The sequence below is a fragment of the Mycobacterium sp. genome, from assembly GCF_032162605.1.
Lineage (GTDB): Bacteria > Actinomycetota > Actinomycetes > Mycobacteriales > Mycobacteriaceae > Mycobacterium.
The window spans coordinates 1-46,201 of sequence record NZ_JAVROT010000567.1 but is presented as its reverse complement, the minus strand read 5'-3'; the positions used below and the strand labels follow the sequence as shown (position 1 = coordinate 46,201).

Annotated in this window: 47 protein-coding genes; 16 read left to right on the top strand and 31 right to left on the bottom strand. The window is 67.1% G+C overall.

All coding sequences use genetic code 11. The annotated features are described in order from the left end of the window. The first annotated feature begins 105 nt into the window (after positions 1–105). The 3 genes from QOI01_RS31555 (at position 106) to QOI01_RS31545 (ending at position 3,614) form a co-directional block, all read left to right on the top strand. Positions 106–1,026, top strand: coding sequence for a family 2A encapsulin nanocompartment shell protein (locus tag QOI01_RS31555; protein WP_526387414.1), 921 nt, complete (start codon positions 106–108; stop codon positions 1,024–1,026). Continuing rightward, positions 1,013–2,872: a family 2A encapsulin nanocompartment cargo protein cysteine desulfurase gene (locus QOI01_RS31550; RefSeq protein ID WP_526387412.1), complete on the top strand. Its 1,860-nt coding sequence runs from the start codon at positions 1,013–1,015 to the stop codon at positions 2,870–2,872. Before QOI01_RS31555 ends, QOI01_RS31550 begins: the two co-directional genes overlap by 14 nt. A 244-nt stretch (positions 2,873–3,116) precedes the next feature. Beyond that, positions 3,117–3,614 carry a GAF domain-containing protein gene (locus QOI01_RS31545; protein WP_526387410.1) on the top strand — a complete coding sequence of 166 codons (498 nt, stop codon included), beginning with the start codon at positions 3,117–3,119 and terminating at the stop codon, positions 3,612–3,614. A 1-nt stretch (position 3,615) separates the two neighbouring features. On the opposite strand, the gene QOI01_RS31540 is transcribed toward QOI01_RS31545, so the two are convergent. The 3 genes from QOI01_RS31540 to lepA all read right to left on the bottom strand — a co-directional run bounded on the left by QOI01_RS31540 (position 3,616) and on the right by lepA (position 8,005). Next, positions 3,616–5,046, bottom strand: coding sequence for an LLM class flavin-dependent oxidoreductase (locus tag QOI01_RS31540; protein ID WP_526387408.1), 1,431 nt, complete (start codon positions 5,044–5,046; stop codon positions 3,616–3,618). Positions 5,047–5,415: 369 nt separating this feature from the next. Then, entirely contained in the window at positions 5,416–6,111 is a 696-nt protein-coding gene (locus tag QOI01_RS31535) for a sensor domain-containing protein (RefSeq protein WP_526387407.1), read from the bottom strand. 34 nt (positions 6,112–6,145) lie between these two features. Then, a complete protein-coding gene (gene lepA, locus QOI01_RS31530) occupies positions 6,146–8,005 on the bottom strand; it encodes a translation elongation factor 4 (RefSeq protein WP_526387424.1) in 1,860 nt (619 codons plus the stop codon). 143 nt (positions 8,006–8,148) lie between these two features. On the opposite strand from lepA, the gene QOI01_RS31525 reads away from it, so the two are divergent. After that, positions 8,149–8,760 carry a type II toxin-antitoxin system PemK/MazF family toxin gene (locus QOI01_RS31525; protein WP_526387405.1) on the top strand — a complete coding sequence of 204 codons (612 nt, stop codon included), beginning with the start codon at positions 8,149–8,151 and terminating at the stop codon, positions 8,758–8,760. A 92-nt stretch (positions 8,761–8,852) separates the two neighbouring features. Here the strand turns inward: QOI01_RS31525 and QOI01_RS31520 are convergent, their stop codons facing one another. Together QOI01_RS31520 and QOI01_RS31515 are read right to left on the bottom strand one after the other, a co-directional pair. Then, complete coding sequence (locus tag QOI01_RS31520) at positions 8,853–9,464, bottom strand: GNAT family N-acetyltransferase (protein WP_526387422.1); 612 nt, start codon at positions 9,462–9,464, stop codon at positions 8,853–8,855. Between the two features lie 4 nt (positions 9,465–9,468). Then, positions 9,469–9,897: a CBS domain-containing protein gene (locus QOI01_RS31515; RefSeq protein ID WP_526387403.1), complete on the bottom strand. Its 429-nt coding sequence runs from the start codon at positions 9,895–9,897 to the stop codon at positions 9,469–9,471. Between the two features lie 143 nt (positions 9,898–10,040). Between QOI01_RS31515 and QOI01_RS31510 the strand changes: the two genes are divergently transcribed. Next, positions 10,041–11,048, top strand: a complete 1,008-nt coding sequence (locus QOI01_RS31510; protein ID WP_526387401.1) for an aldo/keto reductase — start codon at positions 10,041–10,043, stop codon at positions 11,046–11,048. A 48-nt stretch (positions 11,049–11,096) separates the two neighbouring features. Beyond that, positions 11,097–11,945, top strand: a complete 849-nt coding sequence (locus tag QOI01_RS31505) for a ribonuclease Z (protein WP_526387399.1) — start codon at positions 11,097–11,099, stop codon at positions 11,943–11,945. On the opposite strand, the gene QOI01_RS31500 is transcribed toward QOI01_RS31505, so the two are convergent. The 7 genes from QOI01_RS31500 to QOI01_RS31470 are packed head-to-tail and all read right to left on the bottom strand — an operon-like array spanning position 11,932 to position 19,189. Further along, complete coding sequence (locus tag QOI01_RS31500; RefSeq protein ID WP_526387397.1) at positions 11,932–12,864, bottom strand: phosphotransferase; 933 nt, start codon at positions 12,862–12,864, stop codon at positions 11,932–11,934. The genes QOI01_RS31505 and QOI01_RS31500 overlap by 14 nt on opposite strands. Before the next feature lie 38 nt (positions 12,865–12,902). Continuing rightward, complete coding sequence (locus QOI01_RS31495) at positions 12,903–13,853, bottom strand: phosphotransferase (RefSeq protein WP_526387395.1); 951 nt, start codon at positions 13,851–13,853, stop codon at positions 12,903–12,905. Next, positions 13,850–15,265, bottom strand: coding sequence for an amidase (locus QOI01_RS31490; RefSeq protein WP_526387393.1), 1,416 nt, complete (start codon positions 15,263–15,265; stop codon positions 13,850–13,852). Before QOI01_RS31490 ends, QOI01_RS31495 begins: the two co-directional genes overlap by 4 nt. After that, positions 15,262–16,527: a M20 family metallo-hydrolase gene (locus tag QOI01_RS31485; RefSeq protein ID WP_526387391.1), complete on the bottom strand. Its 1,266-nt coding sequence runs from the start codon at positions 16,525–16,527 to the stop codon at positions 15,262–15,264. Before QOI01_RS31485 ends, QOI01_RS31490 begins: the two co-directional genes overlap by 4 nt. Continuing rightward, complete coding sequence (locus QOI01_RS31480; RefSeq protein ID WP_526387389.1) at positions 16,520–18,094, bottom strand: sodium:solute symporter family protein; 1,575 nt, start codon at positions 18,092–18,094, stop codon at positions 16,520–16,522. The genes QOI01_RS31485 and QOI01_RS31480 overlap by 8 nt, the downstream gene beginning before the upstream one ends. A gap of 1 nt (position 18,095) precedes the next feature. After that, the gene (locus QOI01_RS31475) at positions 18,096–18,374 is read right to left on the bottom strand and encodes a hypothetical protein (RefSeq protein WP_526387387.1); all 279 of its coding nucleotides are present in this window, start codon (positions 18,372–18,374) and stop codon (positions 18,096–18,098) included. Positions 18,375–18,391: 17 nt separating this feature from the next. Then, positions 18,392–19,189 (bottom strand): inositol monophosphatase family protein, encoded by a 798-nt coding sequence (locus tag QOI01_RS31470; RefSeq protein WP_526387386.1) that lies wholly within the window; start codon positions 19,187–19,189, stop codon positions 18,392–18,394. 180 nt (positions 19,190–19,369) lie between these two features. On the opposite strand from QOI01_RS31470, the gene QOI01_RS31465 reads away from it, so the two are divergent. After that, positions 19,370–20,143 carry a GntR family transcriptional regulator gene (locus QOI01_RS31465; RefSeq protein WP_526387384.1) on the top strand — a complete coding sequence of 258 codons (774 nt, stop codon included), beginning with the start codon at positions 19,370–19,372 and terminating at the stop codon, positions 20,141–20,143. Between the two features lie 562 nt (positions 20,144–20,705). Continuing rightward, positions 20,706–21,434 (top strand): cutinase family protein, encoded by a 729-nt coding sequence (locus QOI01_RS31460; protein ID WP_526387382.1) that lies wholly within the window; start codon positions 20,706–20,708, stop codon positions 21,432–21,434. 26 nt (positions 21,435–21,460) lie between these two features. Here QOI01_RS31460 and QOI01_RS31455 read toward each other — a convergent pair whose 3' ends face one another. Genes QOI01_RS31455 through QOI01_RS31445 form a run of 3 tightly spaced genes read right to left on the bottom strand, consistent with a single transcriptional unit; the run spans position 21,461 to position 24,844 of the window. After that, positions 21,461–22,300, bottom strand: coding sequence for a transglutaminase-like domain-containing protein (locus QOI01_RS31455; protein WP_526387380.1), 840 nt, complete (start codon positions 22,298–22,300; stop codon positions 21,461–21,463). Between the two features lies 1 nt (position 22,301). Next, on the bottom strand, positions 22,302–23,279 hold the full coding sequence (locus QOI01_RS31450; RefSeq protein ID WP_526387378.1) for an alpha-E domain-containing protein: 978 nt from the start codon (positions 23,277–23,279) through the stop codon (positions 22,302–22,304). Further along, entirely contained in the window at positions 23,279–24,844 is a 1,566-nt protein-coding gene (locus QOI01_RS31445) for a circularly permuted type 2 ATP-grasp protein (RefSeq protein ID WP_526387420.1), read from the bottom strand. Before QOI01_RS31445 ends, QOI01_RS31450 begins: the two co-directional genes overlap by 1 nt. Before the next feature lie 299 nt (positions 24,845–25,143). Here QOI01_RS31445 and rpsT point away from each other — a divergent pair, with 299 nt between their 5' ends. Beyond that, a complete protein-coding gene (gene rpsT, locus QOI01_RS31440) occupies positions 25,144–25,404 on the top strand; it encodes a 30S ribosomal protein S20 (protein WP_526387376.1) in 261 nt (86 codons plus the stop codon). Between the two features lie 4 nt (positions 25,405–25,408). On the opposite strand, the gene holA is transcribed toward rpsT, so the two are convergent. The 5 genes from holA to QOI01_RS31415 all read right to left on the bottom strand — a co-directional run bounded on the left by holA (position 25,409) and on the right by QOI01_RS31415 (position 30,274). Beyond that, positions 25,409–26,347, bottom strand: a complete 939-nt coding sequence (gene holA, locus QOI01_RS31435) for a DNA polymerase III subunit delta (protein WP_526387418.1) — start codon at positions 26,345–26,347, stop codon at positions 25,409–25,411. A 21-nt stretch (positions 26,348–26,368) separates the two neighbouring features. Next, the gene (locus QOI01_RS31430; RefSeq protein WP_526387374.1) at positions 26,369–27,886 is read right to left on the bottom strand and encodes a ComEC/Rec2 family competence protein; all 1,518 of its coding nucleotides are present in this window, start codon (positions 27,884–27,886) and stop codon (positions 26,369–26,371) included. Positions 27,887–27,909: 23 nt separating this feature from the next. After that, positions 27,910–28,740 (bottom strand): ComEA family DNA-binding protein, encoded by an 831-nt coding sequence (locus tag QOI01_RS31425; protein WP_526387372.1) that lies wholly within the window; start codon positions 28,738–28,740, stop codon positions 27,910–27,912. Between the two features lie 101 nt (positions 28,741–28,841). Further along, positions 28,842–29,246, bottom strand: a complete 405-nt coding sequence (locus QOI01_RS31420; protein ID WP_526387370.1) for a RidA family protein — start codon at positions 29,244–29,246, stop codon at positions 28,842–28,844. Further along, positions 29,243–30,274: an acetamidase/formamidase family protein gene (locus QOI01_RS31415; RefSeq protein WP_526387368.1), complete on the bottom strand. Its 1,032-nt coding sequence runs from the start codon at positions 30,272–30,274 to the stop codon at positions 29,243–29,245. The genes QOI01_RS31420 and QOI01_RS31415 overlap by 4 nt, the downstream gene beginning before the upstream one ends. A gap of 134 nt (positions 30,275–30,408) precedes the next feature. Here QOI01_RS31415 and QOI01_RS31410 point away from each other — a divergent pair, with 134 nt between their 5' ends. Then, a complete protein-coding gene (locus tag QOI01_RS31410; RefSeq protein WP_526387366.1) occupies positions 30,409–31,494 on the top strand; it encodes an NAD(P)H-dependent amine dehydrogenase family protein in 1,086 nt (361 codons plus the stop codon). Here QOI01_RS31410 and QOI01_RS31405 read toward each other — a convergent pair. The 10 genes from QOI01_RS31405 to QOI01_RS31360 all read right to left on the bottom strand — a co-directional run bounded on the left by QOI01_RS31405 (position 31,484) and on the right by QOI01_RS31360 (position 39,543). Then, complete coding sequence (locus QOI01_RS31405; RefSeq protein WP_526387365.1) at positions 31,484–31,906, bottom strand: nitroreductase family deazaflavin-dependent oxidoreductase; 423 nt, start codon at positions 31,904–31,906, stop codon at positions 31,484–31,486. The genes QOI01_RS31410 and QOI01_RS31405 overlap by 11 nt on opposite strands. Before the next feature lie 68 nt (positions 31,907–31,974). Beyond that, positions 31,975–32,592 carry a maleylpyruvate isomerase family mycothiol-dependent enzyme gene (locus tag QOI01_RS31400; protein WP_526387363.1) on the bottom strand — a complete coding sequence of 206 codons (618 nt, stop codon included), beginning with the start codon at positions 32,590–32,592 and terminating at the stop codon, positions 31,975–31,977. Positions 32,593–32,601: 9 nt separating this feature from the next. Next, positions 32,602–33,438, bottom strand: coding sequence for a DegV family protein (locus QOI01_RS31395; protein ID WP_526387361.1), 837 nt, complete (start codon positions 33,436–33,438; stop codon positions 32,602–32,604). Positions 33,439–33,440: 2 nt separating this feature from the next. Next, positions 33,441–34,196 (bottom strand): diglucosylglycerate octanoyltransferase, encoded by a 756-nt coding sequence (octT, locus tag QOI01_RS31390; protein WP_526387359.1) that lies wholly within the window; start codon positions 34,194–34,196, stop codon positions 33,441–33,443. Further along, a complete protein-coding gene (gpgP, locus tag QOI01_RS31385; RefSeq protein WP_526387357.1) occupies positions 34,186–34,866 on the bottom strand; it encodes a glucosyl-3-phosphoglycerate phosphatase in 681 nt (226 codons plus the stop codon). The genes octT and gpgP overlap by 11 nt, the downstream gene beginning before the upstream one ends. Further along, the gene (gene rsfS, locus QOI01_RS31380; protein ID WP_526387355.1) at positions 34,863–35,261 is read right to left on the bottom strand and encodes a ribosome silencing factor; all 399 of its coding nucleotides are present in this window, start codon (positions 35,259–35,261) and stop codon (positions 34,863–34,865) included. Before rsfS ends, gpgP begins: the two co-directional genes overlap by 4 nt. After that, complete coding sequence (gene nadD / locus QOI01_RS31375) at positions 35,258–35,881, bottom strand: nicotinate-nucleotide adenylyltransferase (protein ID WP_526387416.1); 624 nt, start codon at positions 35,879–35,881, stop codon at positions 35,258–35,260. The genes rsfS and nadD overlap by 4 nt, the downstream gene beginning before the upstream one ends. Positions 35,882–35,954: 73 nt before the next feature. Then, entirely contained in the window at positions 35,955–37,403 is a 1,449-nt protein-coding gene (locus tag QOI01_RS31370; RefSeq protein ID WP_526387353.1) for a vWA domain-containing protein, read from the bottom strand. Further along, complete coding sequence (locus QOI01_RS31365) at positions 37,403–38,278, bottom strand: AAA family ATPase (protein ID WP_526387352.1); 876 nt, start codon at positions 38,276–38,278, stop codon at positions 37,403–37,405. The genes QOI01_RS31370 and QOI01_RS31365 overlap by 1 nt, the downstream gene beginning before the upstream one ends. Before the next feature lie 17 nt (positions 38,279–38,295). Then, positions 38,296–39,543 (bottom strand): glutamate-5-semialdehyde dehydrogenase, encoded by a 1,248-nt coding sequence (locus QOI01_RS31360; protein WP_526387350.1) that lies wholly within the window; start codon positions 39,541–39,543, stop codon positions 38,296–38,298. A 57-nt stretch (positions 39,544–39,600) separates the two neighbouring features. Here QOI01_RS31360 and QOI01_RS31355 point away from each other — a divergent pair, with 57 nt between their 5' ends. Beyond that, complete coding sequence (locus QOI01_RS31355) at positions 39,601–40,467, top strand: ribokinase (protein WP_526387348.1); 867 nt, start codon at positions 39,601–39,603, stop codon at positions 40,465–40,467. A gap of 9 nt (positions 40,468–40,476) precedes the next feature. Then, complete coding sequence (locus QOI01_RS31350; RefSeq protein ID WP_526387346.1) at positions 40,477–41,301, top strand: enoyl-CoA hydratase/isomerase family protein; 825 nt, start codon at positions 40,477–40,479, stop codon at positions 41,299–41,301. Between the two features lie 13 nt (positions 41,302–41,314). Here QOI01_RS31350 and QOI01_RS31345 read toward each other — a convergent pair whose 3' ends face one another. After that, the gene (locus QOI01_RS31345) at positions 41,315–42,118 is read right to left on the bottom strand and encodes a GntR family transcriptional regulator (protein ID WP_526387344.1); all 804 of its coding nucleotides are present in this window, start codon (positions 42,116–42,118) and stop codon (positions 41,315–41,317) included. A 103-nt stretch (positions 42,119–42,221) separates the two neighbouring features. On the opposite strand from QOI01_RS31345, the gene QOI01_RS31340 reads away from it, so the two are divergent. The 4 genes from QOI01_RS31340 to QOI01_RS31325 all read left to right on the top strand — a co-directional run. After that, a complete protein-coding gene (locus QOI01_RS31340; protein WP_526387342.1) occupies positions 42,222–43,646 on the top strand; it encodes an MmgE/PrpD family protein in 1,425 nt (474 codons plus the stop codon). Between the two features lie 13 nt (positions 43,647–43,659). After that, positions 43,660–44,541, top strand: coding sequence for an isocitrate lyase/PEP mutase family protein (locus tag QOI01_RS31335; RefSeq protein WP_526387340.1), 882 nt, complete (start codon positions 43,660–43,662; stop codon positions 44,539–44,541). Continuing rightward, entirely contained in the window at positions 44,538–45,785 is a 1,248-nt protein-coding gene (locus QOI01_RS31330) for a 3-isopropylmalate dehydratase large subunit (protein ID WP_526387338.1), read from the top strand. Before QOI01_RS31335 ends, QOI01_RS31330 begins: the two co-directional genes overlap by 4 nt. Beyond that, on the top strand, positions 45,782–46,201 hold a 420-nt coding region (locus tag QOI01_RS31325), incomplete at its 3' end, for a LeuD/DmdB family oxidoreductase small subunit (protein WP_526387336.1). The genes QOI01_RS31330 and QOI01_RS31325, both read left to right, overlap by 4 nt.

The following is a 46,201-nucleotide window of genomic DNA, read 5'->3' as shown; positions in this document are numbered from 1 at the left end:
AATCACGGTGAGTTTTACACTTGCCATGGCTCGGTGCGGCGCCCCCGGTCGGTCAGCGTCCTGCGATCCGACCTCCGACCAGCAGTCCACGACGGAAGGACCACGATGACGTCGGCTCAGAACGAGTCACAGGCACTTGGCGATCTAGCCGCCAGGCAGCTAGCCAACGCGACAAAGACTGTTCCCCAGCTTTCCACTATTACGCCGCGGTGGCTGTTGCACCTGCTGAGCTGGGTGCCGGTGGAGGCGGGCATCTACCGGGTCAACCGGGTGGTGAACCCGGATCAGGTGGCGATTCACGCTGATGAGGGGTTGGGCGACGAGCCGTTGCCGCAGACCTATGTCGATTACGAGACCAGCCCGCGTGAGTACACGCTGCGTGCCATTTCGACGCTGTTGGACGTGCACACCAGGGTTTCGGATCTGTATTCGAGCCCGCATGATCAGATCACTCAGCAGCTGCGCCTGACGATCGAGACGATCAAGGAGCGCCAGGAGTTCGAGCTGGTGAACAACGCGGAGTATGGCCTGTTGGCGCAGGTGATCCCGGAGCAGACGATCCAGACGTTGGGCGGGGCGCCGACGCCCGATGATCTGGATGCTCTGATCACCAAGGTGTGGAAGACGCCGAGTTTCATCTTGACCCACCCGTTGGGAGTGGCTGCGTTCGGACGCGAGGCCACTCGTCGCGGGGTGCCTCCGGTGGTGGTCAATCTGTTTGGTGCGCAGTTCATCACGTGGCGCGGTATTCCGATCGTGCCGTCGGACAAGGTTCCGGTCTCCGATGGCAAGACCAAGTTCATCCTGGTCCGCACGGGTGAGGAGCGCCAAGGCGTGGTGGGGTTGTTCCCGCCGGGGCTGGTCGGTGAGCAGGCGCCGGGATTGTCGGTGCGGTTCACCGGGATCAACCGCAGCGCGATCGCGTCCTATCTGGTCACGCTGTACTCCTCGCTGGCCGTGCTGACCGACGATGCGCTCGCGGTCCTCGAGGACGTGGCCGTGGACCAGTTCCATGAGTACGAGTGAGTACCGCTCCGTCGACGCGGAGAGCGATCTACCGATAGGTGCTTCGGAGCTCGCCGAGCTGGCGACGCAGTTGTTCGCGGCCAGCATCCGGCCCGGTCCCGACAGTCCCCCACAGAGCGGACTGATTGCTCCTCGCGGCGGCGGCGGCAATGTGACCGCACCGGCTTCTGCCGCTGCAACTGCCGGGGGGCTCTCGGATCCGTACCCCCCGTCGTTGCCCGCGGTCCCCGTCGGCAATGCCTACGTGCCTGCTCCGAGTTCGCCTGCCCCGCAGGGGCTGCCGCAGACCGCGCCGGTGGCTCCCCGCGGTTCGGCGCCCGATGTGACCGCAGGTCCGTCGGCGGGGTTGACGGCCGCGAATACGCTCGGCCCCTACGCGATCCCCTCGTCGGCCATCGTGCCGACCCAGCCCGGGGTGCTCGCCGGTGGACCCTCGACCGCGGCGCCGGCATCGGCCGCACCGCCCGGGCCGGTTCCCAGCTGGCCGGTGGGGGCACCCACGGTGCCGAACCTCGAATGGTCCGGCGCCCCCGCACCGTCGACGACCGAGTCCGACTACCACTTCCTCACGCCGCACGCGCAGTCCGACGGCCCGGCGCCGAGCGCTGTGCCGGGCAGCCACGAGGTGTTCGACGTCGAGACCGTCCGGGCGGATTTTCCGATCCTGCGTGAGACGGTCAACGGCAAGCCGTTGATCTGGTTCGACAATGCTGCGACGACGCAGAAGCCCCAAGCCGTGATCGACCGGCTGGCCTACTTCTATGCCCACGAGAACTCCAACATCCACCGCGCCGCGCACGAACTCGCCGCCCGCGCCACCGATGCCTACGAAGACGCCCGCGCCACCGTGCGGCGGTTCATCGGCGCCGCCACCAGCGAGCAGGTCATCTTCGTCCGCGGCACCACCGAGGCCATCAACCTGGTGGCCTACGCGTGGGGCGGCAAGCATCTGACCGAGGACGACGAGATCGTCGTGACACACCTGGAGCATCACGCCAACTTCGTTCCCTGGCAACAGCTTTCCCAACGCACCGGCGCGGTGTTGAAGGTCGCCCCGGTGGACGACGCGGGCAACCTACTGATGCCGCAGTTCCAGGACCTGCTCGGACCGAAGACCAAACTGGTCGCGGCGACCCACGTCTCCAACGCACTGGGCACCGTCACCCCGGCCAAGCAGATCGTCGAACTCGGTCACCGCTACGGGGCCAGGGTCCTGATCGACGGTGCCCAGTCGATTCCCCACCTACCGATCGACGTCGAGGATCTCGGCGCGGACTTCTTCGTGTTCTCCGGGCACAAGATCTTGGGCCCGACCGGCATCGGAGTGCTATACGGCACCGCGGAAGCCCTCGCCGAGACTCCACCGTGGCAGGGCGGCGGCAACATGATCGCCGACGTCACGCTGGAACGATCGCTGTATCAGGGGCCGCCGAACAAGTTCGAGGCAGGCACCGGCAACATCGCCGACGCGGTCGGCCTCGGCGAGGCGCTGCGCTACGTCGAACGCATCGGCATCGAACGCATCGCCGCCCACGAACACGCCCTGCTCGAGTACGCGACACCACGGCTGGCTGACATCCCGGGGATCCGCCTGGTCGGAACCGCACACGAGAAGGCCAGCGTGCTCTCGTTCGTGCTAGCTGGACACGAACCCCTCGAGGTCGGCAAGGCGCTCAACGCCGAAGGGATCGCCGTGCGAGCCGGGCACCATTGCGCACAACCCATCCTGCGCCGACTCGGGCTCGAAGCCACCGTGCGGCCGTCGTTCGCCTTCTACAACACCTTCGACGAGATCGATGTCTTCCTCGACGCCGTCCGCCGCATCGTCGACGGTTCGGCGAGGTAGCGAGCAGGCGCCGAATCACGTTGCCGTGAAGCGCCGAAAGTACGCTTGTTGCACGCGAATCGCGAGTAACGCCGTCAACAAGCGTGCACTCGGCGAGCTAGTCGAGGACGCACCGGTACGTCCACGGAAGCCGTAGTGGCAGGACGGTGAGCAAACCTAAGCCGGGCCGGCTCGGGAGGCGGGGTTGCGATCAGTCCGAGGAAATCGACCCACCCCGGCCAGCGGGACGGGTGATCATGGTCAGGTGAGCACCCCCGAACCCCACCGCACCGACACCACCGCCGGCCTGTCTGCGATCACGGCCAAACTGGACGCCCTCGCCAAGAAGCTCGACGTGAAGTCCGTCCTGGTGATGCGCTCCGAGCCCGACTCGATGGTCGTCGCCGCCACCGCTGGTGAGGCCACCCAGCACTACACCGTCGGGGCGGCGGGCAAGAAGGCAGGCGATGACGGGCACCGGGTGCCGCTGTACTGCGAGCGCGTCGTGAACGCGGACTCGGAACTGTTCGTTCGCGACTCGCGCGAGGACGCGACGTTCGCAGGCAACGAGGACGAGACCGAGTTCGGCTTGCACAACTACCTGGGCCTCGCGGTCCACGATGCGGATGGCGCCGTCGTCGGAACGGTGTGCGTGCTGGACGACGCCGCGCGCGACTACACCGACGAGCAGCGCGCGGAGCTGGGCCGCCTGCGGGCCGAGGTGGAGACCATCGTCCGACAGGACGGCAACGCGCTGGGCTGAGTCACACCCGCGCGGGCACCGACAACGGCTCGGAGATCTTGTCGGCCAGCGAGTTGTCGGTGAACGCGCCGCGGTACTTCGCGGCGGGATGGGTTGAGGGCAGGCGGTCAGCGCCTCCGCCGGACAGCTTGTGCCGCAACGTCCCCGTCTTGTCGGCACTGAGCAGGCCACGCCTACGCAGTTCGGGGAAGAGCTGCTCCGCGATGTCCTTGAACGTCCCCGGTCGCACGGCGTGAAACACGTTCACCCCGTCGATGCCCGCATCGCGCCACTCCTCGAGCTTGTCGGCGACCTCAACCGGTGATCCCACGATCCGGCTGCTGCGTTCGAACGCCCGGCCCAGGTCGGCGATGGTGGGTTCAGCGGTACCCGCGGCCTCCCCCGCCCACCGGACCCAGCCCTGCACACCGCGGAACTCGCCGAGATCCGACAGGGGCGTGTCCAGGGGCAGCGCGCCCGCGTCGATGCCGGCATCACCGAGGATGTGGCAAAGCACCCCTTCGAGGGACACCAGCTCCTCCATCCGGGCTTCCTTCTCCCTGGCCTCGTCGGCGGTGCGGCCCACTATCAGCGACAGCCCCTGGAAGAACTTCACGTCATACGGGTCACGCCCGTAACCAGCTGCCAGCTCACGAGTTTCGTTGATCAGCCGGTGGGCCGACTCCGGGTCGGGGCTGGAGATGAAGACGCCCTCGGCGTTGCGCGCCGCGAAGCGCTGCCCCACCGGCGACGCACCCGCCTGGAACAACACCGGGGTGCGTTGCGGCGAGGGCGTCACGAAGTGCGGCCCCTCCACCGAGTAGTGCGGGCCGACGTGGTTGATCTTGTGGATCTTCAACGGATCGGAGTACACGCCGGCCTGCTTGTCCACACGCAGGGCGTCCTCGTCCCACGAGCCCTCCCACAGCTTGTACGCCACATCGACGTACTCTTCGGCGATCTCGTAGCGCAGGTCGTGTTCGACGAGCTTGTCGTGCCCGAAATTGCGATAGGTGTTGTCGGAGAAACTGGTGACGATGTTCCAGCCAACCCGGCCCGCCGTGTAGTGGTCGAGCGTCGAGATGCGGCGGGCGAAGTCGAAAGGAAGGTTCTGGGCAATCGAGCTGGTGTACACCAGTCCCAGATTCTCGGTGGCAGCGGCCAGGGCCGAGATCAGCACCGACGGGTCATTGGTCGGGATCTGCATACCCTGCTCGGCGACCAGCTCGTAGGACCCGTTCCACGGCGAGCGCAATCCGGTGACGTCAGCGAAGAACATTTGGTCGTAACCCGCCTGGTCCAGGTAGCGGGCGAGTTCAACCCAGTGCTTCAGTGAGTTGATCTCGTCGTTCGCCGCTTCCGGATCGCGCCACAATCCGTGGATCACGTGCGACGGCGTGTTCATCACGAACGCGGAGAAGTACAACGGACGGTTCGCAGCTGGTGCGGGCATGGTCTCCCTAACGGGTTGCGGAGGTCACGGTGTGGGCCGTCGACGGCGTCGGCGGCACCGTTGGCCTAGTGGGAGAAGAGGATTCCACCGAGGACGATGGCCACGACGCCAAGGACCAGAGCGATCCACGGCCACCACGCGCTGACCGTATAGCGGTGGTATTCGGCTTCGATCATGACACCTCGAACCCTAAGTCGTGACGCTCGCCCGCGCCTGGGGCCGACGGCGTCGCCCGCGCACCGGGACGCACCCGGATGGCGGTGACGGTGTGGCGTAATGGCTTGCCGGTCAGCGATTTTCGTGGCCGGCGCGGCCGCTAGACGACTCGGTGAACAGTTGGAATCACCGTGGTTTCAAGCGGCGGCGGCGTTACCTTCTGGCCGCGTTCGCGATGAGCGCATCGACGGCCTCGACGGCCTCGTCGTCGATTCCGAAGGCGCACGCGAGCGCCTCGATCGAGAGGTTCGCCACCGACGTCAGGGCGTGTTGGCACTCCCATCCGTCGGAGTCCTCCTGCGCGACGACCTGGGTGACCACGTCGTCCCGAACGGACACGTCGTCGATCAGCCAGATCGAGCTCGTCGTCTGGTCGTCGACGGCCAGGGAGAACCCGCTGCAGTCTCGCCAGGAGGACGTGGCGGCGGCGACGAAGTCCTTCGCCAGCTTCTCCGTCGGATAGAGCACGACGGTCTGTTCGATCCAGTGTTTGTTGGCGTCTCCCGGCTCGCGCGCCACCTGATCGCGCACCGCAGTCCAGTCGCTGTACCGGTACACGAGATCCTCGGCCCCGAAGATCGAGCCGAGGCAGTCCGGATCGGAGACGGCCTCGGCGTTGTCGGACATCTCCTGGTTGTTGACGACGACCTTCAGCTCCGTGGCCCCGACGATGCCGTTGAGCTGCCCGACGTTCAGCATCACGTCGTCGAGTTGCGACTCTTGAATCGGCCGGACGTCGGTCGGCGCGGCATCCGCATCGCGGACGGCGATTCCCGGGACGGTGGTGGTGCAACCGGACGACGCGGCAACGGCTATGGCGACGGCGAACGCGGCCCGTGCGCGCCCCATCAACGCCCCGGCCCTGCCTTGGCCAGCATCAGGTTTACTTCTTCGGTTTGTCACTGGCGGCGTCGGCCGACAGCGCAGCGACGAAGGCTTCCTGCGGCACCTCGACCCGTCCGATGGTCTTCATCCGCTTCTTGCCCTCCTTCTGTTTCTCCAGCAGCTTGCGCTTGCGAGTGATGTCGCCGCCATAGCACTTGCTCAGCACGTCCTTACGGATCGCCCGAATATTCTCGCGGGCAATGATTCTCGACCCGATCGCCGCTTGAATCGGCACTTCGAACTGCTGGCGCGGGATGAGTTCCTTCAGTTTGGTGGTCATCTTGTTGCCGTAAGCGGCGGCGCCATCCTTGTGCACGATCGCACTGAATGCGTCCACCGGCTCGCCCTGCAGCAGGATGTCGACCTTCACCAGATCCGCCTCCTGCTCGCCGGCTTCCTCGTAGTCGAGGCTGGCGTAGCCGCGGGTACGCGACTTCAGCGAGTCGAAGAAGTCGAAGATGATCTCGCCCAACGGCATCGTGTAACGGAGCTCGACGCGTTCCGGTGAGAGATAGTCCATGCCACCGAGCTCCCCGCGGCGCGACTGGCACAGCTCCATGATCGTGCCGATGAACTCGCTGGGCGCGATGACCGTCGTCTTGACCACGGGTTCGTAGACCGCACCGACCTTGCCGTCGGGCCAGTCCGAGGGGTTGGTCACGACGAGCTCCGTGCCGTCGTCCTTCACCACCCGGTAGACGACGTTGGGCGCCGTCGAGATCAGGTCGAGATCGAACTCGCGCTCGAGCCGTTCCCTGGTGATCTCCATGTGCAGAAGGCCAAGGAACCCGCAGCGGAAACCGAAGCCCAGCGCCACCGACGTCTCCGGCTCCCACGTCAGGGCGGCATCGTTGAGCTGCAGCCGCTCGAGCGCGTCGCGCAGGTTCGGATAGTCGGAGCCGTCGACCGGGTAGAGGCCCGAGTAGACCATCGGCCTGGGTTCGCGGTAACCGGTCAGCGCCTGGGTGGCGCCGTTGCGTGCGGTCGTGATGGTGTCCCCGACCTTGGACTGCCGGACGTCCTTGACGCCAGTGATGAGGTACCCGACCTCGCCGACTCCAAGGCCCACGCTGGGCTTGGGATCGGGTGAGACGATGCCGACCTCGAGCAGCTCGTGCGTGGTGCCGGTGGACATCATCTTGATCTTCTCGCGTGGGACCAGCGTGCCGTCGACCACGCGGACGTACGTCACGACGCCGCGGTAGATGTCGTAGACCGAGTCGAAGATCATCGCCCTGGCGGGGGCGTCGGCGTCACCCACGGGCGCAGGCACCAGGCGCACCACCTCGTCGAGCAACTCCCTGACCCCGACGCCGGTCTTGCCGGACACCCGGAGCACCTCTTCGGGCTCGCACCCGATGATGTGGGCGATCTCGCCCGCGTAGCGGTCCGGGTCGGCCGCAGGCAGGTCGATCTTGTTGAGCACCGGGATGATCGTCAGCCCGCGGTCCAGCGCCAGGTAGAGGTTCGCCAGCGTCTGCGCCTCGATGCCCTGGGCGGCGTCGACGAGTAGGACCGCTCCCTCACACGCCTCCAGCGCACGCGACACCTCGTAGGTGAAGTCGACGTGGCCGGGGGTGTCGATCAGGTGCAGGACGTATTCACCTCGGCCTTCACCGTCTTCGACGACCCACGGCAGTCGCACGTTCTGCGCCTTGATCGTGATGCCGCGTTCACGCTCGATGTCCATCCGGTCGAGGTACTGCGCCCGCATGTCCCGGTCCGCCACCACTCCGGTGATGCCGAGCATGCGGTCGGCCAGCGTCGACTTGCCGTGATCGATGTGGGCGATGATGCAGAAGTTCCGAATCTGCGCCGGCGCAGTGAAGGTCTTGTCGGCGAAGCTGCTGATGGGAATCTCCTGGTGGGGCTACGTGGGCAGCGCGTGCTGCGTCCCGTCAGGATATCGAGCCGGCACCACATCGACACAATCGCGTCGTGACATCCCCCGGTCGCTTCGCTCCTGCCCTCCGGAAACGACCGCTCACATATGCTCGTCTGATGGCGTCGCAGCGGAGCCCGTGGCAGCGGCTTCTCAAGGGCACTGAGCAGTTGGTGTTCAAAGAGGCGCCGAAGATCATCCGTCAGCTGCAGAACCCGGAGAGCGTGCCGCGCGCCATCGGCCAGGGCATCAAGATGAGTATCGACGCGGGCATCAGTGTCCTGAGCGGCACCTCGCCCGAATCTGCGCCTGCGATCACCACGGGGCGTCCCGTCACGAAGGACAGCGTCCCCACCGCCCATCGAGCCCGCAGGGTGTCCTACGCGCCCGACCTGGACGGCCGCGCGGACCCCGGCGAGATCGTGTGGACGTGGGTGGTCTACGAGGAGGATCCGTCCCGCGGCAAGGACCGCCCCGTACTGGTCGTCGGTCGCGACAGCAGCACGCTGCTCGGGCTGATGCTGTCCAGTCAGGAGCGCCACGTGGCCGAACGCGGCTGGGTTGGAATAGGAAGCGGCAGCTGGGACTCCGAGGGCCGGGCCAGCTGGGTGCGGCTGGATCGCATCCTCGACGTGCCCGAGGATGGCATCCGCCGCGAGGGCGCCATCCTCGACCGCGAGAGGTTCGAGGCCGTAGCGGCACGGCTGCGGGCCGAGTACTCCTGGAGCTGATCCCCTACGAGTGGTCCCGCCCCCCGCGAGCGTGCGCGTCTGCACGGCGACACGCCGCAACTCACGGCAGTCCGCGCACCCTCGCCAGTTGGTCAGCGCGCCGGGCGCCACATGGGAACCAGACTGGGCCCGCCGTCGGGCAACGTGATCTCGCCGGTGACCTCGAAGCCGAACCGCTGGTAGTAGGGGACGTTGTCGGGGTTGCTGGACTCCAGGTAGGCGGGCGCGTGCTCGGCATCGCAGCGGTCGAGGCGCGAGCGCATCAGCACCTGCCCGAAACCCTTCCCCCGCACGTCGGGATCACTACCGATGACCGCGAGATACCAATGCGGCTCCTCCGGATGCGCCGCCTTCATCATCTCCTCGGCGACCAGGCCACGACGCAAGGACCTGCCGAAGGCAAGGAGCAATCCCGGCATCGCCCGCAACTCCTCGCCACGCGTCTGGCGCCACTCACCCGGCGGATCCCACAGGGCCGCGCCGCCAATGCCGCCGTCGTCGTCGGGTGCAACCTCGACGCCGCCGCGGGCCAGGTGATGATGGCGCGTCAACGCCTCGAACAGCTTGTGCAACTTGCGGCGGCGCGCATCCGCATCGGGCAGCATCCAGCACATCACGGGGTCATCGAAGAAGGCCCGTCCCAGCGTCTTCGAAAGGGCACGGACATCGGCATGGGTCGCGCGTCTCGCCTGCACGCCATCGATGCTCTCATCCCTGGGTGATGTAGGCCTCCAACTGTTCGCGCTCGGCCTGCAACGCCTCCATCCGGGTCTTCACGACGTCGCCGATGCTCACGATCCCGGCCAGCTGGCCGTTCTCCAGCACCGGTACGTGCCGCACCCGGTTGGTGGTCATGAGACCGCTGAGGCTGTCGACGGAATCCTCCGGCGAGCACGTGATCACCTGACTCGTCATGATGTCCGCCACGGATCGACCGAGAGCGGCCGCACCGTGTTCGTGCAGCATCCGCACGACGTCGCGCTCCGACACGATGCCGATCAGCCCCTCGGGACCGACCACCACCATCGCTCCCACATTGCGGGTGACGAGACCATTCAGCAGGTCGCTGACCAGCGTGTCTGGCGCAATGGTCAACACACCGGCACCCTTGTTCTTCAACACGTCTGCGATACGCACTGGCGCCTCCTTGGTGACGTGGGTCACACAAGGCTAGGTCCGATCGCTCCAAGGGGAAAGCCCTACCCGGAACACATCACTGACGACGTCGGTTGCAGAAGCGGTTGGAGAGCAGTCAGAACGTCAGACCAAAGGGGATGCACATGACCGAAACCGTGACGCTCGGCGATGATCTGACCGTGAGTGCGGTCGGTTTCGGCGCCATGGCGCTGACCCCGGTGTACGGCGAGGTCGACGACACCGAATCGCTCGCGACACTGCATCGCAGCGTCGATCTGGGAGCGACGTTCATCGACACCGCCAACGTCTACGGCGGCGGGGCCAATGAGCGACTCATCGCCGGACTGCTCGCCGACCGGCGCGACGAGGTGACGCTCGCCACCAAGTTCGGCATCGTCGGCAACCCCGCAGACCGTGCGGCAGGTAAACCGGCAGCTCGCGGCGACGCCGCGTACGTGCGACAGAGCATCGACGAGAGCCTGGACCGTCTGAAGACCGACGTGGTGGACCTGTACTACGTGCACAGGCGCGACCTGAGAGTGCCGATCGAAGAGACCGTCGGCGCGATGGCCGAGCTGGTCACCGCGGGCAAGGTCCGCCACCTCGGCCTCTCCGAAGTGACCGCCGACGAACTGCGCGCCGCCGTCGCGGTCCACCCCATCGCCGCCGTCCAGAGTGAGTGGTCGATCTGGAGCCGGGACGTCGAAGCCAACGTCGTCCCTGCGGCCGCCGAACTCGGCGTGGGCTTCGTCCCGTACTCACCGTTGGGCAGAGGATTCCTGACCGGCACCGTGCGATCCAGCGCCGACCTGAAGGAGTCGTCGGACTTCCGGCGCAACCTGCCGCGGTTCTCCGACGACGCGCTCGAGACCAATCTCGCGGTGGTAGACGTGATCTGGGCCGTGGCCGACGAGCGGGAGGCCACTGCAGCGCAGGTCGCCCTGGCCTGGCTGCGTTACCGCGCCGACGAGTTCGGGGTGGCAGCCGTGCCGATCCCAGGCACCCGCCGTGCCGCGCGTGTCGAGGAGAATCTCGGCTCGCTGGACGTGGCGCTCGACGACGGCCAACTCGCGAGGCTCGATTCCGCGGCCACCGCGGTGTCGGGACATCGGTCCGCCGACTTGGCATGGGTGTCGGCTGGCCGCGAATAACCGACGAACGTCCTCGCTCGCCGTGGGAGTGCCTGTATACCTGGGGCCGTGATCGAGACCATCCTGTTGGGCACCGGCAGTCCCATGGTCGACCCCGATCGTGCGGGACCCTCGACCTTGGTTCGGGCCGGCGATCAGACGTTTCTCGTCGACTGCGGTCGCGGCGTGTTGATGCGGGCGGCGGCGATCGGCATCGGAGCGGCCAACATCACGGCCCTACTGCTGACGCATCTGCACAGTGATCACATCACCGACCTGTCCGACGTCATCACCACGCGGTGGGTCACCACCTTCACCCGCACTCCCCTGCCGGTGATCGGGCCGCCGGGGACGGGAGCCGTCGTGGCCGCGACGCTGGCCGCACTGGGTCCCGACATCGGCTACCGCATCGCTCACCACGCCGACATCACCGAACCGCCGGCAATCGAGGTCCACGAATTCCGGCACGGGGTCGTGTGGGAACAGGGCGGCGTCACCGTCCTGGCGGCCCCGACCGACCACCGCCCGGTCGAACCGACGATCGGCTTCCGGATCGAATACGACGGCGCCACTGTGGTCCTGGCCGGCGACTCGGTTCCGTGCGACAGTCTGGACGCACTGGCTGCCGGCGCAGACGCGTTGGTGCACACCGTCATCCGGAAGGATCTGGTGCAGCTGCTGCCGCCGCAACGGATCAGGGACATCCTCGACTATCACTCGTCGGTGCAGGAGGCGGCAGCGACTGCGGCGCGCGCCCGCGTCGGCACGCTGATACTCACCCACTACGTACCGCCGCCGACACCCGGCCAGGAGGAGGACTGGCGCGCCCTCGCGGCCACCGCCTTCGACGGCCGGATAGAACTCGGCGACGACCTGCACAGGGTCGAAGTACATCCGGCGGCGACTACAGCGCCTTGAGCCAGAAAGGCCATCGCGGGTCGGACATCTTCATTCGAGCGCGCATCAGCTTCCAACAACCGTACTTGTGATAGTCGAAATCCCAAGCAGAGCTGAGCTTCTGGTTCACGCACGCCCACAATCCCCACTTGGTGTCCGCCAGCGCGCTGCACACCTGAACCCGTGACAGCAGCGCGAAGTCCACCTTGCCGTACAAGGCCTCCACGAGCTCGAGGATCTGCTCTTCTCCGTAGAACATCTCCGTGGTCAGCAGCGCGAGTTCGTAGGCGCGCTCGTTGTTCGAGGCGAATTCGTAGTCGACCATCTTCATCGGCCTACCGTCGGCGACCAGGAAGTTTCCCGGCATCGGATCGTTGTGGCAGGCCACCAGGTCCAGGCCAGATGCCAGCAGCGCCGACTTCGCCACCCGATACTCGCCCAGGATCAGTTCGGCGTCGGCGGGCAATCTCACCGTGTGCTGCTCGACGCCGTCCAGATGCTCCTCGATCATGTCGAACACCGTCTTGGTCGCACTGAGCAGCGCACCGTCGTGCAACACCCGATAGAGGTCGATGATCTGGTGCGGAATCCCGGGGTCTTTGAAATCCCCGTTCGTGCAGGCCCGGTAGCCTTCGAGGAACTCGATCACTTCGACGCCGGTGTCGGGATCGAAGTGCACCAACTCTGGCCCGATCCCGCGTTCGCCTGCCCGACGGGTCGCCTCGTTGGCCACGACGCGGTCGATGAAGGCGTCACTGCCGTCACCTGGAATCTTCAGAAAGTACCGCTTGTCGACTCCCTCGACGGTGATACGCCAGTTGCTGTTCTGCAGCCCACCCAACACGGGGGCGTACTCCACCCGGCTGCCCTGCCATGGCGCGATCGCCTGCAGCACCTCCTCGACGCGGCGCTCGACATCGGTGCGAGCTGTGCCGACCACCCGGTTTCCAATGGTGTCTGACGTTGTCGCGGCCGTTGTCACAGGTTCCTCAGACGGTCGTGGAAGTGCCCGTCCCCCAACCCGGCGCGAGCCCGCAGGAATTGCCAATCGGAGAACTTCGAGTACTCGAGCGTACCCGGTCGGGCCGCGTCGGCGTAGGCGCCGACCAGTCCCCACCTCACGAGGTCCGCGAAGCCATACACGCGGGCACGATCGAACAACGACTGGTCGTAGCTGCCCCACGCCATCTCGAAGGCCACCCGGGCATCCGAGTCGAACGGCCGGACCTCCGCCAACACCACGCCGACATCCTGCAACGGGTCCATTCGCGCCGCGACGTCCCAATCGACCAAGAGCATGCCGCCACCGTCGACAAGCAGCACATTGGATACGTTGCCGTCGCCGTGACAGGGCACCTGGTCGAAACCCGTGGCAACGATGCGCTTCTCGGCCATGTCGAGCTGGCGCACCATCCACTCGAAGTCCTTCGGCAGCGACACGGCGCTCGCATCGACCAACGTGGACAGTGCCCGGATGTCGTCGAACACGCTGGCAGCCCGGGTGATCGAAGTGAAACCCTGCACCCGCCTTCGCAATTCGATCAGCTGCTCCAGCCGTTCATCGTCGTCGAAGACGTCCAGGGTGGCCGTCGATGCGCAGTCGAGGAAGTTCGCCAAGGCCAGCACCCCGGTCGCGACATCCGCCGCGTGCACCTCGGGTCCCACTCCGCACCGGCCCGCCTCGTCAGCGGCCGAGAATGCCTGACCAACGTCGACGTAACGATGAGCGTGTCCGATCATCGACTTGACGAAGACGGTCTGCAACGGCTGGGATTCGTCGGCGCTGCGGACGTCGAAGCATTCCGAGTCCGCCCCCCACCAACTCGGGCTGGCCATGGTCGGTGTGGCCTCGACGGTGATTTCCGTGTCGGTGAACAGGCCCATGGCGTGCAGAGGCGCGACTATCGCCGGCGGGGCCGAAGTCGTCACGATCTGTTCCGTCCCGCAGGGACCGCCGCCTCCGGTGCGGGCCACGTGATGGCGAACGGTCGCGCGAGCTCCAGCCATTTGGTCAACCGCAGCACGCTGCGGTCGGCAAATCTGGGCCCAATCACCTGGATGCCGACTGGCATTTCGGACGCCATGCCAAAGCACAAAGCCGCCGCGGGCTGCGCCGTCTGATTCAACCAGGCGGTGAAGCCACAGTGCCCCAGCGGCTGTGACTCGTCCAGGCCACACTTTTCGGCGGGGAAACCGACCATCGGCAGGACGGGTGAGATCACGAAGTCGAATCCGGAGCAGGCCTCTCGCATCCGCTCGGCCGAGCGTGCGACGGCCTCGGTGTCCCGGGTCAAGTCGGTGGCGCGGTAATCAGCGGCGGGCGCACACCACTGCCGAATGGCCGCGTACACCAACTCCCGCCGCGGGGCTGGGATGGATTCGAGCTCCGCCAGCGCACGCACCTGGAACAGTCGATCCAGCGCCGGGTACGGATTCTGCCCGAAGACGGGCGCGACTGCCGAGACGGCAGCACCTTCGGCGCGCAATGCCTCCGCGGCGTCGGCCACGACCGACAGCACCGCGTCATCCGCCCCGTACCCGTGGCCGAGATCGGTCAACACCCCGATGCGAAGCCGGTGTGGCTCCAACGCGTCCCGAGTCGACGACTCGGCTTCCTGTGCCAGGCTCCAGACGTCACGTGGGTCGGGCCGGGTCAGTACGTCAAAGAGGTCGATGACGTCGTCGACGGTCCTGCCCATCGGCCCAGCCGACCGCATGACAGAGGGTGCGACGTGGGGAATGCGACCCTGGGTGGGCTTCAGCGCCACCAAGCCGCAATGCCCCGCCGGCAACCGCACCGAACCGGCGATGTCGGACCCGACGGAGGAGAACCCGATGCCCGCGGCCAGGGATGCACCGGCACCGGCGCTCGACCCGCCGGTGTTGCGGGACGGGTCCCACGGGTTGCGGGTGATCCCGTAGAGGGAGCTGACCCCGGCGGCCATCATGCCGAAGTCCGGCATCGTCGTCTTCCCGACGATGACCGCGCCTGCCTCCTTCAATCGCGCAGCAGGCGGGGAATCGGTAGTCGCGTCGGGCAGTTCGGCGTTGGCGGCGCAGCCGTGGCGCCACGGCATGCCGACGGCATTGACGCTGTCCTTGATCGTCACCGGCAGCCCGTCCATCGGACCCAGCGGACGACCGAGCGCCCACCGCCCGGCCGACGCCAGTGCGGCGGTCTGCGCCCCCACGGCATCGACGTGCGCCATCGCGTTGATGACCGGATTGCGCGATTCGATGCGGTCCAGGGTGCGCTCGAGGACGTCCACCGGCGTCAACGCACCGCTGCGATAGCCGGCCCGGACCGCGTCCGCTTCGGCGTCGAGCACGTCGTCGGTCACGTGACGGTCGCCGCCTCGAGCGCGCCGGTCATCATCCGGCGGGTCGTCAGAGTCAGCATGTGGACGCCGGCGAGAATCTGTGCGTCGGAGGTGTATTCGTGTTCGTTGTGCGATACGCCGTCGATACTGGGGACGAAGAGCATCACGGTCGGCACCACGTCCTTGAGGTTCACCGAGTCATGTCCTGCCATGGTGGGCAGCTCCCGCCAGCTCAGCCCGAGATCGTCGGCGACCGCACCGGCCAGCGCAATGCCGGCGTCCTGGTAGCGGGTCGACGGTCGCAGGGCGGCGGATTCGATGGTGATGCCCACTTCTCCCTGCTGCTCGATCTCGGCGATGCGCGCCATCAAGGACCGATGCGCGGCGGCCAGGTCCTCGTCTTTGAGGGCGCGCAGGTCCGCGGACAGCCGAACCCGCGCAGGGACCACCACGGGTGAGTTCGGTTCGACGGTCATCCTTCCGACCGATCCCAGCACCGTGTCGGGACCGAACTCGGTGGCCGCCGCCCGGACCGCCAGCACCACCTGGCTGGCGCCGACGAGGGCGTCCCGCCGATACCGCATGTGGGTCGCACCGGTATGGGACTGCTCACCGTGCACGGTGATGGTGTACTTGTAGGCCGTCCAGTTGTGGGTGACGACGCCGACGTCGAGGCCGGCGTCGACCAGTGTCCGGCCCTGTTCGATGTGGATCTCCGCGTAACCAATCGCCTCGGGGGCGGTATCGCTGCCATGGAAACCGATGCCGCGCAAAGCCTCCCCCACTGCCACACCGTCCTTGCCCACGGTGTCGAGGACCTCGTCGGCGCCGAGCTTGCCTATGAAGACCGCGCTGCCCATCAGGCTCGGCGAGAATCGCGACCCTTCCTCGTTGAACCAGTTCACCGCAGCGACGTTGTGCCGCACCCCGACGGGGCGATCGGCGACCACTGCCGCCGCAGCATAAGCGCCTGCGAGTACTCCATAGGCACCGTCGAATCGTCCGGACGTGGGTTGGCTGTCCAGGTGGGAACCGACCAATACGTGTGGAGCGTCTGGTGATTCGGCAGTCTGCGCGCAGCCGTACATGTTGCCGACCGAGTCGACGCGGCAGTGCAACCCGTGTTCGCCGAACCATCCTTGTAGCCACTCGCGCGCCGCTCCGTCCGCCGCAGAGGCTGCTTCCCTGTCCACTCCGCCTGCGGCAGTCGCTCCGATTGCCGACAACTCGGCGAAGTCGGCGAGGAACGCTTCATCGGTCAACTTGAACCGCGGATCAACCATCGAGTGCTTCCTCCCGCGACTCCTTGGCCAGGTCGTGCAATTGCCCCTCGAGCGACACGTCGGGCACTGGGGTCGGGCCCTTGACGCTGGTCTTCGCGGCCTCGAACATATCGTTCACCCTGGCCTTCTCGAAATCGTCGGCGTTGATGAATGCCGCGGCGCCCAGGAAGACCGCCAGGTTGACCACCAGTCCGACGATACCGCCGGTCAGACTTCCCAGCCAGCGAATGTCGTCCGGATAGATCCAGGTCAGGATCATCGCAACGACGAAGCCGGAGGCCATGCCTGCGACCGCGCCCTGCTTGTTGCCGCCCCGCCAGAAGATGCCGAGGAACAGCGGCACCGCCAGTTGCACCACGCCCTGGTAGGAGATCTGCGCGAGTAGCTGCAGCCGGTCCAGGTTGAAGGTCAGGTAGGCCACGACGCCGGCCAGCACCATGAACACCGCCATCGAGGTCTTGGCGACGTAGGTCAGTTGCTTGTCCGAAAGAGGGCGCTTCTCGGTGTTGACCAGGTCGTTGGCGATCTGCAGTCCGCACACCTGCACGCTGCCGTCGATGTGGCCCATGGATGCGGCGAAGACGATGGTGATGCCAAGACCGAGCAGCCAGGTGCCGCCGTAGTCGGTCATGATGGTGAACCAGCCGGCCTGCGGAGCCGCGACCACGTCGGGCATCACTGTTGCCGCAATTCCCACCAGCATCAGCAACGTGTAGAAGACGCCCGAGATGAGAACGGTGCACAACGTGCCGGACTTCACGGACCGTACGCTCGACGCGGTGTAGATGCGCTGGAAACTCGTTGGCCAGCAAAGTGATCCGATGACCCCGGTGAAGATCAGCGCGAAGATGTAGAGCGGCCCGTAGGCGTCGCCGTCACCCGGCAGCATCAGGTACTTGTCGGCGACGTCGTTGAGGTCGCCGAAGCTGATCGGGCCGCCCGCGGCGCCGGACAGCAACACCAGGCACAGAATCGCCGAGAAGACGTATGCGACGGTGCCCTGGAAGGCATCGGTCATGATCAGGCCGCGCATGCCCATCCGGACCGTCCAGTACTGCCGGATGACGATCACCGCGAGCCCCACCAGCAGACACGTGGTAACCGACCACGCGCCATCGCTGGCCAGTTCGAAAACCGTTCCGAGGGCTTGCATTCCGAGCACGACCCACGGGAAGATCGAGACGATGCCGATCAGGCTGGCGACCACCCTGACCGCAGACGAGTCGAACCGCTTGCCCAGCAGGTCCGGCTGTGAGCGCAGGTCGTACTTCTTGCCCCAGCGCCACGCGCGGGTGGCCATGAAGTACATCATCGCCACGCCAAGGGTGGAGTAGGCCAGGCCGTACAGGCCGAATACACCGGCGCCGGTCGCGAGCCCGAAGAACGCGATGAACGTGGAGCCGGGCCACCAAGAGTTGACGTAGCTCATCGCCACGTACCACGGTCCGTAGCTTCGGCCGCCGACCGCGTACTCATCGAAGGTCGGCGCCGTCTTCTGTTGCGACACATACAAGATCGCGACCACGATCGCGTAGAACACCGCCAACATCGCGAGCATGATCAGCATGTCAGCCTCCGAGACCTTCGGTGGTGGGCTCTAGCGAGTCGTCGTCGAGTTCGCCGCGGATGTCTTCTACGACGTAGAACGCCGTCAGGGTGAGCCCGAGGACGAGTGCGTTCAAGATCCAGTACACGATCGAGAACGGGAGCCCGAGGATCTCGAAGCGAATGCCGCTGCCCCATAGGTACAGCGGTGGAAAGAGCGCGAAGAGCAGAGCGAGTGCATAGAACGCTCCGAAAAAGGTGACGACGGATCGGCGACTGAAGCCTCTGATACGTTCTTTCATGATCGAATCCCTCTGTACTAGTTCGTCGTTGGCGAATGAATCGCGGACGCGGTCCGCGGGGCTACGTAGGCCAGCAGTTCGTCGTGGACGATTCCGTTGCTGGCCATCCCGTTTCGGGCGTCGAACACCCGTCGGCCGTCCAGACTGGTGAACCTGCCCCCGGCCTCCTCGATGATCACCGACATCGGCGCCAGGTCGAAGGTCTGTGCGGTGTAGTCGACCACGGCATCGGCGCGGCCGCACGCCACCATCGCGTAGCCGAAGGCATCGCCCCAGGTGCGCAGCACCACCCCACGGCCGTGGAGATCGTCGATGACCTCCGACTCCCAGTCCTCCAACCACGTCGCCATCACGTACGCGCCGTCGAGGTCACTACGACCCGACACCCGCACCTGAACGCCATTGCGCCAGCAGCCACCGCCCCGTTCGGCGTGGACGATGGTTCGTGCACTGGGCAGGTTGATGATGCCAAACACGATCTCGTCGCCTTCCTGCAGCGCGATCAGGTTGGCGTACAACGGAACACCGTGGATGAAGGACTTCGTACCGTCAATGGGGTCGACGATCCAGCGGTACCCGCTGTCGCCATCGGTGTCCGGATACTCCTCGCCGGTGAACCCGTCGTGGGCGAACTCCGCCCGCACCGCGTCGCGGAGAAGGAGCTCGATCTCTCGGTCGGCATCGGTCACCGGGGTGCCGTCGGCCTTGGTTTGCACTCCAAGGTCGCGATCCTCGAAGTACTTGCGCGAGATCCGTCCGGCATCCTGGGCCAGCTGCATGCCCAGTCCGACGCGTTGTTCCAGTGTCGTGCTCACCACAAGAGCATCTGGCTAGACCATTTCTGGTTCGGGGGACCGATGTTAAGTCCACGTAACGATGCCCTGTGTATCGCGCCTGCGGGTCCGCGGCGGGCACTCCTCTCCAGATGCGACGTCACACCTTCGGAGTTAGCCTGGTTGATCACCACCACGGTTGCAGCCGACAAGGAGCAGGTCATGCTTCGGCATGAGCACGTCAATGAGGCGCTGAGACGATTGGCAGCGGAACTCGCCGAGATGGGTGCGTCGAGGATGCCGACGGAACGTGCACTGGCGGAACGGCTGGAGACGTCACGCACCACCGTTCGCAAGGCGCTGGCCCTGCTCGAGAATGACGGCACGATCCGGCGGGTCAGGGGACGCTCGGGTGGGGCTTATTTGACGGAGGTGCCGTACAGGGATGCCGCACCGCAGGCGGCGCGCCCATACTGCAGTGGCCGCAGCGTCCTTCGCAGCCTGAACACCGTGAAGGGAATACCAGAGATCCTGCACGAGCAGGGGTTTCGTGATGGCACCACGGTCCTGCGATCGGGTCTGGTGCGTGCCCAGTCCCGAGCGCGCGAGGCCCTGGGTCTGTCAGAGGACGAGTCGGTGGTCTCGTTGCTTCGGCTTCGGCATGCCGACGGCGAGACGCTGTCGCTCGAACAGATGTATCTGCGTCCCGAACTGGCAGGTGTGCTGGACACCGAGATGAAGTCGATCTATCGGACGCTGCATTCTCGCTTCGGCGTGCAGATCTGCGTCGCCGATGAGTCGATCGAGATGGCCACCGTTCCGCAGGCAGAGGGCGCGATGCTCGGCCTGCTGGCAGACACGCCGGTGCTCAAACTGGAACGCATCGGCTACGACCAGCATGGCCGTGCCCGGGAATACTCCGTGGACCTGTTTCGCGCCGACCGCACGCGACTGCACGTCCGGTCGCAGTCGACGATCAGCGCTCAGCGCATGTGAGGCAGTCGACTTCGATCGGAGGATGACGATTTCGTTGACCGCGACCCGGCGCGGATTGGTCACGATGAACGTGACCGCCGCAGCGATGTCCTCGGCAAGCAATGGCTCGACCTCACCGAATACATCGATGAAACCCTGTTCCTGGCCGTCTTTTTGGGCGAACAGTTCACTCTCGGCGCGTCCCGGCTCGATGACCGAGAACCGCACGTTGCGCGTCGTGAACTCCTGACGGTCGCCCCGGCGACCGACGAGATGTTGACCACGTCGGCGAGGGTGCGAGGGCTGTCGCTGGCCGCTTTGAGCAGGTACGGCAACGCGGCCTTGGTGACGTACATCGGCCCGTCAGAAGACTCGCCCCTGGAGGAGTGGGACCGCCTGCCTGGCGTGCGCGACACACGAGTCCGAGCGGCAGGTTCGGTTCGCCTCCCTCAGCGTGAAATGGAACGAACGGGACAATTCTCACGCTTCTAGGTTTGCGATGTGAATTTCCTGGGCACACCGTTGCCGTCTATTGGGGAGCAACGGAGCCGGCCCGCGTGGAGTACGAGATCGGATAGTCGACATGAAGCTACTCAGTCGTTGTTTCGCCATCGTGGCGTCAGTGGTGGCCGCAGGGACGGGTTCAGCCGTCGTTGCCTCTCCGGGCTACGCCGCTCCATGTCCGGACGTGGAGGTGGTGTTCGCGCGGGGGACGTTCGAGCCGCCCGGCGTCGGTGCGACCGGACAGGCGTTCGTCGACGCACTCCAAGCTAGGACCGGCGCCAAGTCGGTCGACGTGTATCCGGTGAATTATCCGGCGTCGCTCGACTTCGCCACGGCTGCGGACGGCGTGATCGACGCAGGCAACAAGGTTCGTGACACGGCGACGAACTGCCCCGATACGAAGATCGTGGTCGGCGGTTACTCGCAGGGCGCCGCGGTGGCCGCCTACCTCACCGAGGACGCCATCCCCAATGGGTTCAATCTGCCACCCGGCCTCACCGGACCGATGCCACCCTGGGTGGCCCAGCACGTCGCGGCGGTCGCTTTGTTCGGCAAGCCGTCGAGTGGATTCTTGCAGATGATCTACACCGGCGCGCCACCAATCAACGTGGGCTCGCGTTACACGTCGAAGACGACCGACCTGTGCATCCCGGATGACCCGGTCTGCTCGCCGGGTGGGAGCGACAACGGCGCCCATGGCATGTACATCGCCGACGGTCTGACGGATCAGGCAGCGGACTTCGCGGCGAAAAAGCTGCCACGGGGCGGGCCGACCCAACCCGTCGACCAAGTCAGCGCTCACGGTTAGGCGTGTCCTAGGGGGCCGGCTCCTCCCTAGGCCAGGCGGGTGATCTCCACGACGACGTCGAGGTCGGTCGACCCCTCCCCCGAGTAGATGCCCTTGAGCGGGGTCACGTCGTGATAGTCACGGCCGACGCCCACGCTGATGTATTGCTCGTTGATCTCCTTGTCGTTGGTGGGGTCGTAGTTCCACCAGCCACCCGTCCACGCCTGTATCCACGCATGGCTCTGACCGTCGATGGTGTCACCGACCTTCGCCTTGGCGTTCGGATGTAGATAGCCGGACACGTAGCGTGCCGGAATACCCATGCTGCGCAACAGAATCAACGTCAGGTGGGCGAAGTCCTGACAAACGCCCTTGCCCTCGCGCAGCGCGTCGAGACCCGACGAGTGCACGCCGGTGGTGCCCGGCACGTACGCGAGTTCGGCATGGACCCACTTCGCCGCCTCGACGATCGCCTGCGGAGGGTCGTTGTACTTGGCGATGCGCTGACCAACGCGGGACATACGCCTGCTGGACGGGACGAACTCCGACGCCACTAGGTACTCGTCGTACTTGTCCTTGACCGCCGCCGAGGCCAGGTCCTCCCAGGTCAGCTTCTCCTCGGGCAGTTCGCCCTTGTCGGTCTCGACGACCGACGACGCCGTCACTTCGAGTTCAGCGTGCGGAGCGTGGAGGTCGAAAGCCGTTACGGCCGTTCCCCAGTAGTCAACGTAGCGATAGGACCGGGTAGCAGGTACCGTCTCGACCCGGTTGAGCACCACGTTCTGCCGGGAGTCCGAGCGCGGCGTCAGCCGGGCCTCGTTGAACGACGCGGTGACCGGCGACTTGTAGGCGTAGCCGGTGGCGTGGATGACTCGCATGCGCCACACGTCAAACCTCCCCTTCTTCGATCACCAGCGAGCCGCTTCGACCGGCATCGGTCCACGCGACCCACGGCGCCGAGTAGAAGTACTCCACCGCCAGGGCCTCACCGACGTCGGCGCAGGTCGTCTGCAGCGCGCCGAGTGTTTCCTCCAGGGACTCCAGCAGCACGCCCGGTCGCAGGAATTCCAATTCGCTTCTGGCGCGGCCGAGTAGGCGCTGCGCCTCGGCGGTCGCGCCGACGCGGTTGAGCCTGCGGTGGTGCAGTTCGTCGAGGCTGTGTTCGGCCAACCGAAGCGAGTACATCACCGACCGCGGGAAGAGCCGGTCGAGCATCATGAACTCGACGACGCGACCCGCGTCCAGCACGCCTCGGTAAGTGCGCAGATAGGTGTCGTGCGCGCCTGCCGACCGCAGCACCGTCACCCAGGCGGGCGACGACCCGCTGTCGCCGACGCGGGACAACAGCAGGCGCACGATCATGTCGACGCGTTCGATGGCCCGTCCCAGCAACATGAAGCGGTAGCCGTCGTCGCGGGACAGTGTGGAGTCGGCGAGACCGGCGAACTGCGCCGCGCGGCCCTCGATGTAGGACAAGAATTCGTGGGGCCCGAGTCGCTTGGCGGCACGTTCGCGCTCCGGTAGCGCGTTGTATGTGGTGTTGAGGCACTCCCAGATCTCGGTTGACGTGACTTCTCTTGCACCGCGGGCATTCTCACGCGCCGCCGAAATCGATTCGACGATCGAACAGCCGCCCTGGGTGTCGCGGCTGAATGCGACGAGGTCGGTCAGGGACCACAGGTCGAGCTCGGTGTCCGGCGGGTCGATGCCGAGCACCTTCAAGAGGGTTCGCGACGCCTGGTCGGGGTCGACGCTGGAGTCCTCGAGCAGCTGGTGCACGGTGACGTCGAGGATTCGGGCGGTGTCATCGGCTCGTTCGACGTAGCGGCCGATCCAGTACAGCGATTCCGCGTTGCGTGCCAGCATCAGTCCACCACTTGCTGTTGCTGTTGCTGTTGCTGTTGCTGATCCTGCGGGCCCATCGCCTGGGACTGCTGTTGCTGCGAGGAGCCGTCACCGTTCTTCTCGGCCTTGGAGGAGCCCTTGGCCGCCTTGGGCAGCGCGCGCACGACCTCGGCAGCGGCCAACTCGCGGTCGGCCGCCGACGTGCGGGACGCGAGCACCCAGGTGTCCTTCGAACCGCCGCCCTGGCTGGAGTTCACCACCAGCGACCCCTCCGGCAACGCCACCCGCGTCAGGCCGCCCGGAAGCACCCACACGTCGTCGCCGTCGTTGACCGCGAAGGGACGCAGATCGACGTGCCGCGGTGCAAGGTTGTCGTCGATCTGCGTTGGCACCGTGGACAACTGAACGACGGGCTGTGCGATCCACCCCCGCGGATCGCTGCGGATCTTCTTGGTGATGGTGGCCAGTTCCTTCTCGGATGCATCCGGCCCGAAGACGATGCCGTAACCGCCGGATCCCTCGACGGGTTTGATCACGAGTTCCTCGACCCTGTCGAGCACTTCCTCCCGCTCGTCGTCGAGCCAGCACCGGAAGGTGTCCACGTTGGCCAACAACGGCTTCTCACCCAGGTAGTACTCGATGATCGTCGGGACGTAGGTGTAAACGAGCTTGTCGTCGCCGACCCCGTTGCCCACCGCACTGGAGATCACCACGTTGCCTGCGCGTGCGGCATTCAGGATCCCGGCCACACCGAGGACGGAATCGGGCTTGAAGTGCATGGGGTCGAGGAACTCGTCGTCGATGCGGCGGTAGACGACGTCGACCTGACGCTCGCCCTCGGTGGTGCGCATGTACACGGTGTTGTCGCGGCAGAACAGGTCGCGGCCCTCGACGAGTTCGACGCCCATCTGCCGAGCCAGTAACGAGTGCTCGAAGTACGCCGAGTTGTAGACGCCGGGCGTCAGCACGACCACCGTCGGATCGGCCTCGTTGGAGGCTGCCGCGTTGCGCAGGGCGCGCAGAAGGTGCGACGCATAGTCGCCGACCGAGCGCACGCGGTGAGTAGCGAATAGATTGGGGAAGACCCGCGCCATGGTGCGTCGGTTCTCCATCACATACGACACCCCCGACGGCGAGCGCAGGTTGTCCTCCAGCACCCGGAAGGTGCCCTGCCCGTCACGCACCAGATCGATGCCCGCGACGTGGATGCGAACGCCGTTGGGCGGCACGATGCCAGCCGCCTCGCGGTGGAAGTGCTCGCACGACGTGACGAGCCGGCGCGGGATCACTCCGTCGCGCAGGATCTCCTGCTCGCCGTAGATGTCGTCGAGATACATCTCGAGGGCCTTTACGCGCTGGGTGATGCCGCGCTCCAGGCGCGACCACTCAGCCGCCGAGATCACCCTGGGTACCAGGTCCAGCGGGAACGGTCGCTCCTGCCCGGATAGGGAGAACGTGATGCCCTGGTCGATGAACGCACGGCCGAGCGCCTCGGACCGCGCAGCGAGTTCTGACGCGTCCGAAGGAGCAAGCTCGGCGAAGATGCCCTTGTATGGACCCCGCACGTTGCCCTGGGCGTCGAACATCTCGTCGAACGCCTTCGAATAGTCGCCGACGTTGTTGTAACCGCCGAATATCCCGTTGTGTCGTTTCTTGGAGGAAGCAGCCTTTCGGGACGATCGACCATTTTCCGATGGCAAGGTTCGAAGGCTCACCAGTGACATGCTGCCCCACCTGTCGAGTTTCGGCAGGCCAGTGGCCCCCCGGTTTCGCACGCTTTGGGTATTTACCCCCGGCGCTGGTAACCTGAACCCTCGCTGCCCGTTGTCGGGCGCCCATGAACAACTTTGGTAAACCCAAGCTGACCTTTAGAAGGAACTGACGCGTGGCCAACATCAAGTCGCAGCAGAAGCGCATCCTCACCAACGAGCGCGCCCGACTGCGCAACCAGTCGGTGAAGTCCGCGCTTCGCACGGCTGTCCGCGGATTCCGTGAAGCGATCGACGCTGGTGAGAAGGACAAGGCAGCCGAGTTGCTGGTTTCGACCAGCCGCAGGCTGGACAAGGCCGCCAGCAAGGGCGTCATCCACAAGAACCAGGCGGCCAACAAGAAGTCCGCGCTGGCGAGCGCGCTGCACAGCCTCTGATCGGCTAGCCTCCGGCCAGTTCGGCCACTCTTCGCACCGCCGACTCGAGCGCGTAGTCGGGATCCGCTGCCGCGCCCTTGACATCCGCGTTCAGCGCGGCCACCAAGCGCATCGCCTCCGCGACCGAGTCGCGCGACCATCGCCTTGCCTGCTTCTGCGCCTTCTGCACCCGCCACGGCGGCATGCCCAGCTCCCCGGCCAGCCGGTAGGGATCGCCGGACAACGGACCGACCCGTGCGATCGCGTGAACCGCTTCGGCCAGCGCGTCGGCGAGGACGACGTGTGGTTCGCCGCCGATCATCGCCCAGCGCAGCGCCTCGGCCGCACCAGAGACGTCGCCCATGACCGCCAAGTCGGCGATGTCGAAGCCCTTCACCTCGGCCTTGCCGGCGTGATAGCGGCGCACTGACGCCGCATCGACGTTGCCGCCGGTGTCGGCCACCAGCTGCGAGCAGGCGGCCGCGAGTTCGCGGATGTCGGAGCCGACCGCGTCGAGCACAGCGGTGACCGTGTCCTCTCCGACCTTGACCTTGAGGGTGCGGAACTCACGACGGACGAAGTCCGCCCGCTCACCGGGCTTGATCTTTCTGCAGTCATGCTCCTCGGCGCCTAGCGATTTCAACTGATCGGCCAGCGCCTTGGCGCGTCCGGCACCCGAGTGCACGATGACGAGCACCGTGCCCGGCTGGAGGTCCGCGGCGGCATCGGCGATCAGCGCCATGGCGTCTTTGCCCGCCTCGGCGGCGGCCTCGAGGATCACGACCCGTTCATCGGCGAACAGCGACGGGCTGAGCAACTCCGCGAGTTCGTTCGTGCTGACCTCGCCCGCACGCATGCGATCGACGGGCACGTCGTGGGTTCCCGCCTGCTTGCGGGCGGCCCGCAATACGTCGGCGACGGCGCGGTCGACGAGAAGGTCTTCATCACCCAGCACGAGGTGCAGTTGGCTCACGCTCCGATGGTGTCACGGCCCACCGACCGCATCGACACCCTGCCCCGACGCCGACCACGCCACCAGGCACACCACCGCCGCGGCCAGGACCAGGCGTCCCCACCTGAACCGCCACAGCAGCACCGAGGCGATCCCGGCGCCGGCCACGCTCACCACGCCGGGCAATCCCGACGGAACGGGCAGGACGGCGCCCGGCAGTGCCGATGTCCAGTGTGCGACGTGCAACAGCCACCACAGCTCGGGACCGGTGAACCGGATCAGCAGCTGTGCGGCGGCCGGCCACAGCGCCGTCACCGCGGCTGCGACGGTGCCGATCACCGTGATCGGCGGGATGACGACCGCCACCACGAGGTTCGCGACGATCGCCACGACGCTGACGGTGCCCGACATCCCGGCGACGAGTGGCGCAGTGACGAGCTGAGCAGCGGCGGCAACGCTGACCGCCGCAGCCAACGGCGTGGGCCAACCACGCTCGACTAGCCGACGGGACCACACGGGTGCGATGACGACCAGCGCGGCCGTAGCCGAGACGGACAACGCGAACCCGACGTCGACCGCGAGTTCGGGTGCTCCGACCATGAGCACCAGGACGCAGGCCGACAGCGCCGGTATCGCCTGTCTTCGCCTCCTCGAGACGACCGCGAACAAGGCGATGGCCCCCATCACGGCTGCGCGCAGCACGCTCGCCGAGGGCTGCACCACGATGACGAAGGCGATCAGCGCCATCGCAGCCAGCCCGACGGCCGCCCGTGGACCGATCAGTACCGCCGTGAGTAGCACCGCGCCGCAGACTATCGTCACGTTGGCGCCAGACACCGCGGTCAGATGCGTCAGTCCGGCGATCCGGAACTCGCTGATGGTGTCGTCGGTCATCGCGACCGTCTCCCCCAGCACCAGCGCGGGCAGCATCGCAGCCTGATCGGGGGGCAGCACCGCCCGAGCCGCGTCGGCGAACTTGGCCCGCACGGCTGCCGCGCCGCGCTGCACAGCACTCGCCGTGCCAAGCCTCGGCTCGCCGGTCGCCGCCAGGACCGCCACGGACAGATCGCGCCGGGTTGGCCGCGAGATCCTGGCGCGGAACGCGGCGGGGCGGCCCGCGGTCAGTTCGCCGTACTCGAATGCCGACGCGAAGACCAGGACACGACCGCTCGCCGGGTCGCCGTCGAGCGACTTCAACGCGCCACGAAACATCATCCGGGTGGCGCCGAGGAACCGCGGCGACTCGCTCGGCGTGACCACGACCGAGGCCGTCGCCCCGTAGTGCGACACGATCGGATGATGACGCACGTCGTCGACCCGCAGGCCGACGGCGAAGGCGAAGGCGATCCCGACCATCGCCACGGCGAGAACCGAGGGCCAGACCGCAGACGACCTTCTCGCCGGGCCGCTCCTCAGCCTCCACGCAACCACGGCGGTCACGATCACCGCCACGCCCACCGACCAGAGTGCCGCCGACGGACTCCATAGGATGCCCGCCGCCGTCACGATCCAGCAGGTCAGGGCCGCGGGCACCAGGCGGACGTCAGACACGGTAGTGCCGGAGGGATGAGTCGTCACACATGAACCAGCGCGCGCAGCTTCTCCAGCCGCGCCGGCCCGATACCGTCCACCTCGCCGAGTTGGTCGACGCCCGCGAACGATCCGTTGGCGTCCCGCCACGCGATGATCGCGGCCGCAGTGACGGGGCCCACGCCGGGCAAGCCGTCGAGCTGATCGACGGTCGCCGTGTTCAAGTCGACCAAAGCGCCTGCGGCCGAGGGCTTCTCACCAGGCGTCGGCGCGGTCGGCGAGGCGCCGGGCGCCGAGCTGATCGAGCTCCCCATCACCGGCGGCGCACCGAGCGGTGAGGAAATGCCGACGATGATCTGTTCGCCGTCACTGACACGCCGAGCCATGTTCAGCCCGACGAGATCGGCGCCGTCGAGCGGGCCGCCAGCGGCCGTCAACGCGTCGGCAACGCGCGCGCCCGCGCCGAGCGTGACCAGCCCGGGCTGGTGCACCAACCCCACCACGCTCACGACGACCGGCGCGTCCGGAGGGGTCCGTCCGCCGCTGGGAGCGGGTGCGGCAGACGAAACCATCTGCACTGGAGGCAGTTTCGCCGACGTGACCGCCGGTCCGTCGTCCCGCAACAACGTGAACACCGTCACCAGCACGGCGATGGCGCCGACGACGCCGAGACCGATGACACCGGCCCTGCCTGGGTCGGCCCGCACCGTCGCGATCCAGTTCGACGCTCCCCCGGCCGTCGCCTCGGGCAGCCATCGCGACAGCGAGGTGTCCGACTCCTCGGTGTCGGGAACTCCCTCAGCGGTCTCGTCGTCCGGGGTTCGCTGCCCGCTGAGTCGGCGCTCTACCCTGTCGACCGGTCGTTCGGTGCGCATGCCGCGACGGTAGGGGTAGCGCCGGACCACACCGGTCCCCACGGCGGCCGCCGATGCACGGCTGTGGATGAAGCTCGGTCTGTGGATCGCCTACGGACGCCTTAGCCCCACCCCGCCCCGCGCCAGCACACCCAGTCGATCTCGACCAGCGCGCCAACGGCCAGACCGGAGACACCGACACAGGTGCGCGACGGCAGCCGCCCCGGAAACCACTTGGCGTAGGCGGCGTTGAAGGCGCCGTAGTCGTCCCAGTGCAACAGGTAGGCACGCACCGAGACCACGTCGGTCAACCCACCCCCGCAGAGCTCCGTGACGCGCAACAGGTTGTGCAGCACCTGATCGGTCTGGGTGGTCACCTCGCCGCCCACCACGGCGCCATCGATCCCGGTAGGCATCTGCCCGGTCACGTACAGCGTCTGCGCCGCCGCGGTGGCGTGCGCGAACGGCGCCACCGCGGGTGGCACTCCGTCGTCGGGTGTGAACGTGAACGCGCGGATCCCCGTCATCCCGCGACCCCCGGCCAGCTCGGAAAACAGCGCTTGCCGATGCGGCCATGGACGCCCTGGCGCTGGTCGACGACCTGGGTCACCGTGAAGTCCACGGCGACGGACATGAACGAGTACGCGTCCCTGCGGGTCAGGCCGAAACTCCGCTCGAGCACACCGAGAGTGCGCACGGCGGCAGCCTTCATCGCCGAATCGAGGGTGTCACCGAATCCGTGCACCAACAATTCGGTCGCGGTCTCCAGCACCGGGACGGTGAACGACAGGTCGCGCCGAATGGTCAAGCGCAGCAATCCGTTCAACGACGACTCCAACGCGGTACCGCTGATCTCGCCGTCGCCTTGGGAGACGTGCGGGTCGCCCACCGACAGCAGCGCACCGGGCACCTGCACGGGGTAGTACATCCGCCCGCCCGCTCCGATGCGCCAGTTGTCGATGTTGCCGCCGTGATCGCCGGGTGGCACCGACGACACGCGCTGCGGGTCGGCGGGCGCAACGCCCATGGTGCCGAAGTGCGGGCGCAGCGGGACCAGGACGCCACGCAGAGCGGGCTCGCGTGCCGCGAGGTCCGGAACGACGATGGTGCCCGGCTCGGTCGCCAGCGGAGTCACCGTCCAGTCGTAGCCGAAGACGGCGCGCCCCAGCAGCGCTTCAGCGTCGAGCTCGTAGATCGTCACCCGTTCCCCTGGCAACTCGTCGTACAGGTAGCCCCAGTGCGCGGCGAGGTTGGATCCGTACGGCAACCGCGGTTCGGCCGTCAGGATGTCCACCTGGAGCACGTCTCCCGGCCGGGCTCCCTCGACCGCGACCGGTCCGGTGAGCAGGTGTGGCCCAGGGCCGCGGTCGGTCACGGAGGCGAAGACGTCAGCGATGCCTTGGTCCATCAACAGGTCGGGGGCATCGCCGGCGTGATGGGTGAGCGTCTCGATCTGCACCAGGTCGCCCGACGCGACGGTGAGAACCGGTTTCAAGCGGGGGTCGAAGAACCCCCAGTGCACCGTCGACGGCGTGGCGGGCAGGAAGTGCTGCATCCGGCGATCATGCCAAGGTATGCGCGTCGTCGCCGACTATGAGCCTTATCGTCGAGGATTGGCGACATTTTCGACCAGAAGCCACTGTCGAGGTATTCGCCCGCTGGTACACATCGGACGAATAGTGTCTACCCATGAGCACACCGACCCCTGCACGGCCGCTACGGGTGATCCAGTGGACCACCGGCAACATCGGAAAGCGCTCGCTCCACGCCATCATCGGGCGTGACGACATGGAGCTCGTCGGGGTCTACGCGCACGGTGCGGACAAGGTGGGCGTCGACGCCGCTGAACTGGCGGGCCTCACCGAGCCCACCGGCGTCACGGCGACCAACGACGTCGACGCCCTCATCGCGCTAAAGCCCGACGCATGCTGTTACAACCCGCTGTGGCCCGACGTCGACGAGCTGACCAGACTGCTCGAAGCGGGCGTGAACGTATGCTCCAGCGCAGCCTGGATCACCGGCGGCAAGCAGTCGCCCGAGGACCTCGACCGCATCCGAAAGGCCTGCGCAGCGGGAAATTCCACGATCTTCGGCAGCGGTGCTCATCCCGGTATGACGAACATGGTCGGGATGGTGCTCTCCGGCGCCTGCGAGAACGTAGACGAGATCCGCATCACCGAGTCGGTGGACTGTTCGACCTACGAATCGGCGGGCACCCAGGCGGCGATGGGCTTCGGCCAGGATCCGAACACACCCGGCCTCGCCGAGAGCGTCCGCCGGGAGAGCGAGGTGTTCGCCGAGTCGGCCGCGATGATGGCCGACGCCATCGGCGCCGCGCTCGACAGGTTGACCTTCGACGTCGAGTTCACCACTGCCACCGGCGACAGCGACCTCGGCTTCATGCAGATCCCCGAGGACACCGTCGGTGGCGTCTACGGCTTCCACCGCGGTTGGGTCGGCGAGAAGAACGTCGTGAGCGTGGGATTCAACTGGACGATGGGCAGCCATGTCACGCCGCCCAAGCCACTGGAACACGGACACGTCATCCAGGTGTTCGGCACCCCGAACATGCGCACCGTCCTGCATTGCCTGCCCCCGCGGGGCTGGACGGAATCGGGTTTCATGGGGCTCGGCATGATCTACACGGCGATGCCGGTGACCAACGCGGTTCCGGCCGTGGTCGCTGCGGCGCCCGGGATCGTCACACTCAAGGACCTGCCACCGGTGACCGGGGCGCTTCGCCGGCTAGCGGCCCGGCAGACGCCTACTCGATGACGAATACCGGAATCTGCCGTGTCGTCTTTTTCTGGTACTCCGCGTAGGGCGGGTAGGCCGCGACGGCGAGCGTCCACCAGTGCTCGCGCTCGGCGCCTTCGATCTCGCGAGCGGTACCCGTGAAGACCTTGTCACCGTCCTGGACCGCCACTTCTGCGTTGGCCACGACGTTGTAGTACCAACTCGGGTGTTTGGGATCGCCGCCCTTGGAGGCGACCATGGCATAGCGACCGTTCTCCTCGACACGCATCAGAGGCACGTAGCGCTTCTTGCCAGATTGGGCGCCGGTCGTCGTGAAGAGGACGACGGGCCGTTCGAGGACCTCGACGCCGTCGGTGGTTCCTTGCGCCAGAATGCGCTCGGTCTGGTCGCGTACCCATTCGGTGGGACTCAGTTCGGCTTGTTCGCTCACGCAATCTTCGAACGCCGCGAGCCCCCGAACAATTCCTCGGCGCCCGTGCGACCACGCTTGGTCGGTGCTCAGAGCCGGGCAGCAAGGGTGGCCGTGCCAGGCCCGTCGAGGTCGGGCACGGCGGCACGGCGGCCGCCCATGATCATCAGTAGCGCCTCACCGGCGCCCCGGACCTCCGGCCCCTCGCCGTAGGCCCAGTCGAGATCGGTGGCCACCAGCCGAACTCCGCGTGCCCGCCAAGCGCCGCGAATGGTGGGTGCGTACCGCACGAAGTCCAATGCGACGCGCAGGCGCGCGGCGGGGATCTCCCGCGGCAGACCCAGCGGACGCCGAATGTCCTGCTGATGAATCATGTTGTCGGTCAACGCGACCCTGCCACCGAACCCCGCACCGAGGCCGTGCGGCTCGGCATTGTCACGCAGCAAGCCGATCAAGTGGTCGGTCGAGCTTCCTTCGAGATCGGCCACCGCGATGGCATTGATGCGGTCCGTCTGCAGTCGGCCCTTCAGGAAGCGAGCCGCGAGGTCGCGCGGCGAGCACCCCTCGAAGCTTACGCAATGAGCAGCGACGTCGCGGACGGTCCAGCCCGCGCACAACGACGCACTCTCCCACTGCCTACAGGTCAGACCGGCGAGGAAGTCGGCGAAGTCCAGCCGCTCCTCGCGCGCCAAGTCCTTTTGCGTCACCGAACCTCCTCAATCCTGCACCGTCACGCACACTCCGACGGCTCCGCAGCCGACGTGTACCGAGAGCACCGGGCCCATGTCGGTGATCGACATCGAGCCGACGTGCGGTAGTCGCGCAGTGAGGGCCGCGCCGATCTCATCGGCCCCGTCGTGGTTGTCGACGTGGTGCACGGCGATCGTCGCGGGCCGGTCGCCCACCACGTCGGTCACCGCTTCGATCAATGCCGCGTGCGCCTTGGAGACGGTCCGAATCCGCTGAGAGAGCACCAGGCGGCCGTCGACGTCCACGTGCAGCAGCGGCTTCAGGGACAATGCCGTGCCCAACCACGATGCGGCAGTACCGATCCGGCCGCTGCGCCGCAGGTTGTCGAGTCGGTGCACGACGATGAATGCGTGACCACGCGGCACGGCCGCCTTCGCCGCGGCCTCGACCGCGTCGAGGTCGTCGCCCGACGCTGCCGAACGGGCCGCGGCCACCGCGACGAAGCCGACGCCCGACGCTGCGGATCGCGAATTCACCACGCGCACTGCGGGTCCGAACTCGCGGGCAGCCCCAACCGCCGAGCTGAACGTGCTCGACAGCGCCGCCGAGAGGTGCACGGCGACGACACCGTCACCACCGCTGTCGGCCAGCGCCTCGCGGTAGCATCCGGCCAGGTCGGCAGGGGCAGCACCGGCGGTCGTGACGTGCGCCCTCTCGTGCACGTCGTAGGGCACCGCATCGACGCCGTCGCGCAGATCGACGCCGTCGATCAGCACGTGCAGCGGAACCTGCCTGATCCCCCACCGCTGCAGTTCATCCGGGTTCAGCCGAGCCGACGAATCGGTCACCACCGTGACGGCCACGGTCAGCCGCCGAAGCCCACGGTGGTCACTCCCGCCTCGGCAAGACCCTTCATCATCAAGTCGGCCACCGCACGGTGGGCCTCGAAGTTCCAATGAATGCCGTCGGGATTGCCGCGGCCGCTCGTGATCTCATCGCCCACTGCGGCCTTCAGGTCGACGATCGGCACGTCGTGCTGCCTCCCCCATTCGGTGATCGCCGCGACCATGGCATCGCGCCAGCGGTGCGACTTGCCGTAGGTCTCCGCGATGTGCACCGAGGGAATCGATGCCACCACGGGGATGCCCGGCCGGTTGAAGTCGATCGCGGCGCGGGTCTGTTCGAGGTAGTCGACGCTCAGGTGGGGCGGCAGCGCGGGGCGTGCCACCGGTGACAACCGCGGTTGCAACCAGCCGTATCCGTCCCGCGCCCAACGGCGCAACCACGGCGGCCGCACGTAGCGGATGAGTTCGCGCACGGCGGTGGGCAGCGGCGACGGCAGGGAGTCCATGCCCGACGTCGCGAAGATCACCGCGCCCGCCCGGGGCAGCGACGCCCACGACCGCGGATCCTGGATCGCGGCCCACCACACGTCACGGCACGTCCACCCGATCCGGCCGATCAGTTCCACGTCCCAGTCCAATTGCGAGGCAACGATGTTTGGCCAGATTCGAGGGTCGTCCGCAGGCAGTCCCCCGGTAGGACCGTAATAGGACAGCGAGTCGCAGAACACCAGCAGGGTGCGGCGGCGCGGGGACTGGTCGGGTTGGCTAGAGGACATCGTTGGCGACCTGGGCCGAAGCGTTCCACACGTCGAGGCGCCACCGGATGTCCTGCGCCGCCGCATCGTTCGGGGAATGCCCTGACAGCTGCACCCAGCTCGCGTTGCCCATGCCGCCGAGCACGGGCCAGTTGTCCACCGGCAGATCGAGCAGGGCGGCCGTCAGCGCAGCGATCAAACCGCCGTGCGCCACCACGACGACGGGCCGGTCGGAAGCGTCCCCTGCCTCGTCGGAGCCCCACTCGTTCAGTTCGGCGACCAGCTCCTCCACCACCGGCACGCTGCGTTCGGCCACGTCGACACGGCTCTCGCCGCCGTGCGGCGCCCACCGTGCATCGTCGCGCCACTCAAGCCGCGCGCCCGGTGCGACGTCGTCCACCTCGAAGTGGGTCAAGCCCTGCCAGTCGCCGAGGTGCGTCTCGCGGAGCCGCGTGTCGACGGCGACCGGAAGGCCGGCGCGCTCGGCGAGTGCCGTCGCGGTGTCAAAGGCGCGGCGCAGGTCCGAGGAGACGATCACCAAGGGCTGACGCTTGGCCAGCACCTCCGCGGCAGCGGCCGCCTGCTCACGGCCAAGGTCGCTCAGATCGGTGTCCAGCTGCCCCTGCATGCGGCTACTCGCGTTGTACTCCGTCTGGCCGTGCCGCAGCAGCACGAGACGCCGAATCCTCATTCGGTATCCGTCTCTCCCGCACGCGGCTCATCGGCGCCGTCCAGGTCCACGGGGACCAGCGGGCAATCCCGCCACAGGCGATCGAGAGCGTAGAAGTTGCGCTCGTCCTGGTGCTGGATGTGCGCGACGATGTCGACGTAGTCGAGCAGCACCCAGCGCCCCTCCCGGGTGCCCTCCCGTCGGGCGGGTTTGTACCCGGCGAACCGCATCTTCTCCTCGACCTCGTCGACGATCGCGTTCACCTGGCGATCGTTTGTCGCCGAGGCGATGACGAAGCAGTCGGTGATGACGAGTTGACCGGACACGTCGATGACGACGACGTCGTCGGCGAGCTTGGACACGGCCGCCTGCGCGGCGATCGTGGCCATGTGGATGGATTCGTCGGATGCGGTCACGGCCTACCGTCCTCCGTTGCTAGAGCGTGCGCGGGATACAACCCGCGCTTGGTGACGTACTGCACGACGCCGTCGGGAACCAGGTACCAGATGGGCCTGCCGAGCTCGGCGCGCCTGCGACAGTCGGTCGACGAGATTGCCAGCGCGGGCACCTCGACGATCTTCAGCGAGTCCGCGGGCAGTTCCTTCATCGCGGCGGCGATGTGCTCGCCGTCCAGTTCGTAGCCGGGGCGATTGACACCGACGAACCGTGCCATGGAGAAGAGGTCCTCCCAGTTCTGCCAGGACAGGATCGACCCGAGAGCGTCAGCGCCGGTGATGAAGTAGAGGTCGGCGTCGGGGTTGAGTGCTCCGAGGTCGCGCAACGTGTCCTTGGTGTAGGTAGGGCCGCCACGGTCGATGTCGACGCGGCTCACCGAGAAACGCGGGTTGGCCGCGGTCGCGATCACCGTCATCAGATACCGGTCCTCGGCGGCGGTGACCGCGCGGTCGCGTTTCTGCCACGGCTGGCCAGTGGGCACGAACACGACTTCGTCCAAGTTGAACAGGTCGGCCACCTCGCTGGCGGCGACCAAGTGACCGTGATGGATGGGATCGAAGGTCCCCCCCATCACTCCCAGCCTGCGTCGAGTCACGAATAGGCAGCTTACGGGAGCGCCGCGGACGCCTTTCTGCTGCCGAGACCGGCGGACCTCAGACGGGCAGCAGCTGGTCGATCACCGAAGCGAGCTGCTTGGCCGACCGGCACTCGTGCATGGCGATGGCGTCCTCGTATCGCGGCACCGCCGAGTCGCCGCTGCCCCACAGGTGCTTGGGCTCGGGATTTAGCCAGTGCGCGTGGCGGCTCGCGGTGACCATGTGCGTCAGCAGATCGACCTCGGGGTTGCGGTAGTTGTTGCGCCCGTCGCCGAGCACGAGCAGTGAACTACGCGGCGACAGCACGTTCGGGTACTTCTGCAGGAACGACACGAACGCGTGCCCGTAGTCGGAGTGGCCGTCGCGGGTGTACACGGCCGCCTCCCTGGTGATGCGCTGCACGGCGACGGCCAGGTCGGCCTCGGGACCGAACATCTCAGTGACCTCGTCGGTGGTGTCGATGAACGCGAATACCCTCACCCGCGAGAACTGCTGACGGAGCGCGTTCACCAGCAACAGGGTGAAGTGGCTGAAGCCGGCGACGGAGCCGGACACGTCGCACAGCACGACCAGTTCAGGGCGGGCGGGGTGCGGCTTCTTCAGGACGACGTCGATGGGCACACCGCCGGTCGACATCGACTTGCGCAGCGTCTTGCGCAGGTCGATCTCGCCGGCCCGCGACCGTCGGCGTCGCGCCGCCAGTCGCGATGCCAGCGTGCGGGCCAGCGGGGCGACGACGCGGCGCATCTCGCGTAGCTGATCGCCCGAGGCACGGAGGAACTCGACGTTCTCGGCGAGCTGCGGGATGCCGTACATCTGCACGTGCGCACGACCGAGCTGCTCGGCGGTGCGGCGCTTGGTCTCCGCCTCGACCATCTGGCGCAGCTGCGCGACGCGTCTGGCGGCCATCGCCTTGGCGATCTGCTCCTGCGTCGGGGTGGGTTCCTCGCCGTAGGGCGCCAGCAGCCCGGCCAGCAGCCTGCCCTCCAACTCGTCGAGTGCCATCGCCTTGAGCGCCTGGTAGGACGAATACGACGGCCCGCGGCTGGAGTTGTACCTTCCGAAGGCGTCGACGATCTGGGCGATCATCGCGGCCAGCCGGTCGTCGACGTTGGCCGAGTCCTCGTTGCCCGCGAGCATCTCCAGCAGCGCGGCGCGCATCGCCTCGACGTCCTGTGCAGGCAGTCCGTCGCGATCGGCGGCGTCGTCGACCTCGTCGTCGGACACCACCGTCCGCGCGCCGAGCGCCGCGGGAAACCACAGGTCGAACATCGCGTCGTAGGTGTCCCGGTGATCCGCGCGCCGCAGCACGGCACAGGCCAGCCCCTCGCGCAGCACCTCGCGGTCACCCAGCCCGAGAACCGTCATCACCTGGCCGGCGTCGACCGTCTCGGACGGACCCACCGCGATGCCCACGCCACGCAACGCCTCGACGAACTCCACGAGATGCCCGGGAATCCCATGCGGTGCAAGGGGTTGCGGTGGACGCGTGCGGCGGACGGCCATTAGTTGAGCCTCAACTCCCCGCTGGCCTTCACCTGGTCGGACTGATGCTTGAGCACCACACCCAGTGTCGCGGCGATCAACTCGTCGTCGATCGTGTCCATGCCGAGAGCCAGCACCGTGCGGCCCCAGTCGATGGTCTCGGCCACCGACGGCACCTTCTTGAGCTGCATGCCGCGCAGCACCCCGATGATGCGCACCAACTCCTCGGCCAGCCGTTCGGGTAGTTCCGGCACGCGCGACAGCAGGATCCGTCGCTCCAGATCGGGGTCGGGGAAGTCGATGTGCAGGAACAGGCAGCGGCGTTTGAGTGCCTCGGACAGCTCGCGCGTCGCGTTTGAGGTCAGCAGCACGAATGGCTTGCGGGTGGCAGTGATGGTGCCCAGTTCCGGGACGGTCACTGCGAAGTCGGACAGCACCTCGAGCAGCAGACCCTCGATTTCGATGTCGGCCTTGTCGGTCTCGTCGATCAGAAGGACGGTGGGTTCGGTACGCCGGATCGCCGTCAACAGCGGCCGTGACAGCAGGAACTCCTCGCTGAATACGTCCATCTTGGTCTGGTCCCAGTCACTCGAACCCGATTGAATGCGCAGGATCTGCTTGGCGTGGTTCCACTCGTAGAGTGCGCGGGCCTCGTCGACGCCCTCGTAGCACTGCAGCCGAACCAGACCTGATTCGGTGCACTCGGCGATGGCGCGCGCCAGCTCGGTCTTGCCGACGCCTGCCGGGCCTTCGACGAGCAGCGGCTTGCCCAAACGGTCGGCGAGGAAAACGGCTGTGGCCGTGGCGGTATCGGGTAGGTAACCGGTTTCGGCCAGCCGCTTGGCGACATCGTCGATGTCGGTGAACAGCGGTGAAGGGCGGGCGGGGACGCTCACTCGATCATTACTCCTAATCAGGACGGGCGGGTGTGGCCGTCTCCCCACACAATCCACTTGGTTGAGGTCAACTCTGGCAGACCCATCGGTCCCCGGGCGTGCAGCTTCTGCGTGGAGATGCCAATCTCGGCGCCGAACCCGAACTGCTCGCCGTCGGTGAATGCAGTCGACGCGTTCACCATCACCGCAGCGGCATCGACCCGCTCGGTGAAGCGTTGCGCGACGGCAAGATTGGTCGTGACGATGGCCTCGGTGTGACCCGTGCCGTATTCATTCACGTGCGCGATGGCGGCATCGACTCCGTCGACGACCGCCAAGGCGATGTCCATCGAGAGGAACTCGGCACGCAACTCCTCCTCGCTCGGATCCAGGTGCACCGTCACGCCGGCGGTCCGGAGCGCGCTGACCAATCGCGGCAGCGCGCGGTCGGCGATCGCGGCGTCGATCAGCAGCGTCTCGGCGGCGTTGCAGACACTGGGCCGACGAGTCTTGGAGTTCAACAGGATTCGCTCGGCGATGTCGAGGTCGGCCGCCTCGTGCACGTAGACGTGACAGTTGCCGACGCCCGTCTCGATGGTGGGCACCGTGGCGTCGCGGACGACGGCGTCTATGAGACCCGCTCCACCACGCGGAATGACGACGTCCACCAGACCACGGGCCTGGATGAGGTGGGTGACGCTGGCACGGTCCGCGCTGGGCAGCAGCTGTACGGCGTCCTCGGGTAACCCCTCGCCCAGGAGCGCGGCCCGCAGCGCGGCGACCAGGGCTTCGTTGGACCGTGCAGCCGACGAACTGCCACGAAGCAACGCCGCGTTGCCGGACTTCAGCGTCAGCCCGAACGCATCGACGGTGACGTTCGGTCTGCCCTCGTAGACCATGCCGACCACTCCGAGCGGCACGCGTTGTTGCCGGATCTGCAGTCCGTTGGCCAGGGTGCGGCCACGGAGCACCTCACCGACCGGGTCGGGCAGCCCGGCGACCTGCCGAAGCCCCGCCGCGATGCCGTCGACCCGCTGCGGATTGAGAGCAAGCCGGTCGAGCATCGCGTCGGGAGTGCCTGCGGCACGTGCGGCGTCGAGATCTGCGGTGTTGGCGGCCAGCACCTCGTGCACGCGAGCCTGCACCGAGTCGGCCGCCGCGTGCAGCGCTCGGTTCTTCGTCGTGGTGTTCGACGTGCCGAGGGTGCGGGCCGCGACACGCGCGCGACGGGCGGCGTCGTGAACCTGCCCGCGCAGATCGGTAGTGGGGGGAGCTTCCACGCTCATTTGGCCAGCTTATCGAGCTAACCCGGCTGCGGCACCGTCGGGGTTACAGTATTCGGCGTGGTCCGGGAGCGCAGCCGAGTGTGTGTGGTCGGAAGCGTGAACCTCGACCAGTCCTTCGCCGTCGGCGCGCTGCCTCGGCCCGGTGAGACCGTGTTGGCCTCGTCGGTGTCGGCCGCGCCAGGCGGCAAGGGCGGCAACCAGGCCGTCGCCGCTGCCCGCGCAGGCGCCACGGTCCAACTCGTCGCCGCACTGGGCGATGACCCCGCAGCGTCCCAGCTTCGCGCCCACCTATCCGCCAACGACGTCGGCATGGACGGCACGGTCACAGTGCCGGGCTCGAGTGGCGCAGCGGTCATCGTGGTCGACGCCGGAGCTGAGAACACCATCGTCGTTGCACCGGGAGCCAATTCGCACCTCTCCGTGGCCTCCGCGGAGGTCAGGAAGGTCGTCGCCGACGCCGACGTGGTGCTGATGCAGTTGGAGATCCCGATCGACACGGTGCTCGCAGCGGCGCGAGTGGGTCGTGACGCGGGCGCAGTGGTGATCCTCAACGCGTCACCGTCGGGTGCCGACGCCAGCCGGCTCGCCGAACTCTCTCAAGCGGTCGACGTCGTCGTCGTCAATGAAGTCGAAGCGCGCGAATGGCACTGGCCGGTCGAACATCTCGTGATCACCCGGGGATCGTCCGGCGCCAGCTACCGCTGTGCCGGCAGAAGCGTCGACGTGCCCGCTCCACCCGTGGAGGCGGTCGACACCACCGGCGCCGGTGATGTCTTCGCCGGAGTTCTTGCAGCCGAATGGCTTTCCGGCCCCGATGAAGCCCTGCGGCGAGCGTGTGCGGCGGGAGCGTTGGCGACCCTGACCCCCGGCGCGGGCGACTGCGCGCCGTATGCCGAAGCCATCGACGACGTACTCGACGAATGAGGAGATCGCATGACTGCCACCGTCCACGCCCCGCGCCCACCCGAAGGTGACTGGCTGGGCACGCCCTTCCTGAAGTTCGAGCGCCAAGGCCCCTTCGGCGTCGTCACGCTGGACCGGCCCAAGGCCCGCAATGCGATGTCCCCTGCGATGTACTTCGGCATCGGGTATGCGGTCAACCACGTTGGCGCCGACGACGATCTCGCCGGGCTGATCATCACCGGCACCGGAGACGTATTCGCGCCGGGCGGCGACCTCGGCGGCGCAGGTGGTGACGACTGGATGAATTTCGGGTCCCTCCCGATGGAGGCGCTGCTGCCGTTCGACACCCTGCGCACCTCGCGCAAACCCGTGGTCTCGGCAGTCAACGGACTGGCACAGGGCGGCGGGCTGCAGATCGCGATGTGCTGTGACATGGCGGTGGTCAGTGATCGTGCGACCTTCCGGGTGCCGGAGCTCTACCGCGGCATCGCCGACACGTACTACAGCCACATGCTGGCGCGGCTGATCGGACCGGTGCGCACGCGCGACCTCATGTTCACCGGCCGCACCCTGACCGCGGAGGAGGCCGTCGACTGGGGCATCGTCGCCCGGCTCGTCCCGCACGACGAGTTGATGAGCGGCGCGCACGAGGTGCTCGCCCGGTGCTGCCGCACCGCGCCTGGCGCCCGGGCCGTGGTCAAGTCCAGCCTGGACAACTACCTGGGTCTGTTCGACCGGATCGGGATGACGTCGAGCCTTGGTGGGCCGGAGGCAATCGAAGGATTCCTGGCGTTCAAGGAGCGTCGCTCGCCCGACTGGGTACACCCCGACCTGCGCACCGACGGACGGCTCTAGGCAAGACCGCAGGTCAGTTGGTCGGCCTGAGCACGTCGTGTGCGATGGCCAGCTCCGAGCCGGAGCCGGGTTCCATGGTTTGGGTGAGCACGACGCGACTTCGAGTCGGCGACAACAGGATCGACAGGTAGTGATGTGGCGCCCCAGCGGCGAACGTAACCCGATTGACCCGGATCAACGGCGAGCCGATCGCCGTGCCGAGCAGACCCGCGGTCCGGGGCCCCGCGATCTCCGCGGTCAGCTCGTGCTCGAGACGCTCCAGGGTCACCCCATTCTCGGACAGGATTCGGTAGAGCGGCGCGCGTGCCAGGGCCTGCTCGGTGACCACCTCGGCGAGCCCGACGGGCAACCAGACCTCGGTGATCATCAACGGCTCACCCGTACGGCGCTCGCGGCGCACCCGCAGCACGTGCAGTCCCTGGTCGGCGGAGCCGAGCCGTTCGGAAACCTTTTGCGGCAGGGGGCCGACGCCGAGCTCGATGACGTCGACCTCGGTCTCGAACTCCACCTGCCGAAGCTCGTCGAGGTACGACCCGCCCCCGACGTCGCGGCTCGGCGCCGCCTGCTCGGTCACGAACGAGCCGATGCCGTGGCGGCGCTCGATCAGCCCGGCGTCGGCGAGGTCCGCTAGCGCGCGGCGCACGGTGATGCGGGACACCCCGAACTGATCACACAGCGACTGCTCGGTGGGAAGCGCGTCACCCGGGGCGAGGGCTCCACGGCCGATCTCATCATGGAGGACCAGGAAGAGCTGACGATGCAATGACACACCTGCACTGGTGTTGACCAGCGCGGCGCCGGTCGGAACTTCCTGCACAGCAGAGAGCTTTTCACACCGCTGGTTCACAAGGCCGCCGTCTCCCGTTGCGTCATCCTGCGATCTGTTGTTATATGAGTATAACAACAGAAGGAGATCGCAGATGGGACGCGGCGACGACGCCACTGATCCGCATGGGCCCACGGGGGTGCTCGCGCACTGGGTCGCGGGACTCGGTTCCGCAGACGTTCCGCCGCAGGTGCTCGAACGGGCCGCGTACCTTCTGCTCGACGGCGTCGGATGTGCCCTCATCGGGGCTGGACTGCCATGGTCACGCACCGCGACGGACGCCGTTCTCGCCATGGAAGGCGCAGGCGACGCGATCGTGATCGGCACCGGCCGGCGCAGTAGCGCACCAGCGGCGGCGGTGCTCAACGGCACGTTCATCCAGGGCTTCGAACTCGACGACTTCCATCCGCTGGCTCCGCTGCACAGTTGCTCACTGCTGATCCCCGCACTGCTGTCGACGGCCTCGATTCGCCCGGCGCCCACCAGCGGCGTCGACTTCCTGCTCGCGGCCGTCACGGGCTTCGAGGTGGGTCCGCGGGTCGGCTACACGCTGCACGGCGCGCAGATGCTGGACCGTGGCTGGCACTCCGGATCCGTGTTCGGTACGCACAGTGCCGCAATGGCGTCCGGGAAGCTGCTGGGGCTCAACCCGTCTCAGCTCGAAGATGCGCTCGGCCTCGCGGGCACTCAGTCGGCCGGGCTGATGGCTGCCCAGTACGAGGCGATGAGCAAGCGGATGCACCACGGCTTCGCGGCCCGCAATGGCTTCTACGCAGCTGGTCTCGCGGCCGCCGGATACACCGGCATCAAGCGGGTGTTCGAACGCGACTACGGCGGATTCCTCAGCGTCTTCGGAGAGGGACACGATCCCGACGCCGCACCACTGACTGGGCAGCTCGGCGAGCACTGGGAGATCTCGATCATCATGGTGAAGTCCTACGCCGCGATGGGCGGCCTGCACGGAGCCATTGATGCGGCGCGTCGCCTCCGTTCTTCGATTGTCCCCGAGCAGATTTCACGGGTCGACATCACCGTGGGCGAGACCGTCTACAAGCACGGGTGGTGGACACCCGAACGACCGCTGACGCCGATCGGAGCTCAGATGAACATCGGCTACGCGACGGCGGCTGCACTCCTCGACGGGGACGTCCTACCCGAACAGTTCACCCCGAAGCGACTGGACTCCGACGACATCTGGAGGCTCCTCGACGCGACCCAGGTGCACCTCGACGAGTCGTTGACGGACGCGCCCATCACCGAGCGTTTCCGCACCGACGTCACCGTCACGATGGCCGACGGGGCCGTGCACCATTCCCGCGTCGACCAACCTCACGGCGCGCCAAACGATCCGGTCACCAACGATGAGCTGGTCGCCAAGTTCCACGCGCTCGCCGACCGGGTCACCAACCGCTCCCGCGCCGAGGCGATCGAACGGGCGGTAATCGGACTGACCGACCTTGACGACGTCGGCGATCTCATCGACCTGCTGGCGGACCCCGTCGCAGGCGCCCTGGACTGAGGAGAGACTCGACATGCCAACCACTTCCGCACGGCGAACGCTGCGTGAGCTACTCGACCGGCGTGAGCTGATCGTCGCGCCGGGTGTCTACGACGGCATCTCCGCGCAGTTGGCCAAGCGCACCGGGCACGTCGCGGCCTACCTGACCGGTGCTGGCGTGGCGGCATCGGGGTTCGGGCTACCCGACATCGGTCTGGTCACGGGCAGTGAGATGGCCGAACGCGCCCGCGTGCTGGTCGGCGCCCTCGGCGACGTGCCACTGATCGCCGACGCCGACACCGGCTACGGCGCGCCGATCAACGTGGTGCGCACCGTGCACCTGTACGAGGCGGCGGGCGTTGCCGCCATTCAGCTGGAGGATCAGGCCTTCCCGAAGCGCTGCGGACATCTGCCGGACAAGCAGGTGGTCGACGCCACTGTGTTCGAGCAGACGCTGGCCGCCGCCCTGGACGCCAGGTCCGACGACGACCTGCTGGTGGTCGCGCGCACCGATTCGCGGGCTTCGCACGGCCTCGACGAGGCGATCGAGCGGGCGAACCGTTACGCCGCGGCAGGCGCGGACGTCATCTTCATCGAGGCGCCGCAGGGCAGCGACGAGATCGAGCGCATCGCCCGCGAGGTCGACGCGCCCCTGCTGATCAACCTCGTGCTGGGCGGGATGACGCCGATCGAATCGGCATCGCGGCTGCAGGAGTTGGGCTACGCCATCGCCATCCACCCGAGTGACCCCCTTGGCCGCGCGACGTTCGCGATGCTCGAAGGTCTCTGCGCGCTCAACGGCACGAACGCCGCCGACTTCGCGCTCACCGAACCCGCCGACTTCTTCAACCTGGTCGGCATGGCCGAGTGGTTCGCACTCGACACCAAACTCGCAGCCACGGAGGACAAGTCGTGAGCATGACCATCATCGAGAAGATCTTCGCCCGCAAGGCCGGCCTCGCATCGGTCGGCCCAGGTGACACCATCGTCGTCGAGGTCGACATGACCGTGCTGATCGACCTGCAGTTCGCCACGATGTGGCTGCAGCCCCTCAAGATCCACGACCCGAACAAACTGGCCATCGTGATGGACCACGCGGTCCCCGCCCCGACTCTCAAGGACGCCGCGGGCGGCCCGCACGCACGCAAGTTCGCCGCCGACTTCGGCATCGAGCGGTTCTACGACGTCGGCAGGCATGGCATCTGTCACCAGGTGATCGCCGAGAACGGACTGGCCCGGCCGGGAGAAGTACTGGCCTGCACGGATTCTCATACCTGTGCCGGTGGTGCGTACAACACCGCGGCCCGCGGGCTCGGACCGGCCGAGGTGTACTCCATCATGTGCACCGGAAGCACCTGGTTCCAGATCGCACCGACCATCCGCTACGAACTCCAGGGCATCATGCCGGACGAGGTGAGCGGCAAGGATGTCTTCCTCCACATCGCCGACGAATATGGTGACGCGGCCAACCTGAACCTGGAGTACGGCGGGCCCGGCCTGGCCAGCGTGCCGATGCACGACCGGCGCACCATCGCCACCCAGGGTGCCGAAGTGTCCGCCGACTTCAGCACATTCGAGCCCGATGAGCTGCTGACGTCGTTCCTCGACGAACGTGGCGTGGCCGGATACCGTTCCGCCTCTGCAGATCCCGACGCGACCTATCGCGACGTGCGCAGCGTCGATCTGGGCGCGCTCGAACCCTACGTCGCCAAGCCGGGCACGGTCAGCCGCAACGGGGTACCGGTGTCGCGACTCGGCCGACAGAAGGTCGATCAGGCGTTCATCGGGTCGTGCGCCAACGGACAACTCGAGGACCTGCAGATCGCGGCGAACGTGTTGCGCGGCAAATCCGTTGCCCCCGGTGTTCGACTGCTCATCACGCCCGCCTCCCAGGCGGTGTACCGGGAGGCGATGCGCCTGGGCTACCTGCAGGACATCGCGGATGCCGGTGGCGTCGTGACCAACTCCACCTGCGGCGCCTGCTTCGGCTACCACATGGGTGTCGTCGGTCCCGGCGAAGTGTGCGTCACGTCGAGTACGCGCAATTTCACCGGCCGGATGGGCAGTACCGAGGCGGAGATCTTCATGGCCTCCCCCGCCACCGTCGCCGCGTCGGCGGTGGCCGGCTACATCACCGACGCCAGGAGCGTGACCGCATGACTCTGGCCTTCACCGGCAAGGTCTGGGTGTTCGGCGACGACCTCAACACCGATGCCATGTATCCGGCGTTCGCCATGAAGATGGATCCGCCCGAGGCGGCCAAGCACGTTTTCTACGAGGTCCGTCCCGGCTGGACCGACGAGGTCGCGCCCGGCGACATCGTGGTGGCAGGTCGCAACTTCGGCGTCGGCTCGTCGCGGCCCGTCGCGGCACTGTTCACCGAACTCGGCGTCGCCGGCCTGGTCGCCGCCGAGTTCAACTCCCTGTTCTTCCGCAACGCGGTCAACGCAGGCCTGCCCGCGATGACATTGCCCGACGCGACATCGCTGTTCACCGACGGTGACACCGGCACCTTCGACCTGTCCGACGGCACTTGGCGAAACGACAGCACCGGCGCATCTGGCTCGCTACCCCGG

What these genes read in the sequence shown, in the direction of transcription:
- QOI01_RS31555 (WP_526387414.1), top strand. Translation starts at nt 106, where the DNA reads ATGACGTCGGCTCAGAACGAGTCACAGGCACTTGGCGATCTAGCCGCC.
- QOI01_RS31550 (WP_526387412.1), top strand. Translation starts at nt 1,013, where the DNA reads ATGAGTACGAGTGAGTACCGCTCCGTCGACGCGGAGAGCGATCTACCG.
- QOI01_RS31540 (WP_526387408.1), bottom strand. Translation starts at nt 5,046, where the DNA reads ATGCCCGCACCAGCTGCGAACCGTCCGTTGTACTTCTCCGCGTTCGTG.
- QOI01_RS31535 (WP_526387407.1), bottom strand. Translation starts at nt 6,111, where the DNA reads ATGGGGCGCGCACGGGCCGCGTTCGCCGTCGCCATAGCCGTTGCCGCG.
- QOI01_RS31525 (WP_526387405.1), top strand. Translation starts at nt 8,149, where the DNA reads ATGGCGTCGCAGCGGAGCCCGTGGCAGCGGCTTCTCAAGGGCACTGAG.
- QOI01_RS31510 (WP_526387401.1), top strand. Translation starts at nt 10,041, where the DNA reads ATGACCGAAACCGTGACGCTCGGCGATGATCTGACCGTGAGTGCGGTC.
- QOI01_RS31485 (WP_526387391.1), bottom strand. Translation starts at nt 16,527, where the DNA reads ATGGTTGATCCGCGGTTCAAGTTGACCGATGAAGCGTTCCTCGCCGAC.
- QOI01_RS31480 (WP_526387389.1), bottom strand. Translation starts at nt 18,094, where the DNA reads ATGCTGATCATGCTCGCGATGTTGGCGGTGTTCTACGCGATCGTGGTC.
- QOI01_RS31475 (WP_526387387.1), bottom strand. Translation starts at nt 18,374, where the DNA reads ATGAAAGAACGTATCAGAGGCTTCAGTCGCCGATCCGTCGTCACCTTT.
- QOI01_RS31465 (WP_526387384.1), top strand. Translation starts at nt 19,370, where the DNA reads ATGCTTCGGCATGAGCACGTCAATGAGGCGCTGAGACGATTGGCAGCG.
- QOI01_RS31460 (WP_526387382.1), top strand. Translation starts at nt 20,706, where the DNA reads ATGAAGCTACTCAGTCGTTGTTTCGCCATCGTGGCGTCAGTGGTGGCC.
- QOI01_RS31450 (WP_526387378.1), bottom strand. Translation starts at nt 23,279, where the DNA reads ATGCTGGCACGCAACGCGGAATCGCTGTACTGGATCGGCCGCTACGTC.
- QOI01_RS31445 (WP_526387420.1), bottom strand. Translation starts at nt 24,844, where the DNA reads ATGTTCGACGCCCAGGGCAACGTGCGGGGTCCATACAAGGGCATCTTC.
- QOI01_RS31425 (WP_526387372.1), bottom strand. Translation starts at nt 28,740, where the DNA reads ATGCGCACCGAACGACCGGTCGACAGGGTAGAGCGCCGACTCAGCGGG.
- QOI01_RS31420 (WP_526387370.1), bottom strand. Translation starts at nt 29,246, where the DNA reads ATGACGGGGATCCGCGCGTTCACGTTCACACCCGACGACGGAGTGCCA.
- QOI01_RS31415 (WP_526387368.1), bottom strand. Translation starts at nt 30,274, where the DNA reads ATGCAGCACTTCCTGCCCGCCACGCCGTCGACGGTGCACTGGGGGTTC.
- QOI01_RS31410 (WP_526387366.1), top strand. Translation starts at nt 30,409, where the DNA reads ATGAGCACACCGACCCCTGCACGGCCGCTACGGGTGATCCAGTGGACC.
- octT (WP_526387359.1), bottom strand. Translation starts at nt 34,196, where the DNA reads ATGTCCTCTAGCCAACCCGACCAGTCCCCGCGCCGCCGCACCCTGCTG.
- gpgP (WP_526387357.1), bottom strand. Translation starts at nt 34,866, where the DNA reads ATGAGGATTCGGCGTCTCGTGCTGCTGCGGCACGGCCAGACGGAGTAC.
- QOI01_RS31370 (WP_526387353.1), bottom strand. Translation starts at nt 37,403, where the DNA reads ATGGCCGTCCGCCGCACGCGTCCACCGCAACCCCTTGCACCGCATGGG.
- QOI01_RS31360 (WP_526387350.1), bottom strand. Translation starts at nt 39,543, where the DNA reads ATGAGCGTGGAAGCTCCCCCCACTACCGATCTGCGCGGGCAGGTTCAC.
- QOI01_RS31350 (WP_526387346.1), top strand. Translation starts at nt 40,477, where the DNA reads ATGACTGCCACCGTCCACGCCCCGCGCCCACCCGAAGGTGACTGGCTG.
- QOI01_RS31340 (WP_526387342.1), top strand. Translation starts at nt 42,222, where the DNA reads ATGGGACGCGGCGACGACGCCACTGATCCGCATGGGCCCACGGGGGTG.
- QOI01_RS31335 (WP_526387340.1), top strand. Translation starts at nt 43,660, where the DNA reads ATGCCAACCACTTCCGCACGGCGAACGCTGCGTGAGCTACTCGACCGG.